We start from the raw sequence: 57,671 nt of genomic DNA, 5'->3' as shown, positions 1-57,671 counted from the left end.
AAAAAGACCTGGTCGATATTCCTGCGAATATCAAAAAAGACCTGGAAATTCACCCGGTAAAATGGATAGATCAGGTGCTCGATCTGGCGCTTGAAAGTGCACCACAGCCACTTTCCGTAAAAACGCCTGAGGTCGAAATCGTGGCTCCAGAAGACGGAAATTCGGAGCAGGCTGTCACGCATTAGTTAAATTGATGCGATTTATTGTCAAAACGCTGGATTAGCGCTTGACAGCTCGTTTTGCGGCTTGATATAAAGGCAATACAGGATGTACCTGTTTTTTTAACTAGATAGGGGAAACACGTGAATAAATCAGAATTGATAGATCATATTGCTAATGCAGCCGGTATTTCTAAAGCCGCAGCCGCTCGTGCACTGGATGCAACGACAGAGGCAATCTCTGGTGCACTGAAAAAGGGTGATTTGGTAACATTGATTGGTTTTGGTACATTCTATGTAGGTGAGCGTTCTGCCCGTTCCGGCCGCAATCCACGTACTGGTGCGACAATTAACATCAAAGCTGCTAAATCTCCTAAATTTAGGGCTGGCAAAGGTCTGAAAGATGCTGTAAACTAGCGTGCTTTGGTTGAGCGCTAACATGCTCGGCCAGCTGTAGCAACACTTGGGTTGTTACGGGTGCTTAGCTCAGTTGGTAGAGCGTCGCCCTTACAAGGCGAATGTCAGCGGTTCGACCCCGTTAGCACCCACCAGACAATTTAAAAATCAAGAGTGCGATGTCTGCGCTCTTAATTTTTTAGGTCTTGCCATACTTAATAAATTACATTAATAAGTAACTATAAGTAGCGGTAAATAGTTAGAAAATAGTTGTTGAAATTATAAAAATAATCGTGCTATAATTTCGCTTTAACGATTACTGGAGCGGTAGTTCAGTTGGTTAGAATACCGGCCTGTCACGCCGGGGGTCGCGGGTTCGAGTCCCGTCCGCTCCGCCAACATAAAAACGAGTTAGGTTCATACCTAACTCGTTTTTTTTCGTCTCTATTCCAAGTTTTAGAATATGAATTATTTAACAGGTGTCGCTTTCTTATTTCGCCTGCGATCTAAGACTAGTCTGAATTGTTTTCATGGCATCTTGAACATCAGTATGCCCCTGCATTAATTTATCGTTTGCACCATTAGGTCGGCAGTCTTACAGGCTGAAAGGCTTAAACTGTAAACCGTGAATTTCTGCATACTTTTGCAGTCCTGCATTAATTCACCCAGAATCGATTTCCAGCCGCCTTTCGTGTATCTCTGGCCCCCTCATCTAGATCGAGGCTGCAATGTGGTTTCTTGCGATTCCTTGGCCCTCTTTAAAGCTTCTCTTAGCTCATTTGTACATTCAACCAATCCTGGTGACTTATTGCCAACAATAACCTTTGTATTTATTGGAGCAGGAGCCGCATCGGTGGCAGTTGGCGAAGTATTCAGCGAGGATGTGTAAGATTATTCCTACATTGTCTTACAGTTTTATGTAGGATAAACTAACCTGATATTTATATCGAGGATATGTATGCGCATTAAATTAACAGCACTGGTACTATGTTTGTTATTAATGTCATTTGTATTTTATGGTGGAATAATTGTTAAAAAGAACCATGAGGAATGCTTAAAAATAAAAGAAAAGAATTCGGAACAAATTTGCAATACTAGCCATGAAATAACTGCCTAACGAAATTAGACATAAACAAACACCCGCTCCGGCGGGTTTTTTTATTTTTAGGGGTGTGATGAAAGAGCAGATAGAAAGTAATCATTTGGCAAGTAAGGGTTCTGAAATCACTGCGGTTGGGACTGGTTTGTTTATCATAGTCACCGGCGTGATTAGCAGTGTCACGATCGGTGAATGGGCAGCTGCAGTCGGAATTATGGTTGCTATGTCTGGGTTGGTATACCGCCATCCCGAAAGTAATTTAGTATCAAGTAGGTCAACTGTAGAAATCACGGCCGCTAAAACTCCTGCTGGGGAAGGTGATCAAGAAATCGGCCAGTAATCACATAGGGATATCGTCACAACCGTAGAGCAGGTTCTGATTAATGGTGCGGAAAATGTTCAGACGTGTAAAAGAGGGTGGAATCATGCACGATAAGTTGATTGGTACACTCACGAATGTGCATTCGTAATTGAAACAAAAAGTAATGTAATTGTTTTAGCTTAAACTATGTTGTTCTTTTATTTGGATTTGGTAATTGAATGCCGTCACTAATCTTCTGTAAAGATTTTACTATTGGTTCTATTTGTTCCCATTTGGAATGTACCTGTTCCACATAAGGTTTAACGGTAGTTGATGGGTCAGTATAATGCTCTAAAAGTTTGCTATCGCTTAAACTTTTGGCGGTTATATATCTTTTTTCAGCATTTAAAATTAGATCAAATAATTCTTGGAATTCGAATATTGAAGTTTCCGTTTCTTCATAGGTTACAGGGTTTATGGTATCTATTGAAGAAAGCTTAAACATGACCCACCATAGCCTAATATAAAAAGGTTTATGTGACTGGTTGTAGTTTGGAATCTGTTTTTCTATAAATTCTCTTAGATATATGAATACACCTAATAACAAAAACTTTTTGCTTTCAATTTGAGGAATTTCAGGATGGTTACCTTTGAGGATATTGTTTATATGCCTAAATGTCCCTGCGATAGCGAATAGATCCGCATCGTATTCAAGTGCATCTATGTAACCGATTTTAACGTGTCTCGCTTCATGATGTGATCTTGCGAAATGAAAGAATTCATGTGCAATAATCCACAAAAACATTGACACAGAGGTGTTCTCGCGCATTGCGTCTGAGCTAAAAAAAAGAGGAATATTTTGGTTTATTTTTTCAATTTCGTTAAACACTCCATGTGTAACAACAATTTTTCCATCTGTTTGTGAATGAGCATTAAATACATCATTAGCAGATAGATATATTTCAATCGGCGGGCCTTCGTAGTCATAATTCAAGCAAAACGCTTCAATCATCTTTTCAGCGGCTAGGCATACGTACTCGAAAGCGGGTAAGTTTTTTTCCTTTAAATACTCTCTCCATCGTTCTGAGTGCATAAGTTATCCTTTTCTAATTTGCTTCATCTGATTTTGATTCTTTGCGTCTGCCATTAGGCATCGAGCCTAGTTCCGCTAAGGGCCAGTAGACTTACAACAGCTAGAGGGAAAGAGGTCAGTGCCTTTGTAATAGCTAATTTAAAAGTAGAGTAACAGTTGGAAGATACCTCATTCCGGGTCTTGGCGATTGCGCTTTTTCAGCCCATTTAGTCCCTAATTTTTCATCTATTGTCGCCATAAGTTCATACGTGATTTGTCGTATAGTTGCAGAAGCGATGTTCGTTTGAATTGGTTTAATAGACTCCGGTTCGGATCCAGCCATTATGTTATGAAAATCCTGGCACAGGTCGCTGAAGTCTGCGTCGATATCAGGATCTACGTGGCTTCCTCCATCCTGATTGGCCATGATAGTAACTATATTTTTCCTTGAAAATATCTTTTCATTGCTATTCTCGATAAACGGTGTTTCCCACCAGTCATTGAAGTCTGTTGGCGATTGAATGCAGCTATGTAGTGCTGCTTCAGGGATATATCTATTTTTAACTAATGGTGCCATAAATTTCCATTCACCATTCATGCTACATGGAATAACTAAACCAGTTTCAGCAGGTGAGGGCCTTGCAGTAAATCCACCTTCAGCAGCCTCGGTTTTACTGTATGCAACAATTAATCGGTCCTTTCTTATACCGGAATCAATGAAAGATAATTCACTAAGTAATCCGATTTGCTGTAGTAATGCGTGGCTTCTTTTGGATGGATTGTGATGGAGCAATATTCTTAATCTACCAGCCATGCTTTCTGCATGGAATTCATGGCCGGCATCATAAGCTTTGCAGTCGGTTACAAGCATTTCCATTTGATTATGGAATTTTTTGTCCAATTCACCAGGTGGTCTGGGTCTTTTAGTTTTATTCATATTTTCCTCGGTTACTTTTATTGCTGTACTTAACATGAAAATTAACTGTATTGAGACTATTTATGAGTAAAGAAATTCCTACAATATACCAAATATACAATCAATAGTTCGTCCCAATCGGTTATTTAGCTGGGACTTTTAAATTCTTGCTTCATTGCCCAAGGCTGGCCAAAACCTTGGCTGCCAACAATTAACTTACCTTTCCCCATTTTTCTATTCACAGCATTCATAGCCTACATTAGTCGATTGCTCTTGCTATCAGGCTCCATATTACTGAACATGTCATTCTGAATGCACCACACGTATTCAATGCTTTTTAAAAGCATCTGCCGGGATATTTTCCTTTTCCGTTTTTCTTATCCTCCCTGATGAATGCTGTGGCATAAGCCTAGCGCATGCAAAAGCATATGGCGATGGCTGCACACAGGCGGTTTTGACCTGTTTATGGTATAGTTTGCTGTTGCAAAAAATCAGGTAATGGAAACTAGAAAATGTTAGAAGCATTAAGAAAACATACACAAGGATGGATGGCAAAAATCATTTTGGCACTGATAGTGGTGCCATTTGCATTGTTTGGGATCGATTCATATCTTAACCAGGCCGGTGGCCAGGTCGCAGTGGCAAAAGTCGATGGCCAGAAGATCTCGCTGCAGGAGTATTCCAATGCGGTTGAGAATGCGCGTAACTATATGCAATCCCAGGGCCAGAAAGTCGACACTGCCATGCTGGAAAGCCCGGCGTTCAAGCAGTCGGTGCTGGATAGCATCATTACGCGTCGCTTGATGGAAGGTGCGATCCAGGATTATCGTTTCCGCATCAGCGATGATCAGCTGAGCCAGCATGTGATTGGCATGCCGGAATTTCAGAGCAACGGCAAGTTCTCCGAGGAAACTTACAACCAGTTGCTGACACAGAACAAGCTGACGCCTGCCAAGTTTGAGCAAAACATCCGCAAAGACCTGGCCGTGCAACAAGTGCGCGATGGCATATCCAACCTGGTATTCATGCCGCAAAAGGTCGCTGAGCAGTCTCTGATGTCTGAATTCGAGCAGCGTGAAGTCTCTGTGGTGGATGTCAAAGTGTCTGATTTCGGCAATCAGGTCACTGTTAAACCAGAGCAGGTGCAAGCTTATTACAACCAGCACAAAACAAAATTCATTGCGCCAGCCAAGGTTAAATTGCAGTTTGCCTTGTTGTCTGCCGCCAGCCTGGTCGGGCAAGTTTCTGTGACCGATGAAGAAGTGAAGCAGGATTACGAAGAGAATGCTGCCAAGTACCAGGGTAACGAACAGCGTCAGGCCAGTCATATCCTGATCGGCTTCAGCAATACTGCCAGCGCAGCCGAAAAGGCCGCTGCAAAAGAAAAAGCAGAATCAGTCCTGCAACAGATCAAAGCCAACCCTAAAAGCTTTGAGAAGCTGGCGATCGAGTTTTCGCAAGACACAGGTTCTGCCGGCAAAGGCGGAGATCTGGGCAGTTTTGGCCGTGGTGCCATGGTTAAGCCATTTGAAAATGCCGCTTTCTCGATGAAAGTCGGTGAGATCAGCGACCTGGTGGAATCCGAGTTCGGCTACCACATCATCAAACTGACAGGGATCACTGGTGAGTCTTCAGATTTTGAAGCTATGAAACTCAAGATCAAAGCTGAGTTGCTGTTCCAGAAGGCACAAGCCAAATACGCTGAGCTGGCCGATGACTTTGGCAATACTGTGTATGAGCAGTCAGGCAGTTTAGAGCCGGTAGCCAAGAAGTTTGGTCTGCAGGTGCAAACATCCCCAGCCATGACCAAGGATGAGATCGCCAAGTTTTTCAAGAGTGAGCGTCTGGCCAGCCTGGTGTTTTCAGATGAAGTGCTGAAAGAAAAGCGCAATACCGAAGCAATTGAGATCTCTCCTAATAACCTGGTCGCAGCGAGGACAGTGGAATACATAGCAGAAGCTCCACGCAGCTTTGACGAGGTCAAAGGTGGGATAGAGGCCTTGCTGAGATCTGAAGCCGCTGGCAAGCTGGCGCAACAAAAAGGTGAGGCACTGCTGGCTGATCTGAAAGCCGGTAAAGCGGTGAATGCGGACTGGATCACGCCGGTGACCGTAGACCGCAGAAATGCGCAAGGCTTGACTGATTCTGTAATGAGAAATGTATTCAAGGTCAACACGCATAGCTTGCCAGCCTATTATGGCTTTAACGAAGCCAATCAGGGCTACACCGTGATTAAAGTGATCGCCGTGAACCAGAAGCTCAAAGATAGCCCGGAAGTGGCTGACAGGGCCTACAAAGCCTATCAGCAGGCATTAGGTGCCGAGATGTCACATGCATATGTGGCATCACTGAAAGCCAAGAAAGATATCCAGCTGAATGTGAAGGTGCTGATGTCTAACGCTAACAACTAGTTTGTTGCGTTAAAGTAAAAAAGGAGGGCTTGGCCCTCCTTTTTTTATTGGGTTTTTCAGAGCGGGTGACTGGCAGCTTGGCCGGGAATATAGTCCACTTCAACTTTTGCTATGAAATGGCCGTACTTCTACCCCAGCTCTGCAGGCGATCGCGGCCTTTTGCCCCCAGCTTAACGCATCATCCAGGTTGGGCGTTTCTACTACCCAGAAGCCGCCTACATATTCGTTGCTGTCTAAGTATAATCCTGACGTGACGCGCGCCTCACCATTCGCTTGTATCTGTATGGATCGGGCGCTGGCTGGCGCATTCAGGCCACCTACAAATACAATGATGCCCGCTGATCGCATGGCTTTATTCAAGTCAGTGATCGCTTGTGTCATGGCTGCATCTTCGGCTAGCCGCGGGTCATAGTCTGGCGGGCGGTGGATTGCGATTAAAAACTGCGGCATAGCCTACCTCTCATTTCTTTTGCCTCTCATTCCTTTTGCCTCTCATTCCATCAGTGATATAAGCGTTTAGCCGTTAGAGTGGGCAGCTTTGCAAAGGGGAGTGCAGGCTGCCAGCAGTCAGCCGGTAAAAATCATTTTTATATTTTTCCTGCATGCGTCACTTTTTATATGGTTCAGGCCATGGCCCACCAGCTTGACCTGGGCATAAGTGAGAGCGACGGCCACGCTGAATGCGATCAGATATTTAAGTAAAAAATGCGTGTCTATATTTTCAATAGTTTTAATCAAAGGAATATGCCAAAGGTATACCCAGATGGAGTTTCTCGCTATAAACAGCACCAGCGGTTTTAACTTTAAGCGCTCTATGCTGTGGTCTATGCCTGCGCTGTGTGTCCACAACAAGACTGAAATAAATACCGCATAGGAGAAATAGTAAACCGAAGGCGGATATTTCAGTGACTGGGTGGGGATGAATTCGCCATGCAGAAAAAACAGCCACATACCAGCGAGCAGGCATATGGACAGGCTCAGCAAGGCAAGCGTGTACAGTTGCCTGGTGCTGAGTCGGCCCATACGCAAACCGATGGCGAATATCAGGCCGTAAGCGATCAGGTAAAGCAGCACAGATGAGACTAGCTCGCCAGCGCCTGGCTGGATATATGGTAGTGAGCAATATCTCAATGTTTCATATGCCAGCAAGCTTAGAGCCAGCACCGTGAAATACCGGCTGTCACGCTCAGTGTTCTGGTGCCAGCGGAAAAGTAATGGTGAGATCAATGCGACTAGCAGGAACACGCGTATGATCCACACGTAGCCTATGCCCTCAAGCAAGCCATAAGAAGTGAGTACGGTAGTGGGATCAAGCTCGCCGCTGCCTGGATTGAAGGCGAAGATCGTCAGAAAATAAACTGTTAGAAAACTCCAGACCGGGAAAACCAGTCTTTTGATTCTTTTCCAGACGTAGGCGGGGTAGGGTTCATTGGCTTTGTAGCTCAGGCTGAAAGACATGGCAGAGACTAATACCATCAGGGGCACGTCGAAGTTTCTGAGCTGGAACAGTAATCCTGGTGGGTCCACATGCGCAAGAATGATCATGGATAGACCAATAAATCTTAGAATGTCTATTCTATCGTCCCTCAAGGCGACTCCTTTCCAGGCCAGTATCAAACTTTGATTCGGGAGAATAATTTTTATTTTAACTGCCTTATAAAAAATAATTTTTATATTTTATTAAATTAATTCAGTTATAAATAAATATTTAGTACACCTTAATATAAAAATGAAGTATTTTTTATAAGACCATATGGCCAGCAATTATTTTGCGATGGCTTGCAAAATAATCAACTAAACCTGGCCATTTTTTTGTCATTATTCTATCTTTTGCCAGCCTGACTTTTAAAGTTATAAAAGGCAAATAATAAAAAACGCCTGACTATGACAGTGCAGGCGTTTTTTGTAGCTTAGCGCAGTATCAATCGATCTGACCGGCAGCCGTGATATTCATACCACCATCGACATAGGTGATCTCGCCGGTCACACCAGAGGCGAGGTCACTGCTGAGGAAGGCGGCAACGTTACCGACTTCTTCTATGGTCACGTTACGGCGCAGGGCGGCGTGTTTTTCGTTAAAGCCTATCATTTTGTCAAAGTCGGCGATCCCTGAAGCAGCCAGGGTCTTGATCGGGCCGGCAGAGATGGCGTTGACACGGATACCGCGCGGGCCCAGGCTTTGTGCCAGGTAGCGTACGTTGGCTTCCAGGCTGGCTTTGGCCACGCCCATGACGTTGTAGTTAGGCATGGTGCGCTCAGCGCCCAGGTAACTCAGCGTCAGCAGGCTACCGTTACGGCCCTGCATCATAGGATAGGCTGCTTTCGCCATGGCCGAAAAGCTATATGAGCTGATGTCGTGCGCGATATGGAAGTACTCGCGACTGATGTTATCCAGGTAATCACCAGCCAGTGCGACTTTGGGCACAAAGGCGATGGAGTGCACTAAACCGTCCAGGCCATCCCAGACTTTTGCCAGTTCTACGAACAGGTTGTCGATCTGGGCATCTTCGGCCACATCACAGGGGAGTACTAAAGTGGATTCAAAGTCTGCTGCGAGATCACGGACCCGGGTTTCGTGTTTGTCGACTTGATAGGTAAAGGCCAGTTCAGCGCCTTGACGTTTCATAGCGGCTGCAATGCCGTATGCGATTGAGCGGTTGCTGAGCAAACCGGCGATCAGAATTTTTTTTCCAGCAAGAAATGCCATGCTTGATCCTGTTTGGTAGTTTATTAAACGGTCAGCGTCTGGTGTTGGACCTGGGGTCAAACACGTCACGCAAACCTTCACCGAGCAGATTATACCCTAACACCGTGATTAAGATGGCAAGTCCGGGGTAGAGCGAAAGCCACCAGGCAAATTGGATATACTCTTTGCCATCAGTCAGTATATTGCCCCAGGAAGCTTGTGGCGCCTGCACACCCAGGCCGAGAAAGCTGAGGCCGGACTCCAGAAGAACGGCGCTGGCGATGCCTAATACCACGCTCACCAGTACCGGCGTCAGGCTATTGGGCAGGCAATGCCTGAATATCACCCGCCAGTCTTGCGCACCGAGTGCGGTAGATGCGGTGACGAATTCGCGCTGGGTGAGGCTGAGAAACTCTGCCCGTACCAGTCGCGTCACACTCATCCATGAGGTGAGGCCTATCACTATCATGACGTTGGTGATGGAAGGGCTTAAAAAGGCGATCACGGCCAGGATCAGGAAGAAACTGGGGATAGACAGCATGATATCGACCAGGCGCATGATAATGGTGTCTGTCCAGCCGCGATAATAACCGGCAATGGCACCCAGGATGACGCCTATCACGGTGGAGATGCCCACCGCGACCAGGCCGACCAGCAAGGAGACTCTGCCGCCAAACAGCATGCGGCTCCAGACATCGCGACCCAGGCCGTCGGTGCCCATCCAGTGCTGCCAGGAGGGTGCCAGCAGGATCTGCTTGACGTTGATGTCATCTGGGTCATACGGTGCCAGCCACGGTGCGAGCAGAGCCAGCATCAATATCAGGCTGATCATGCATAAACCGGCTACGGCCAAGGGATTGTGTAAGATTCTTTTCATGGATGTATCGTCAGGTCAGCGCTTAAGCATCACCCCTTTGCGCAGTCGCGGATCTGCCCATGCATAGGCGAGGTCAGCCAGCAGGCTGCCTAGCAGGGTGAGCGCCGAGCCTATGGTCAATATCCCCATCACCACCGGAAAATCGCGCATCATCACCGCTTCATAAAATAACTTGCCCATGCCGGGGATGGCAAAAATAGTCTCGGCGATCACCGAGCCACCGATCAGGCCAGGCAGCGACAGGCCTATCAGCGTGATCAGCGGCAATAAGGCATTACGCAGGGCGTGTCTATAAGTGACAGTGTGGTCACTCAGGCCTTTGGCGCGCGCGGTAGTGACGTAATCCTGGCTCAACACATCCAGCATGCCGTTTTTCACGAACAGGGTGATGCTTGCCAGACCAGTGATGGATGGGATCACCACCGGCAGGAACAAGTGCATGAACAGATCCTGGCCTTTTTGCCAGAAGCCCAGCTGCTCGTAATTGAGGCTATGCATGCCGGAGATGGGAAACCAGGGGTGTATCACGCCCAGCCAGTACATCAGCAGCAATGACAGCCAGAATCCGGGGATAGAGAAACCGATAAAGTTGAACAGGGTGATGCTGCGGTCCGGCCATTGCCCGTAGCGTTTTGCCGCCAGCACCCCTAAGGGGATACCCAGCGACAGGGTGATGAGCAAGCCGGCGATATTCATGAGCAGGGTGATGGGCAGGGCTTGTTGTATCATGCCCGGCATCTCGTTGCCGTCTTTATCTTTTTCGGCCCAGAATACCGGCCGCTGGTGGCTGGCAAATGAATGCCCGAAATCCAGATGCGCAAGGCGCTGCATCCATAAGCCATATTGCACGATCACCGGCTTATCCAGATTGTATAACTCACGCAGTTTTTGCCTGGATTCTTCAGAAGACTTGGGGTCGAACGCAGACTCAGTGCTGGTGATATCGCCAGGTGCCAGATGCATGATGAAAAATGAGATCAGGCTGATGCCTACCAGCATAGGCAGCATCCATAACAGTCGTCTGAGCAGGTAACTTAGCATATCATTCGGCCTGCATCTGGGTACGTCTTAACGAAAATGGGATATACCATTTCTGGGAATCGTAGCTCACCCCGGCTGGCGGCACCGGGTTCATGATCCCTTGCACGCGCTTGTGGATGGCGGTCAGCCCATAACCGGCAGACAAATACACGATAGGACTGTCCTGATACAAGGCTTCGGCAAACTGGTGATAAATATGCATACGTTTTTCGGGGTCAAACTCACTACGCCCCTGTTCCAGCAATTTATCGACCTCAGCATTATGGTAACCAATAAAATTGAACTGCCCGGGTTTTTGCTGGCTGGAATGCCAGATGCCATACTGGTCTGGTTCCAGCCCTAGTTGCCAGCCCATCACCACGGCATCGAAATCCCCGGTTTTAATAAAGCGGGTGATAAAACTGGCCCATTCAATTGTGCGGATACGTACCTCGATGCCGACTGCTTTCAGTCGGCGTTGAATGATGACCACGGTCTTTTCACGTTCTTTATTGCCGTGGTTGGTCAGTACTTCAAAAGACAGTTTTTTGCCATCGCGTTCAACATAGCCATCGCCGTCAGTATCTTTGTAACCAGCTTCTGCCAGTAAACTGCGCGCGAGTACCGGGTCGAATGGGTAGGGCTTTAACTGGGGGTTACTCCAGCGTGTGCCAGGTTTGTACGGCGAAGCGATCTGTACACCCAGGCCCAGGTTGACACCATCAATGATCTCCTGCTTATCAATGGCATAGTTAATGGCTTTGCGTATGCGCACGTCTTTGAATAACGGGCGTTTCAGGTTAAAACCGAGGTAAGTGTAGCTATTGCCCAGCGCCTTGTACTGGTTCAGTTTGGCTTGCAGTTCCGGGCGTGACGGAATAATGCGGGCATAGGTGACAGGGTCCATATTCATGCTGTCTATATGGTCGGCCATCAGTTCAAGAAACTGCGCACCAGGGTCGGGAATAATGCGTTCTATCAGTGTATCGATCTGCGCTTGCCCCAGCACAGATTTTGGGTTGCGTTCCAGCTTGATATATTCGCCGTGCCGCCACTCCTTGAGCTGGTAGTAATGGCTGCCCATAGGTTTTTGCCCAAAGCTGGAGGTGTGTATGTCCTGGCCAGCCAGTTTGTGCTTGGGCAATATCTGCATGCCGGCCCAGCTGTCCAGCGCCGGAGAAAAAGCCTGGTCATAATGGACGATAAAAGTCAGTTTATCCGGCGTTTCGGCTTTGGTGACTAACTGATAATCGGATGCATAAGGGCTACGGGTCTTTTCATCAATGATCAATTGCCAGGTGAAAAATACGTCTGCACTGGTGAGCGGCTGGCCGTCAGCCCATACCAGGCCTGGTTTTAAACGGAAAGTGATGGTTTTCTGGTCGGCTGCGACTTGCCAGGAGGCGGCCAGCTCACCCTTCAGATCCAGATTCTGGTCATAAGTGAGCAAAGTATTGAACAGGTTGCCAGTGATTGCGCTGGAGGCGGACTCTCCCGCCACCATGAAGATCAGTCCGCTGGGGTCGGATGGCATCACATCGATCAGGGTGCCGCCTGGCTCGGGAGCGTAAGTCTGTTGGTGAGGCGCGTTATTCTGCGCTGAGTTATCTGAGCTGCAGGCTGCCAGCCAGCTGCACAAAAGAATGATCAGGAATTGACGATGAACCATGTGCAATTTTATAGGCGCAATTTTAAAGGTGCAGTTTTATTGGTTTGGCAAGTTTTGCTGTTTAGGCTAGCCTGCAAAGTGCCTGAGAACACTCATCATATACACATTTTATTATTTATGACTGGTTTTGCTTTTTTTTGTCGTCGATGTACTGGTCTTCCTGGCTGAAGAAGAGGTTTTTTTAGCGCGGTGGCTAGTGGCTGACGACGATCTGCTAGCGCTGCCTTTTGTGGCATGTGCGCTAGAGCTCTTTTTACCAGACCCGCTGGACGTGCTTTCCTGCTGCTCGAATTGCAGTGTCTGGCCCGCGGTCAGGCTTTTGCTCTTTAAATGGTTCTGCTGCATGATCTGTTTGGAACTGACGCCATAACGTTTTGCCAGTTTGGAAAGCGTGTCGCCTTGCTTTACTTTATGCGAAATAGCCGTGTACTTATTGGCCGAGGCTTTTTCCACCGCCACTTCGATAGGGATCTGCGCCATGGCGACCGCGTCTATAGGCTTGGTCAGGGTTGAATGGTTGCCAGCTGGCACTAACAAGGTCCTGCGCACGATCAGGTTTCTGTTCGGCTTGAGGTTATTGGTTGCGCTGAGTTCATACAGGCTGATATCAAAACGATTGGCGATATCGCCCAGGCGCTCGCCACGTTTGGGATGATAACTATGCCAGTTGGATAAGGGGCGCGTGTAACCATTTAAATTGTTGGTGAAATTGCTGGCCGCCCAGGTCGGCAATAGCAGCTTCTGGAAACTGTTCTCGGTGATCAGCACTGGCCGTGTGAAGCTGGGGTTCAGCGCGCTGAACTCTTCGAGCGAGATGCCGGCCAGTTCTGCCGCCAGTTTGGCATCTATCTTATTCGGTGCCTGCACGGTGGTGAAATACGGTTTGTTAGGGATCTCATTCAAGGTCAGCCCGTATTGCTCCGGCCGAAAAACAATGTTTTTGATCGCCTGCAGCTTGGGCACATAGTTACGTGTCTCGTCCGGCAGTGACAAATGCTGGTAATCGGTAGGCAGGCCTAGCTGGCGGTTGCGCTCTATGGCACGCGCTACTGTGCCTTCACCGGCATTGTAGGCCGCCAGCGCCAGGTCCCAGGCGCCGAACATGGTGTAGAGTTTTTGCAGGTAATTGAGTGCCGCTTGTGTCGCGGCGGTCACGTCTTTACGCGAGTCTTTCCAGTAGTTCTGCTTGAGTCCGAAATCTTTGCCGGTGGAAGGGATGAACTGCCAGATGCCTGAAGCCTTGCTGGTGGATAAGGCTTTAGGGTTAAAGCCGCTTTCTATCATGGGCAGCAGGGCGATCTCGGTCGGCATGCCGCGTTTTTCTACTTCTACCACGATGTGATACAGGTATTTTTTGCTGCGTTCCAGCATGCGCGAGACATAATCAGGGCGTGACGCGTACCACTGCTCATGTTTATTGGTGTAGGTCGAATCGATATCCGGCATGTTGAAACCGTCACGCACGCGGTCCCACAAGCTTTCTTGTAGTGTCAGTGCATCTTCAAACTGGTAGCTGGAACTGTAACTTTCAGAGTCGGTCTCGCCGAAGTTCTCATCATAACTGCCATTGTCAGTCGACAGCGTCGCTGGCTCTACGTACTCAGCCATCACCAGCATAGGAAAGGCTGAAAAAGTGATACATAGCAGTAATTCATTAAAACGCATGACGGTGTTTCTAAATCCTGAGACTGATGCAAAAGGCCATGTGCGGACATTGAGTGTCCGGGCATGAAAGCCTATGCATGCATTGATCAAACCTGAGTGGCCGTTGAGCACTGTCAGACAGCATGTGAGTGACGTAACGTATACGAGCGCTTAAAGGAGGACATCATTCTACGTTAATTTCCCGGTGAGACAAGCCCTTGCGCCCATGCTGAGTTTGTGCGTGCGCATGGCCTGGGATAAAACATATTTCCTAAAACACATTCCGTCTTGCACGCAGCTCGGCAAACACATCCACCGGCTGCCAGTGATAAAAGGCAGCTTGCTGGCTGAGTACCAGGCAACGTAAAAAGGGATTGGTTGCTTTTTCTAATGCCAGCGTCGTCGGTAGCGTGGGCAGTTGCCGTTGGCGCAGGGCGGCGGTCTCTTGCGCGCGTTGCTGCAAGGCAGCGTTCTCCGGTTCCACAGTCAGTGCGAATGCGATGTTATGCGCGGTATATTCGTGCGCCGGGTAGATCAGGGTCGTAGCGGGCAACGCCGCGATACGTTGTAGCGACGCATACATTTGTGGCGGGCTGCCCTCAAACAGACGGCCACATCCGGCGCCAAAAATAATATCACCGCTGAATAGATGCTGCTGATTGATATAGAAGGCGATATGGTCCAGTGTATGGCCGGGCAGCGACAACACCACACACGATAGGTCAGGGAAGGTCTCGAATACGATCTGCTCGCCGTCTTTTACCCTGACAGCATCCAGTGCGCGGTAGGCAGCATGGTCGTTGTCAGGTGCATACACCGGGCAGCGCCAGTGCTGCTGCAAAGCCAGTGCGCCGTCAGTATGATCGGCGTGGTGATGGGTCAGTAAAATGCCGTCCAGCTGGTAACCGCCAGCCTCCAGCGCCTGTTGCACCACGCTGGCATCACCGGGGTCAACCACCAATGCGTGCCTGCCGGCATGTATCAACCATAAATAGTTATCGTTAAATGCGGGCAGGGCAGTGATTTGTATACTTGCAGAAGTTTCTTGCATCACGCATCATTGAGAAAACACTCACTGTTGTCAAGAACGGCTGTGATCCATGCCAGCAGCATTGATGATGATTAATTCTTTTGCCGGAGCCTAATATTGCAGTCTGATCAGCCAGCTACCTTTGATGCGACCGCGCTAGGACACTATATTTCGCAGCGAGAGACCGCGATCTATGGGCAGGCCGTGGCAGACGTCTTTGGCTTTCATGCATTGCAGTTAGGCTGGCCAGGCTATGATCTGCTGGCGCAGAGCCGCATCCCGTATAAACATTATTTACATGAGCACGCCCTGAAAGAAAGCGCTTTGCTTTGTGAACCAGAATTTCTGCCACTGGCTGAAAACTCTGTCGATCTGATATGCATGCCGCATGTGCTAGAGCACTGCCATGACCCCCGCCAGGCCTTGCGCGAAGCTTTTCGCGTGCTGGTGCCTGAAGGCACCCTGATTCTGACCGGCGTGACGCCGTTCAGCTGCCTCGGGTTACGCGCCAAACTAGGCTGGTTCAAACAGGCCGGGGCCTTCAAGCGATTGTTTACCGCGCGCCGCATCAGGGACTGGTTGAATGTGCTGGGCTTTGAGATCATACAGAGCAATTACCTGATGCATGCGCTGCCCATCAATGACTTTAACTGGCTGCAACGCCAGGCCAGTCTGGAAAAATGGGGGGCATGCACCTTTGGCATGACAGGTGGCGTTTATTTTCTGGTGGCTAAGAAAAGGGTGCTGAATGTGCGCCTGCTTAAGCCCGACTGGAAAAAATCTCCGCTGAACCAGGCCTTGCAGGCGCAAAAAAGCCGCACGCGCATTCAAAACAAAGTGCAAAAACAGTTAAAATGCGCGGATGTCGACACAAAGCTGGATTGAAATGTACGCGGACGGGGCCTGTAAAGGCAACCCGGGAGTAGGTGGTTGGGGCGTTTGGCTGAAAGCCGGGCTGCATGAGAAGGAGCTGTTTGGTGGTGAAGCATTGACCACCAATAACCGCATGGAGTTGATGGCGGTGATCCAGGGCTTGCAAGTGTTAAAAAAGCCGTCGCATATCAAGATCTATACTGATTCAAGTTATGTGCAAAAAGGCATGACTGAATGGATCAAAGGCTGGAAGCAGAAGCAATGGCGGACGGCAGATAAAAAGCCGGTCAAAAATGCCGATTTATGGCAGATGCTGGATGATCTGGCCAGCCCGCATACCATAGACTGGATCTGGGTCAGGGGGCATGCCGGTAACCTGGGTAACGAGCGCGCCGATGTGCTGGCCAACCAGGGCGTACTCACCGTGGCAAAATCACCGATCTGAATCAACTTTAACCCGGTTTGAATCAACTTTTTTAAAAGCGCAGCCATGAGACAAATTTTTCTGGATACCGAAACCACTGGCTTATACCCTGACCAGGGGCACAGGATCATCGAGATCGCCGCGGTGGAGATTTTTAACCGCAGGCCTACCCAGCGCCATTTTCATGTCTATATCAATCCCGAACGCGAGATCGATGCCGGTGCGCAGGAAGTGCACGGTATTTCGCTTGAGTTTTTGCAGGATAAACCGCTGTTTGCGCAGGTAGCTGACGAATTCGTCGACTTTGTGCGTGGTGCCGAATTGATCATCCACAATGCCCCGTTCGATATGGGCTTCCTCAATATGGAGTTAGCCAGACTGGGGCTGGATAAACTGGAAACGGCAGTCAGCGGCATCATAGATACGCTGAAAATGGCAAAAGAATCGCGCCCCGGGCAGCGTAACAACCTGGATGCATTGTGCCGCCATTTTGGCATTGATAACTCCAAGCGTACCCTGCACGGCGCCTTGCTTGATGCGGAGTTGCTGGGTGAAGTCTATATCGCGATGACGCGTGGGCAGGAAAGCCTGTTGATGGAGTTATCCGGCACTGTAGAGCAAGTCTCCCACGACAGTGTCGCCGTCGATCTGAATAACGTGAAACTGGTGACGGCCGATGTTGAAGAGCTGGCCGCGCATGCCAAGTATATTGAGGGCCTGGCCAAGTCTGGCGCAACGCCCTGGTAAACAGGTTTGAATTAGATCAGAGGCAACAAGCGGCTAGGCAAAGGCATCTGTCCAGCTGTTAGGTGTTTCATACAGCCTGACTTTGATCAGTTTGAGATGGTTGTCAAAGGTGCCGTAATATTGCGCTTTAAGCAATTTAAAGGCTTCGGCAGCCATGTTTTCTGCAGTAGGGATAGTCGGGAAGATCACAGTCTTGTGACCAGGCAGGCTGTTTAAAAAGTCCAGCACAGCGGTATCGCCTTGATAGACCAGAAAGGCATGGTCCCAACGATCAACGATGGTTTCTCTGGCAATGCGCTTAACGTCGGCAAAGTCCATCACCATTCCGTTTTCTGAAGCGTGCTCCGCCTGAATGATGTCACCCGATAAGGTGATCTCTATCGCGTAGCGGTGACCGTGTAAATTGCGGCATTGACTTTTGTGATCAGGAATACGATGTCCAGCATCGAACTCCAAGCGTGTAGTAATTTCCATGACGATATTATATCAGTAACCATGCAGCACACTCTGCACGAAAAGCTATCACTGCATTAATATAGCTCGTCGATATCCATCAATGCATCTTCGTCAGCCGAATAGTGTTTGTGGCTTTTTTCGTAGCTGCCATAGCCTGTGTCAAAATCGTCCACTTCATCGCCGGCAAAGTCTTCCAGCATCTGGTCTATACGCTTAAATTTGTCGGTAGGTCCTGCTTTTTGCAACATAATTCACTCCTTAATGGTAGTTGATATTGCTCAAACATGTCAGTCATGACATTCTTACCGTAATCATTAGCATAGACTGTGCCAAAGCCGGGTTTAGTTCCTGCGTTTTGGTCAACGATAGTCAGTCAAAAATAGAAAAATGCCCTATGATCCACAGAACAATTGCGCTAACTGATTGTCTGTAAAGAATTAATATAAATATTATTGCTAAATTATCAGGAGAAAAGTAATGCGTGGTTTGATCATCGCGTTGTGCACTATAGGAGTTTCTACGATGGCCAATGCTGACTGTTTACCTTTCTATCAACACCAGTTTAAGACCCTGCAAGGTCAAACTGTCGATTTTTGTCAATTTCAGGATAAACCGATACTGGTGGTCAATACCGCCAGCAAATGTGGCTTCACGCCACAGTTTGAGGCGCTGGAGGCTATCTATGAACAATACAAGGACAAAGGCCTGATCGTGATCGGCTTCCCCTCTAACGACTTCAAGCAGGAGCCGGGCAATAACAAGCAGGTAGGAGACTTCTGCAAACTGACATATTCTGTCAAGTTTCCCATGGTGGAAAAAACCAGTGTCACCGGCGCCACTGCCAATCCGCTCTATCAGCAACTGATCAAACAAACCGGCAAAGCACCACAATGGAATTTCTATAAATACGTGATACTGCCCGGTGGCCAGAAAGTCTATTCCTTCAACAGCATGACGCGCCCGGATAGCGAAGATATCGTGGAGAAAATAAAGCCGTATCTGAAATAGCCGTTTTCATGAACTGCCAGGCGATTGCAATATCAGGTAATTAGAGCAGGTGAGGTGGCCAAAGCTACTCCTGACGCAATATTGTCATGATATAAAGGCAAAGTTAGCTTGTCGTTCGCTTGAACAGCCCCTATAGTCTCAAGTCCTCCAAACCACTTATACAAGAGAGCATCATGAAAAAACTAATAGTCACCATTCAAGTGGAGCTAGATATCCCCGACACCTGGGATTTGGTAGAGCACCCGGACCAGGTACAAGCGATCAAAATGGATGACGGGCAGTATATGCACATGAGCTTTCTGCCCATGATGACGCGTGATTTCAATGAGGATGCAGAATGGTCCAGCGAATGTTCGGATGAATTCACAGAGTCTGTCCTGGATATGGTTGCAGACGAAGAGGTTTACATGAAGCTAGAGACGCATTAAATAAAGTCTCTTAACCGGCACAGCAATTGCCAGTAACACTTTTACCTGGCCAAATGTAAATCTGTCTGCGCAAAAACAAAAAACCTCAAGTGCGTAACACTTGAGGTTTTTCTGTATGTATCCATGCATTGTGTTAACGCAGCATGCCAGCATGAGCTAATGGCTATATTTTCACGCGTAAACATGCCGCTATCAATAACAGCCCGCCTAAAAGCAGTGCATAACCTTTAGGCTCAGGCACTTGAGCTACATAAGAGGTTGACCATTGCCCTTGCACAAGCTGGAATGTATCCGCGAAGTTGACTATGCCATCAGCGTACAACGTAATATTGGTTAATGGGAAGCCGTGTGTGGCAAGCGCACCAGATCCCCCTTGCACTTGAGGCAGGGGGATCCCCGCAACCTGACGAAACACTGTATAAGCTTTCCTGTCTATATCTTCCGTTCCCCACACATCGCCACGAAATGAAAAACTCAGCTCTGAAATATATTCATTCAAGAGCCAGTTAGATTTACCAAGCTTTTGATTAAAGGTTGTTTCATCGACAGTAAAGAAACCAGCATAACCATCCGTGTCACTCGTGTATGTGAATTTCAGCGTGGCAGCATTCGCTAATGAGCAAGATATCAATAAAAACAGAGACATCAGCAACATTGATAATTCGGGATATTTTCTTTTCATTTTTTTTAAACTCTAAAGGTTAGGTCTGTGAATTAAACGCACGCCTTATTAAGAGATTATGAAACATGACTAGTGTTGATATTCAAGCCAGGCTTTTTATATCAGCGTATCACTGCAACTTCTAAGTTTGCGAGCTGGGGGGGGCAGGCGGGGCCTAGTCTGAAAGAATTTGCATAGTCTGCAAAATGGATTTGAAAAAGAAGATGAACATAATCAAGACCCACATCACTAAAACCGCATCTTTATAAGCTGCATTGTTGAATATGGCTAAACCTGCTACTAAACCTACAAGCTGAAATTCAATATATTTGCGCTTCAAGTTTATTAATTTCGGATATTTAGCAGTGAAAATATTGACGAGTAATAAACTCAAAAGTAAAGCAATCACTCCTCCAGCAATGGAGCCACTCATCAAGACCATGGTGGGTGCAGCGACTGCAGCAAATAATAAATAGTGCAGAGACATCCCTTTTCTGGTGATCACCTCGTCTCCTTATAATGGTCTTTAGTACACTCAACCACCGCATTGTTGAGCGTATCAGTCTCTAGGTCTTTCATGCATGTTCTAACGTCTTTAGCCCGCACTAACACTTTCACAGGCGCATCCAGTCGCTTCTGTTCTTGAGCGGTTTTTTGCTCCTCTAGGCGTTGCTGTGCTTGCTGTCGAATATTCTCCTGCATGTGCTCGACTCTTTTGAGTTGTTTGTCTGTGTAGTCTTGAACCAGGAACATTCGGATTGCGTAGATCGCAAGCGCGACACCAGCAAAAAACACTATGTTGATCAGGTATTTACGCATGGTTTAAAAATTAAAATACCAGTTTCCAGCATTCATTTTTTGAGGTCACGCAGAGGAATTTTTGCTTATTCAATCTTTTCTCTAACCGCAGGCTGGTTCCTTTTTCGATTTGAGCTTTGCCATGCACCAGATAAGTTTCCTTGTCTGTTTCAACATTCGTGTCGTCAGCGCTGAAAGTGTGAGTGACCAAGGTCGTATTAAGCAAATGCCCGGCATCGACAGACTCTACCACTTGCGCTTGCCTGGCTTTATTGGACTGCCTGAGAAAGTACCCTGCAATCACTATCAAGACCACGAAGAGAAATAAAGTGGCGTATGATCTGAAGTTATCCCTGTTTTCTAATCCCCTGATTTGCATACACCGACTCTTTTCTAGTTTTCTATCAGTTAAATTGTACTGCATCAATCTGGCCTTGATTGCCTGGTTGAATACTTCTTATGTCTTTAATAAAGCTAAGCTCAGGCCTGTATCTTAATCTGACGACTATTGTAGCAGGGGGGCTGAGCCACACATCCTCATCCTTCAAATTCCACCGCTTACAAATCAGCAATGCAAGTCATGAAACCAGATTGGCCTTAAGTGATAGTTCGTTTTATGGTGCGTTGGTAAAAGTGATCGCAGCCCTCAAGCTGCCATCTTTTGCCTGACTGGGGGAGAGTTGAATGCTATTCCGATCTATTCTTAATATAGTCTCAATCAACACCCCGCGAGATCGAACGTAATTCTTTTCTTGAGGTTCAGGCAGTGAGGCAGTGTCACTTTGTTTTGGTACTGGTTTTTCAGACACTTGGGGTACTGGCACTGGCGATACATAACCTTCAGGCACTATTCCACCATAACTATAAAGTTGAGCCGGGGAGTTTGGGTCGTTGGGGATGTAAATACCGCCCCAATCAAATTTAGCAAACGGTAGCTTTTCCATGCAGGAGACTTTGAGCGCTTCAAATTGAACCGAGCCTTTATTCCCGCGGTAATAAACGCCGCTACTATCTTCGAATTCTGGATAATAAAAGCCTTTTAATGCCCGGTGTACAAAGGTTTCATCACAAAAAGGGGTGTTGCGCTGGCGCTTGCTTTCGTAGGTTTCTTTCAATTCTATCCGAGTGGTTGTCTGCGGCTTTCTAAGACTGTCGATGTGACCACTGCAACCAGAAATGAATATCGCTGAAACTAGCAACAGAGAGGCTAAGGTTTTTTTAGAAATAGTATTCATGAGATTTTTGTTATTGACTATCGATACAGCCTGAATGAGTTTCTATCGCTGGATATTCTACAATGAGATGGTGGAATTATTCATCTCGGCCAGTTAGCTTGAGAGTTCTCAGTGGGAGGAGCGAGACTGTTTGTTAAGAGGATATGCGTTGGTTTGCGCAAAAGAAAAAACCTCGAGTGCGTAAACACTGGAGGTTTGATCTGTATGAATCAGTTGATGTTTTAACGATTCAACCACTGTGTGGATTTTGGCGTCCCCACGGGGATTCGAACCCCGGTCGCCTCCGTGAAAGGGAGGTGTCCTAGGCCTCTAGACGATGGGGACCTAAGAAATTTTACAACGTGTGCAGTATACCATTGTTTCAAATAATCGAAAAATATTTTTTTACAAAAAACTCAATACTTTCAATCACTTGGTGGAGATAAGCGGGATCGAACCGCTGACCTCTTGCATGCCATGCAAGCGCTCTCCCAGCTGAGCTATACCCCCGAATCCTGGTACTGCATTTCTTTGTTTTGCGCTGCAATTCAAAGAAGGCGCCATATTAATGACGGGCACTTGTCTTGTCAACGACTTTTCGCAGGATTCTTTAAAAAACTGCGATTGACTGACATTCAGCGCTTATGCCTGCTTGCTGGCACTATTGTTTAGCCGCGAATATTGCTCTGTGCCGGAAACTGTGACAGCTCAACATAGGGTTGCGGCTGCCAGCCGGCGGCACGGTGTTCGGCGACCACATTGGTGAAGATGCCGCCGCGTACATAAAACTTGGCAGTGACGCGCATAAACTTGGGTGCGATCGCGCTGACCAGGTCATCCAGGATCTGGTTAGTCACCGCCTCATGGAAGCAGCCTTCGTCACGGAACGACCACATATAAAGTTTCAGGCTTTTTAATTCCACACACAGCTGGTCAGGAATGTAGTCCAGGTAAATGATTGCGAAATCCGGCTGGCCGGTTTTAGGGCACAGGCAGGTGAACTCCGGGATCTCCATATGAATATGAAAATCACGGTTTGGATTCGGGTTGTCAAAGGTTTCCAGTGTCTTGGCGGGGACAGCGGTTGGCTTGCCACCGAGTAAATGTTCGTTCATTGCAGGCTATGTTTCTTGATAAAAGTGGGTATTATAACGCTTAAGCAATCATTCAAATTCTTATAAGCGTTTTTCTTACTTTGCGTCTCACTCATTTAAAACTTGCGGGGTTCAAGTCTTTTGTCGATCCGACTACCATTCATCTGCACGGGCAACGTGTGGGGGTGGTCGGGCCGAACGGCTGTGGTAAATCCAATGTTATGGAGTCTGTACGCTGGGTGCTGGGCGAATCGTCCGCGCGGGAGATGCGGGCTGATGCGATGGATGCGGTGATTTTTAACGGGTCGGGTAACCGCAAACCTATCTCGCGCGCCAGTGTGGAGCTGGTGTTTGATAACAGCCTGGGCGGTGCCAGTGGCGAGTGGAATCAATACGCCGAGATCTCGGTCAAGCGCGTGATCGAACGCGACAAAGGCTCTACCTACTATATCAACAATACTGCGGTTCGCCGCCGCGATGTGGCCGATCTGTTCCTGGGTACCGGGCTGGGCGGTCGTGCCTATGCCATCATCGGACAAAACACCATTTCACGCATCGTAGAAGCTCGGCCGGAAGAGCTGCGCGTGTTTCTTGAAGAAGCGGCCGGTATCAGCAAATATAAAGAGCGCCGCCGCGAGACCGAGTTGCGTTTGCGTGACACGCGCGAGAACCTGGAGCGGGTGGAAGATATCTCGCGCGAGATGAACAAGCAGATCATCAAGCTAGAGGCGCAAGCACTCGTCACCCAAAAGTTTCATGCCTTGCAGGAGGCGCACAAGCTGGCCGAAGCGCAATGGTGGTGGCTGCGCAAACGCGATGCGGTGCAGGAACACGAGGCTGCTTCGCAAGCGGTGGAGCAGGCGGTGAATGCGCTGGAAGCGCAAATGGCCAATTTACGCAGCAATGAGCTGCAACTTGAGCAATCGCGCCAGCAGCATCAGCAGGCCTCCGGTCAGTTAAATACAGCGCAGGCGGCTTTTTATGAGGCGAATTCACAGGTGTCTAACCTGGGTCTGCAGGTGAAACAGTCTGAAGAGGCGCGTGACCGCCTGTTGCAGGAACAGCAGCAACTGCAAAGGCAGATGGAGCACAGGGCGCAACAGCAGCAACAGTTACACACGCAATTAACCGATAAAACCGCTGTTCTGGCTGCGGCTGAGGGAGCGGTAGCGCAGCACGCGCAAAGCTTGCAAACCATGCAGCATGATCTGCCGGCGCAGGCTACGCAGTTGCAGGCGATACAACAAACCGCCAGCCAGGCGCAGCAAACGGTACAGCAAAGCCGCCAGCAAATGCAGCTGGAACAGAACAATGTCAATTTTATACAGCGCAACCTGACTGAAGTAGGGCAGCGTTTGCAGCAATTGCAGCACGAGCTGGGGCAGTGGGCATTGCCAGACACGCAGGCGCTGGGCGAGCTGCAGCAGCAACTGGCAGCACAACAGGCTGATTTGCAGCATGAAGAGCAACAGCTGGCACAGTTTAGGGCAGATGAAAACACGCAGCAGCAGGCCTTGCAGCAGGCGCGGCATGACTGGCAGCAGGCACAGCGTGCCTTGCATCAGTTAGAGGCCGAGATCCAGTCATTGCAGAAATTGCAGCAAAGCATGAAGCAAGACCAGCAGCTGGGGCCGTGGCTGCAAAAAAACGGGCTGCAATCGGCGCCGCGTTTATGGCAAGCCATTCAGGTCGATGCCGAATGGCAATCGGCACTGGAGAGCCTACTGGGCAACAAGCTGAATGCCTTGCTGCCTGAAAACCTGCCGGACTGGTCGCAATTGCCACATCCACAGGCCGCATTGGCGATCGCCAAAGCCGGGTCAGGCGCTGAGCCGCAAGCAGCTCAATGGCAGGGCCTGCCTGCTTTGTTCAGTTTGTTGACCATCAAGCAGCCTGAAATAGCCGCCGCCTTGCAGCACTGGCTGGCTGGCGTCTATGTGCTGGATGACAGACAACAACTGGCGCATTACCAGCCCCAGTTAAGCGCCGGTATGAGTTTGCTGACCAGGAATGGTGATGTTTACCAGCGCTACAGTGCGGTGTTTTATGGCCGCCAGAACCAGATGCAAGGGGTGCTTGAGCGCCAGCAGCAGCTAGACCAGCTGCAATCCGGTCTGAGCCTGGCGCAGCAGGCCGTGACGGCTACGCAGCAGCAGGCGCAGACCCTGGAGTCCGCACTGCAGAATACCCGTCAGCTACAACAACAAACGCATGTGCACATCAAGCAATTGACCTCGGGCACGCATGATACGCAGATGCAGATCTCGCGCTTGCAGCAGGCACACGATAATGCTGTACGTCGGCAGGCGGGGCTGCAACAGGAGATCACCCAGGCCGAAAGTCGGCGGTCCGCTTTAAATGCAGAGAGCGTGGCCGCGCTCGCCAGTATTGCCGGCCAGCAAGCGCAGTTTGCCGCGCTGGAACAAGCGGCACGCGACTCGCAGGCGCAAAAACAGCAGGCGGAACAAGCCTATTTTAACTTGCGTGATAGCGTGCAGCAGGCTGAAAAAGCCCATCAGTCACAGGTGTTTGAACACACGCTGCTTAAAAACGCCGTCAACGATCTGCAACAGCGCTTAACGCATAATGAGCAGGAAAGCCAAAACTTGCAGCATAGGCTGCTTGAGACCGAGCAAACCCTGGCCATCAGCAATATGGAGACGCTCAAGGCCAATCTGGCGCACGCGCTGACCCAGCAGCATGCGTGCGAACAGGCACTGGCACAGGCGCGTAACCTGCTTGCCGAGCAGGAAACTGCCCTGCAGACACAAGAGCGTAACCGTATGCAGGTCGAACAGCAGTTGCACCCGCTAAGAGACGCAGTGGAGCAGCGACGCCTCAAGCAGCAGGAATGCCGCCTGCAGGTGGAGCAGTGCCAGGCGGCGCTGGCAGACACCGGGCTGGATGACAGCATGATCCAGCAAGGCTTGAGCTTGGACAGCAAAGTGCAGGTGCTGGCGCAGACCACACAAAAGCTGCAATCGCAGATGCAGCAATTAGGGCCGGTGAATATGGCGGCCATTGAAGAATTATCGGTGGAAAAAGAGCGCAAGGGTTATCTGGATAGCCAGTTAAAAGACTTGCTGACCGCCAGTGAGACCCTGGAAGAAGCCATACAGAAGATAGACCGCGAGACGCGAGGCAAACTGCGGGCCACCTTTGAAGAGGCCAACCGTAATTTCGGCGAGTTGTTCCAGACCCTGTTCAATGGCGGCCAGGCCAAGCTGGAACTGCTGGGTGACGAGATTCTGGACACCGGCGTGCAGGTATTCGCCCAGCCGCCAGGCAAGAAAAACACCACCATACAATTACTTTCTGGCGGCGAAAAAGCGCTGACAGCGATGGCACTGGTGTTTGCGCTGTTCCGTCTGAATCCGGCGCCATTCTGTCTGATGGATGAAGTCGATGCGCCGCTGGATGACAGTAATACCGAACGTTTTTGTCAGTTGGTGCGGGTGATGTCAGAAAAAACGCAATTTTTGTTCGTTTCGCACAACAAAATCACGATGGAAATGTCTCAACAACTAATTGGCGTCACCATGCAGGAATCCGGCGTGTCGCGGATTGTTGATGTGGATATAGATGAGGCGATACGCATGCATGCGGCGTAAGGCATGTTTTGTTGTATCATATCGCGGAGTTTTAAGGGATAGTAACCATACATGTCTGATTTGTGGATGATTTTGGTATTGCTGGGGGTCAGCATTGTACTGGCAGTGGTAGTTTTTAACTGGTGGCAAGAAAAAAAGTACCGCAAAGATGTTGAATATCGCTTCAGCCATACGCGTACCGATGTATTAGCAGGCGAGTCGCCAGGCGGCCAGAAGGCCGAGGCTGGCCAAAAATCGGCTGCGGCTGACAAAAATGCCGTGACTGAAGATGTAGAAGGCTGGATGTCTGAGCCGCGTGTGCGCCAGTCGGCAAAGTTTGAGCCGGAATTCACGGTCGGCGATAGCCAGAAAGCCAAACCGGCCACTGCGCAAAAACCGGCCAACCCGCCACTGAACAAGCAAGCGAACGAAACCCGCCCGCTACCACCCAAGTCTACACCTGCGGCCTTAAACGCCGACTCCAAGCAGGAACCTTCGATTGCTGCACTGCAGCAACAAGCTGCGCAAGAAATCACTGAAGCGCCCGCAGCCGTTCACGGCCAGCAAGTGGCAGACTATGCCCAAGCGTATGACGCTGCCGAGGCACAATCAGATGTACCAGCGCCAGGTAACCCAGAGCAAGAAGCCGTTTTTGCGGCGGCCTTGCCTGTACTTTTGCACACGGCCATGGATTGGGTAGGTGTGATCGATGCGCCGCTAGGCGTGATGCTGGCAGAACTGGAAGACCTGCAGGCAGAAGCGAGAACATTTCCGCACCACGCCACCTTATGGGGGCAAAGCAGTGCAGATGCCAAATGGCTGGATGTGCTGGCCATGGATGCTGCTGCGATGCAGAACAAGATACCGCTTAGCCAGGTCGTGTGTAGCCTGCAACTGGCTGACCGTGGTGGCCCGGTAGACCAGGAGACGCTGAAGCGTTTTCAGAAGTCTATGGAGACACTGGCGCGTGCCCTGGGGCTGAGCATACATTGGCAAGGTGGCTATGAGCCTTCCCAGCAAGCGCAGGAGATAGATACTTTCTGTATCGAGGTGGATAAAGCGGTTGAATTCCACGTGCTGGCGAATCAGGGCATGTTCCATGCGACCAAACTGCGCGGTTTAGCCGAAGCCTGTGGCTTGCAGCTGAGTGCCGAAGGCCGTTTTGAGTTGTTCAACAATGTAGGTGAGCTGGAATTCTCTGTACGCAATTACGAAGGCAAACCCTTTTCAGGCGAGATGCTGAAAACCACGGTGATGACGGGCGTGACATTCCAGCTCGATATCCCCACTACCGCTGATAGCATGCAGGTATTTGACCGTATGGTAGAGCTGGCGCGCAATATGGCGGCCAGCCTGAGTGCCAGCCTGATCGATGTGAACCGCAAACCTATCGGTGACCCGCAACTCGACAAGATCCGTCAGCAGTTAAAAAATATTTCTAATGCCATGGCCGCGCAGGGGATAGTACCCGGCAGCAGCCATGCCAAACGCCTGTTCTCCTGATCATGGCTGTCAATGAGGCTGAGCTGGTCCTGCAACAGCTCAAGCAACGTATCGCCGAATATGACTATCATTATTACGTGCTTGATGCGCCACTGGTCAGCGACAATGAATACGATGGTGTCTACCGCGAGCTGGTAGAGATAGAGCAGCAATATCCTGATCTGGTCACGCCTGATTCTCCCAGCCAGCGCGTTGGCGGTCTGGCTTCAGCCGCTTTTGACAGTGTGCAGCACAGGCAGGCCATGCTTTCGCTGAATAATGCTTTTAGCGACCAGGAACTGGAAGCCTTTGATCGCCGTGTGCGCGAAGCCACCGATGAAGCCGTCATTGAATATGCGGTAGAACCAAAGTTTGATGGCCTGGCGATCACCCTGACTTATGAAAATGGCGTGTTTGTACAAGGGGCCACCCGCGGTGATGGCTACACCGGCGAGAACGTCACCCATAACCTGAAAACCATACGCGCCATTCCTACCCGGCTCACATCAAAGCAGCCACCGGCCTTACTCGAAGTGCGTGGCGAAGTGCTGATGCTGAAAAAAGACTTTGAAAAGTTAAACCAGCAACAGGCAGCCACAGGCGGCAAATTGTTCGCCAACCCGCGCAATGCCGCTGCCGGCAGCCTGCGTCAGCTGGATTCCAATATCACCGCAAAACGTCCGCTGCACTTTTTTGCCTATGGTCTGGGCGCCAGTGCCGGTATCCCTGAATTGAAGTCGCATGCACAAGCCATGCAATACCTGGCTGATCTGCGCTTCCCGGTCACCGCTCTGCGCACAGTAAAAGCCGGTGCCCAGGGCTTGCGAGATTATTACGCCGAGATAGGGGAGCTGCGCAGCAGCCTGCCGTTTGATATTGATGGTGTGGTGTACAAGGTCAATGATTTTGATCTGCAAAGCACACTGGGCTTTGTCTCGCGCGCACCGCGCTGGGCAGTGGCGCACAAGTTTGCGGCTGAAGAGGCCACCACCCTGGTTGAGGATATCACGGTGCAGGTTGGCCGCACTGGCGCTATCACACCAGTGGCAAGGCTCAAGCCGGTATTTGTTGGTGGTGTCACCGTGACGAATGCCACCTTGCATAACGAGGATGAGTTACGCCGTAAAGATATCCATATCGGCGATACCGTGATCGTCAGGCGGGCAGGGGATGTGATCCCTGAAGTGGTTGCTGCCTTGCCTGAACTGCGACCGGCAGATGCGCGTGTGTTTGTGATGCCAACTGCTTGCCCTGAATGCGGTTCGCATGTGGTACGCCTGCAGGATGAGGCCATCGCACGCTGTAGCGGCGGCCTGATCTGCCCGGCGCAACGTAAACAGGCGGTGACCCATTTTGCCTCGCGGCGCGCCATGGATATTGAAGGCCTGGGTGAAAAACTGGTCGATCAACTGGTGGCGCGCAACCTTGTCAACCATCTGGACGATGTTTATCGTCTGGACCTGGCCATGCTGTCCGACCTGGACCGCATGGCGGAAAAGTCAGCGCAGAATGTGCTGGCTGCCATAGACAAAAGCAAGCAGGCGAGTCTGCCGCGTTTTATTTATGCGCTGGGCATACGCAATGTAGGTGAAGCCACTGCCAAAGACCTGGCACAGCATTACGGTGACCTGGACACGCTGATGCAGGCCGATATTGAAAGCCTGCTGCAGGTGAATGATGTCGGGCCAGTGGTGGCCGATGCGGTCTACCAGTTTTTCCAGGAGCCGCATAACCGCGAAGTGATCGCCGCCATGCGTGCTTTAGGCGTGCACTGGGCCGATATCCCAAGAAAGATCCAGTCGGCTGCGTTTGCAGGCAAGACCTTTGTGCTGACCGGCACTTTACCCAGCCTGAAGCGCGACCAGGCGCAAGCCATGATAGAAGCAGTGGGCGGTAAAGTCAGTGGCAGTGTTTCTGCCAAAACCAGTTATGTAGTCGCTGGCGCAGAGGCAGGCAGCAAGCTGGAAAAAGCGCAGCAACTTAACGTCACCATCCTCGACGAAGCAGCATTGCTGGCCATGTTGCAGTTGCCAGCTTCAGCCGCAGAAACCGTCACGGAAATTGTTATAGAAAACATGCAAACACAAGCAGGGTTGTTCTGATATGTATTCAAAAATAACTTTAACATTACTGTTTAATTTATTGATTATAAATAATGTATTTGCCAGAGACGCAGGACTTGACGCCTGCGATGCTGCGATAGTCAGCCGCCAGTATGCGCAAGCGGTGAACATTGCCGGACAGCATGCCAGCCAGCCTGAATTCTGGCTTTGCAAAGGGCGCGCGCAAGCGGCTCTGCAGCAGCATGCAGAGGCCGAGGCCAGCTTTAAACAAGCCATTGCGCTCAAGCCACAAGGCCTGGATCTGGTTTCTGCCTATATGCTGCTCGGCCATGCACAGCAAACCACTCACAATACGACGGCTGCGTTAGCCAGTTACCAGCAGGCACTCGTATTCAGTGAGCAGCAGAACATGCGCCGCTATGTGCGCATCGCGCACAATCTGATAGGCGAGGCGTATTACGGTAATGGCCAGTATGCAGAATCACTGCAAGCTTTTCAGGCCGGTGAAAAGCTGGCTTTAAACGATGATGAGCGCGCAGACAGCTATGTGCATGAAGCGCTGAGCTACCAGCAATTGCAGCAACTTGACCATGCCATTGAGTACCAGTTAAAAGGCGTGATGATGCTACGCAAATCTGCGGCACCAGAGCAATACGCTGAGGGCAGCCTGGTATTAGCCCAGCTATTCATCGCCAAAAAAGACTTTGTCGGCGCTGAAAGAACCTATCAGCGCCTGATGGAATATGCGCAAGAGAACGGCGGCAGTTTTTATGAAGCCAAAACCGCCATACACTGGGCTGAGGCCAAACGCGCGCAGGGCGATACTGCCGGCGCTGAAACATTACTGGCGCAGGCTGAAACCATCAGCCGCAAGATCCAGGATGACGAGTTAACTGAACTGCTAGCCCGCGTCCGCGCGGCAAAACCTTAATCTTCCTTTACACCAGCCGCCAGAACTCGCGCGGGTTTTTGGGTGTCCATCAGCAGGAGTGGATCTGCTAAAGGTTTCCACTTGTCTTTGTAATATGTCTATCAAGTTTATACGTCTGAGTTAATACGTCTTATCAGGCGCCTTCCCGGTTAGCTTTTTCATTATTAATGTATTAAGAATAAATAATTATCGCAATAATAGTGCTTATTATTTATTATTAACTTAATAATTATTTATCGTGATATAGTTTATCGGGGCTATCAGAATTTATATAAAATAATTATTGATGAGAGGTTAGACCATGGATATTCGCTTTGTTTACAAGGCAATGCTTGCGACAGTTGTGATGACTGGAGCTTTCCAAGCAAACGCTGACACGTTATACACCTTTAATAGTAATCAACTGGCAGTCATAGATACGCTGAATCTGGGTGCTGTTTCCTATATCAACATCTCCGGTCTGTCACAGGGCGAACGCTTGCTAGGCGTAGACCTGCGGCCGACAGATGGCCTGGTGTACGGTATCACCAGCGCCAACAATCTGTACACATTCAACACCAGCACTGGCGCCGCCACCTTGAAAACCAGTTTGACCGGCGCTTCACTGACCGGCGAGGCTGTAGGCATAGACTTTAATCCTTCTGCGGATTTTGGCGGCAATGCTTCATTGCGCGTCGTCACCGGGACAGGTAGCAACTATGCGGTGAATGCTGATACCGGCGTCATAGGTAACACCACCAGCAACATAGGCAGCGGCTACACGGCAGCTGCTTACAGCAACTCCAGTCCAGGGGTGAATCCTGGTGCGGGTGATACCACTGATCTGTATTACATCAATGCCAGCAGTGATAGCCTGCATTTCCTGAATACCGGTTTTAATAGCCCGTCCACCAATGGCGGCATTCAAACGGTAGGTTCGCTTAATGTGGATGTTTTATCCGCAAATGGCTTTGATATCCTGGGTAACGGTAAAGCCTATGCGCTATTCAATCTGGATAACGGCACCCTGGACTCACAGTTGTTTTCTATTAATCTGATCACAGGGTCAGCCACCTATCTGACCACGCTGAACGGCACCTTTAATGGCCTGACTGGCGTGGCGGCGGCTGCAATTGTGCCTGAACCAGGTACCAATGCCATGTTGCTGGCAGGTTTGGGAATGATCGCAGGCATCGCATTGAGAAGATCCAGACAGCGCAGCTAAACTGTCTGCTGGTGCTTAAAGGGCTAAAGGTCACTCTCTGACTTTAGCCCTTTTGCTTGTCTGGCGCCGGGGAGTCTGGGATCGCTTTGTTTTGCTTTCGCAGCCGTCATTTGGAATTGTTTGGCCTCTGATCAGGTCTTAACTGATAGATGTATCATGCTATGCAAGCGCTTAAGGAGCCAGTATGTTGTTGGATAACAATCGCCGTAACCCCAGTGGCATCCAGCCTTCCGAGATCACAGCACCCGAAGTGTTCAGTCAGCGACGCAGTCTGCTGAAAGCGGCCGGTGCAATCAGCGCCGGTTTGTGGCTGCCATTCAATGCCCAGGCCGCGACAGCCGCCCTCGACGCCAAAAAAACCGCCTATGGCCAGGAAGAAAAACTGACCAGCTATGAGGACATCACCAGTTACAACAACTACTATGAGTTTGGTACCGGCAAAGAAGACCCGGCACGCGAGGCAGTGTTGTTCAAACCAACGCCGTGGACCATTAAGGTTGAAGGCGCGATCAAGCAGCCCAAAACCCTGAGCATAGAGCAGTTAATCAAACTGGCGCCGCTGGAAGAGCGTATCTACCGTATGCGCTGTGTAGAGGGCTGGTCCATGGTGATCCCGTGGATAGGCTTGCCGTTAAAAGCGCTGATAGACTGGGCCCAGCCTACCGGCAATGCAAAATATATCGAATTCGTTTCTTATAATGACCCGCGCCATATGCCTGGTGCGCGCCTGCCAGTGCTGGACTGGCCGTATGTGGAAGGGCTGCGCATGGATGAGGCCATGCAGCCGCTGGCGATTCTGGCGGTAGGGCTGTATGGCAAAGTGTTGCCTAACCAGAATGGCGCCCCGGTACGCCTGGTGGTGCCATGGAAATACGGCTTTAAGGGCGCCAAAGCCATCAGCACTATCCGTTTTGTCGAGAAGATGCCGACTACCACCTGGGTCAAAACCGGTCCACGCGAATATGGTTTTTATGCCAATGTGAATCCTCAAGTCGATCACCCGCGCTGGACACAGTCCTCAGAAAAACGCATAGGCGCAGGATTATTTGCCGGGCGCATTAAAACTAAAATGTTTAACGGCTATGACGAAGTAGGGCAGTTATACGCCGGTATGGATCTAAAAAAGAATTTTTAAGGGTTGATGCCGCGACCGGCTATTTTGTCTCACGCATTGCATGATACGCACACCTTCACAACTGTTTAGCAGCCCGGTTGCCAACATACGCGTGGTTAAGGCGCTGATCTGGCTGGGTGCCTGCCTGCCACTGTTGCGCCTGCTGGTGCTGGCTGTCACGGATGATCTGGGGGCAAACCCGGTAGAGTTCATCGAACGTTCCACCGGCACCTGGGCACTGGTATTTTTGCTGCTGTCTTTAAGCATCTCGCCGTTACGGTTGTGGAAACCGCTTTCCTGGCTGATTGCCGTGCGTCGCTTGCTGGGCTTATGGATGTTTGCCTATGCCTGTGTGCACGTGCTGAGTTATCTGTGGCTGGACTACAGCTTTGACTGGCCGGATATAGGCCACGACATCGTCAAGCACCCGTATGTGCTGGTAGGCGCCTGTGCCTTCCTGCTCACCTTGCCACTCGCCGCGACCTCGAACCAGCGTGCCATACGTGCGCTTAAACAACGCTGGAAACGCTTGCACCAGCTGGTCTATGTGATTGCCGTGCTGGCTTTATTGCATTACTGGTGGCTGGTGAAAAAAGATGTGACCGAACCTGTGATTTACAGCCTGCTGTTTGCCGGGCTGATGCTGGCACGCTGGTGGACGACGGTTCATCGTCGGCGCTGATCTGTCTGCCAAATGCCCCTAAATGCCATTCCCGGGCTTTAAATGCTTGTGTGACTGCTGTCACAGTCATATTCTTCACTGTTCGCTCTTGACATCATTCCCGCTTTTAGACACATTATTATAAATATAAAGAGAGCCATGCTTGATGGGGGACTCTCACTAATAATTTTTAGGGGTGTTTGATTTTAACCGGCGACCGGCTTTAGCTGGCTTGTGCTTGTCGCTAGTTGGATTTCACACTGCGGTTGTGAAGGTATGTGATGTCAAAAGTAATACTCGAGCCCGACGCATTCGTTCTGGCGGATCAGGCGCTCGCCAGCACGTTTGAAAGATGGCAATCCACGATAGACTCCTCTGGTTTTGGGTTGGCAGCAGTCACCGACCAGCAGGGGACATGCGACGCCCTATTATTTTTTAATCGGGCCGATATGCCTGTGCCTGAACCTTTGCCTGCCATTGCAGTTCAGGCGATCACCCCGCTGTGGCATTATCTGCCCGCCATCACGCATGCGCCGCTGCAAGGCATGCTCAGCCAGCCTTTGCCTGGCATCAGCCAGCGCACCATACAACTCGCATTGCCTGAACAGCACAACCGCTGGCTGGAATGCAGCACCCACGATTTTAGCGATAGTACAGGCCGGCAACGCTCGCTGGTGCTGGTACGTGAGATCACACGTGAGCGTCAGGCCGTGCAGGCTTCACAACAGGAGCAATCGCGTGCGCTGGCCTATGAACGCTTTCAGTACTCCATGCTGGAACTGGTGCTCAAGGAACAGGATGCCACGCGCGTGCTGGAAACCATCGCCCGCGATATTGAGGCCATGCACACGGATATGTATTGTGCCATCGTGCTGACGCAAAACCTGGGCAAGCTGGTGCAGACGGTGATCGCACCTACCTTGCCCAAAGCCATGCAGGAAACCTTGCGCCAGTTACAGCTCGAAACCGATAAAGGCTCGCTGGCGACTTCTATCGCCATGAAACAGCGAGTGATCGTGGATGATGTGATGACTAACCCTTACTGGGTGCATCACCGCGAAGCCGCGCTAGCCTCGGGCATACATGCCGGCTGGGCTGAACCCTTGCTGACGGCCGCTGGGGACATTCTCGGTGCGTTCGCCATTTACTACCGCCAGCCACAGACGCCGACTGCCAGTGAGCAATCCATGATAGAGCAGGCGGCCAAGTTGGTCAGTATCGTGGTCGACCGCCATCTGTCGCAGGACAGCATGGAAGCATTGGCCTATCTGGAGCCGGTGACCGGCTTGCCTAACCGCAGAAAAGCCTATGAAGTACTGCAACGGGTGCAATTGCAACCGGCGACTGGCCAGCACTGGGGTTTGATCTATCTGGATATCGACCATTTCAAATGGATCAACGAGGCGCACGGGCATGCGCTGGGCAACCGCTTGTTGCAGCAGGTCGCCGAGCGTCTGCAAAAGGTGGCGACACCGCATTTTCTGGCGTGTATGGGTGGCGATGAGTTCCTCATCCTGTTATCGGGCCTGGCCTCTGAAAGCGAAAAAGCCCTGCAACAGGTGTGGGTGTTGCAGCGCAAACTGCAAAAGATATTCGAGCGTGCCTTTAAAGTGGATGGCCAGAAGCTGCAGATCACCTCCAGTATGGGCTTATCCAGTTTTACCAGCGTGGAAGCGAGTGACACCGACTTTGTCAAAGCGGTAGATATCGCCATGCATAGGGCCAAGCAGGCCGGGCGCAACAGCGTATGTGTCTACGAACCAGGCATGCAGACAGAAATCGCTACCCAGGTGATGCTGGAAGCCGAATTACGGCTGGCGATAGAGCAGCAGCAACTGGCCTTGCATTACCAGGTGCAGGTAGACCATACCGGCCGGCCGTTCGGTGCCGAAGCTTTGTTACGCTGGCAACACCCTCAGCGTGGCTTTATCTCACCGCTGCAGTTTATCCCGGTGGCAGAATCCAGCGGACTTATCATCGATATCGGCATGTGGGTGCTAGACCAGGCCTGCGCCCAGATCGCACGCTGGCAGCATGCGCGCAACACCAGCGACCTCAGTCTGTCGGTGAATATCAGTGCCAGGCAGTTCAGGCAGGCTAATTTTATTTCCATGATCAAAGCCTGCATCCAGAAACACCAGATCAATCCGAATGCGTTGCGGCTGGAGCTGACAGAGAGCCTGCTGCTGGAGAACGTCGATGACGCTGTCAGTATCATGACCGAGCTCAGCCATATCGGCATCCAGTTTTCACTGGATGACTTTGGTACCGGCTATTCTTCACTGCAATACCTGAAAAAACTGCCTTTATACCAGCTCAAGATAGATAGGTCATTCGTCAATGATATCGTCACCGATAGCCATGACCGCACCATTGTGCGTACCATCATCGCCATGGCACAAAGCATGTATCTCAGCGTGATCGCCGAAGGGGTAGAAACGCAGGAGCAAATGGAATTGTTGCTGAATAATGGCTGCCGCCGCTACCAGGGCTATCTGTTCGGCAAGCCTATGCCGATAGCGCAGTTTGAAGCCTGCCTGACGCAGACGCTGCAGTAATCAGCAAGCGCCGGTGTTTACGGACCGGCGGCGCCAGCTGCCGGTGTGATTGTGACAGGCGCGGCTATATCAGGCGTGACCGTATCAGGTGCGACCATATCTGGCGTATCTGGCGTCGCCTGCAATGCCTGCTCGGTTTTTGGCAATATCTCAAGTTGCGTGCTAGTGGTGTTATTCGCCGCCTGTTGCGCATTGCTTTCAGCCGTGAGGATGCGGATGATGATGCGATTATTCACCGATTGCGCCAGATTGTTTTCGCTGCTGGAAGCCGGTTTGGTATCGGCCAGGCCGATCGCCGACATGCGCTTGCTGCTCACGCCACGCATACCCAGGATAGCGGCCACGCGTGCAGCCTGGGTGGCGGTGGTTTCCCAGCGCCTGGCTTCAGGGTTGGTGTCTTCGCTATACATATGGCGGTCTATATGGCCTTCAACCTGCACGGTGCGATATTCATTCTTTAGCTGTTCGCCTATCAGCTTGATCACATAAGGGCCTTGCTCGCTAAGCGCGGATTGATCAGCCTTGAACAACAAGTCACTGCGCAGGGTGATATCTATGCCAAATTCGCCCTGCAGGATAGAAAGTTGTTTTTGTTCTATCCATAGTGCAAGCACGTTAGCCAGTTGTTGACCCATGGCGCGCATTTTGTCCAGGTCACGCTGCTTTTTTTCCTGATATAAATAGTTGAGTGGCAATGGTTTCAGGATAGCGCTCTTGTTTTGCAGCGAGGAGGGCGTGTCTGTGTTCATGCTCGGCGTCTGGCCAGGTTTGCCCTGAAAAGCGGTGACCACTGAACTCGACAGCGCCTGGTATTTATTCAGGTTGATGCTGGAGGTGGCATACATGACCACAAAGAATGCGAATAACAGCGTGATGAAATCGGCATAGGAAATCAGCCACCGGTCGTGGCTGTCATCGTCATCATCGTGGATCTTGCGCCGGTACATTACGACTCCCTGAGGCGTAAGTAGGCTTCCAGGCGTTCACTGACCAGTTTTGGGTTATCGCCTCTGGCAATAGACACCCAGGCATTCAGCAGCATCTCGCGGCGCGAGAGCTCGTGCTGTATATGCCCCTTGAGTTTGTTGGCGATAGGCAGGAATACCAGGTTGGCCAGGGCGACACCATAAATGGTCGCCACGAAAGCGACGGCGATGCCGCTACCGATCTTGGCCGGGTCAGACAGGTTTTCCATGACATGGATCAGGCCGAGCACGGCGCCTATGATGCCGACGGTAGGCGCATAGCCGCCGGCAGCAGACCAGATCTTGACTGCATCACGTTCCTGTACTTCAAAATAATACATATCGATGGCGCATACTTCGCGTATGCGGTCAGCCGGTGTGCCATCCACCAATAACTGCAAGCCTTTACGCACAAACGGATCTTGCTCGCGCTTGATCTGGCTTTCCAGCGATAACACGCTTTCTTTACGTGCTTGCTGGCTCCACTGGTTGATACGCTGGGCCAGTTTGTGCCTGTCATCTTCCGGGTGCACAAACACCCAGCGCAGCATGCGCAGGCCTTTGATAAATGATTTGAGTTCGCTTTGCAGCAACACGGCACCGATAGTGCCAAACATCACCACCATAAAGGCGGCCGGTTGCAGCAGTGACTTAAGGTGTCCACCTTCCAGGGTTTGGCCCAGCACCAGGCCGGCCAGCGCGATCAGTAGCCCTGCCAGGCTGCCCCAATCCATTACGACACTCCGGTCCAGGATTTATCACGCATGGACGCACGCAAGCGGGCCACGGCCTGGCTATGCAACTGGCATACGCGTGATTCAGAGACATTCATGATGGCGCCTATCTCTTTCAGGTTCAGTTCCTGTTCGTAGTAAAGGCCCATCAGCATTTTTTCGCGTTCCGGCAAATGGTCTATGGAGTCTATCAATGCCTCGCGGAAATCGCTTTCCAGCAGTGATTTGACCGGGTCATTGCTGTCATCATCGACAAAGCGGTCGAGGAAGTGTTCGCCACCGCCGTCATCATCATGGAAATCTTCGTAATAGATCAGCTGGTGACCCTGACAGTCACTCAACACATCATAGTAGTCTTCAAGACTGAAATTCATGTGTTTGGCGATCTCGGATTCGGTAGGCGGACGGCCTAATTTCTGTTCCAGTTGCTGTACCGCCACCTCGATGTCGCGCATATTCTTGCGGATACCGCGTGGCAGCCAGTCGGCACCGCGCAATTCATCCAGCATGGCACCACGCACACGTTGTGAGGCGTAGGTCTCGAACTGTGCGCCATGCGTGTCTTCATAACGCTGGATCGCATCCATCAGGCCTATCATGCCAGCCTGCACCAGGTCATCGACTTCCACGCAGGAGGGCAGTTTGGATTTCAGCTGGTAGGCCATTCTTTTGACCAGGCCGCTATGCTGCTTCAGCATCTGGTCGGTATTGTTGGTTTTGCCTTTAGCGGTATACATGTTTTCCCTCTTTACTCTAGGCAGCAGCCAGTGACGACGTCGTTAAACGTTGTTGATCCAGGCTTCTGGCGACGGCTCTAAATGCCATGGCAGATTGCGTTGCCGGAGCTGACTCCGCTGCAAGACGGTTTTTCAGGCCAGCGGCGGCCTGAGCCTTTTGCATGGCTTTGCTATCCGGGATCGCGCCGAGAAAACCCAGGGAGATCCCCAGGAACTGCTGGCAGACCTGGTTCAGGCGCATGAAATACTGCTGGCCTTGTTCATGCGTGGCATCTGTGACCACCACGCTCAAAGGTAACTGGCCATGCTGCTGGCAAATGCGCTTGATGGTGGTATAGGCCGATTTAATGGCTTCATCATGGCGTTCCACCTGCAACACCAGGCTATGCTGGGCCATCACAGGCAGGGCCAAGGTCTGGTCACTAGTGTCAAATAATGCTTCTATCATCACGGTATCGTAGTCATACGCAAGTTGCTTCACTATACCGTCGAGCTCGATTTTTAAATCGCCGGATAAAGGCGAGCTTAATGTGTCAGTTTCTGTCAGGCAGGCCAGGTCATAGCCTTGCGGGTGTTTGACCACGGCACGGCCCAGGCTGCTTTTGCGCAGGGCGACCGCCTGCAAAGTGTATTTGGTCATGGGCCGCTGGTGCGCCTGTATCAGCAACAGGCGCTTGCCGGGAGCGGCCATGCTGGCTGCCAGTTGACTCAGCCAGCTGTCAGCAGGCTGGCCATTGGCTGCCATCACACTGATCATGCGTGCGGATGATCTGGCCATGATACGGCGCAGGCCATCGGCCTGGTCATGGTAATTAAACATGGTGCTGCTCTCCCTGCGCCTGCATCATGCTAGAGATCACCAGTGGCAACTCCTCATCCAGGTACTGGTAAGGCAGGCTGGCCTGGTGCGGTGTCAGCACTCTTTCAACCAGGGCGTGTTTATTCGCGACTTCGATATCTTCCGGCACGCGCTGGCCGCCGGTGGTGTAGTACAGGCGCATGCGTTCACGGATCAATACATCCAGCACATTGCCTATGGCAGCGGCTTCGTCAAGTTTGGTGACTATGCAACCGGCGATATCATGTTTTTTGTAGCTGCGCATCACATCGGTCAAGGTTTCACCGGTTGAAGTCGCATTCAGGCACAACAGTTTCTGTATAGGCGTTTCTGCCCGGCTCAGCATAGAAAGCTGCTCAGTCACTGCCTGGTCACGCTGACTGACACCGACGGTGTCTATCAGTATCATGTGTTTGCCTTTTAACTCGTTGAGTGCGATCTTCAGATCTTCTTCATCTTTCACCGCGTGTACCATCACACCCAGGATCTTGCCGTAGATGCGTAATTGCTCGTAACCGCCGATACGGTAGCTGTCTGTGGTGATCAGGCCCAGGTTCTGCGTGCCGTGTTTCATCACATAACGGGCCGCCAGTTTGGCCGTGGTCGTCGTTTTGCCGACGCCGGTAGGGCCAACCAGGGCATACACACCGCCTTTGTCCAGCAATGCATCCTCATCATCCAGTGTATGCAGGTTGCGGCTGATGACTTCTTTAGCCCACATAGGTGCCTTGTGCACATCAATATGCTGAGGCATCTTTTCTGCGATCTGGCGTGACAGGGCGGCGCTGAAGCTGGCAGAGAGCAGGGTGCTCAATACTTTTGATTTGGCCGGGCTGTGCTGCAAATGATGCTGCCAGGTCATGGCACTCATCTGCGTTTCAAAGTTGCTGCGCATATGACGCATTTCCTGCATCATGGTGAGCATTTTTTCTTCCAGCGTCTGCGTAGCGACCTGGTAGGCCTGCTCCTGCTGTTCGCTATGCTGTTTGAACAGATCCATCATCGCGTGGTCATTGTTCGTCGTTTCTTCTGCCGCTGGCGCAGCGATCACCGGTTTTGCCACTGGCGCAGCCATGCGCGGCTGGGGTTTGGCGGCTGGCATTGCTTGCGCAGCACCAGACTGGCCGTTCACACCGGCCTGACCGTTCACATAGTCCAGCAGGCTGCGCGCGTCACTCTGTGGTTCCAGCGACTGCTGGTTATCGGAGCTGTCGATATCAGTTTCCAGCATGGCCATGATCTCGGTGCCGCCATTGACGCTGCGGTTCGCAACGATGATGGCATCTTCACCCAGGGCCTGTTTCACCTGAGCCAATGCTTCACGTGCATTCTTGCCAAAAAATCTTCTGATATTCATGTTATTGCGCTCCGATTAAGCTGGTCACTCGTATAGATTTGTTGTCTGGCAACTCGTCGTGCGACAGCACTCGAAGATGCGGGACGGTCCTTCTTAAAAACCTTGATAAAGCCTGGCGTAGCGGGGCGGCAACCAGTAATACCGGCGTCAGTCCCATCTGCTCCTGTTGTCTGGCAGCGACTTCTGTCTGTTGAGACAGTTTTTCAGCGATGCCAGGTTCAATCACGCTTTGTGCGGATTGATTATTTTGTAATGCCTGCAACAACAAACGCTCCAGCTGGCCATCCAGCGTCATGGCGGTCACTTCGTCACTGTATGGGAACAAGTCCTGTACGATGGCTCTACCCAGTTTGACACGTACCATGGCGGTTAGATCATTTGCATCCTGGCTATATTGCGCATGGTCGGCCAGGGTTTCGAGTATGGTGCGCATATCGCGGATATGCACACCTTCGTTCAACAAGTTCTGTAATACTTTTTGCAGCGAAGACAGGGTGATCAGCTTAGGCACGATCTCTTCTATCAATTTGCTGGATTCTTTACCCAGATGATCCAGCAGTTGCTGTACTTCCTGGCGGCCCAGCAATTCACCGGCATTCAGCGAGATCACATGGTTGAGGTGGGTGGCGATCACCGTGCCCGCATCTACCACGGTATAACCCAGGCTTTGTGCATATTCCTTACGCTCTGATTCTATCCATACTGCGGGCAATCCAAATGCCGGATCAGTGGTTTTAGTACCATCCAGTTCGCCAGTTACCGCACCCGGGTCTATCGCCAGCATCTGGTTAAAGTTGGATTCACCACTCGCCATCTCTACACCTTTCATGGTGATGCGATAGGCATTCGGTTTTAATGTCAGGTTGTCACGGATATGCACAGTCGGTGCCAGAAAGCCTATCTCCTGGGCGAATTTCTTGCGTATGCCTTTGATACGTTTCAACAATTCGCCGCCTTGCGCCTTGTCCACTAAGGGGATCAGTCTATAGCCGACTTCCAGGCCCACGGTGTCCACAGGCAATACATCGTTCCAGGTCGCTTCTTCTGCTTCGCTGGCTGGTGCCAGTTTGTCTTCAGGCTGCAGAGTCAGCATGGCTTGCACTGCGGCTTTCTCCTGCTTTTTCTTCACTGAGTAAGCCATACCACCGAGCATGGCGCCCAATGCCAGGAAAGCCAGGTGTGGCATGCCAGGGATGAGGCCGATACTGCCTATGATGCCGGCAGTCACGCTCAAGACGCGTGGGTTTTCAAACAGCTGGCTGATCAACTGGCCACCGATGTCTTCGTTGTTGGCTACGCGCGAAACCACCACACCGGCTGCGACAGAGATCACCAGTGAAGGGATCTGGGCTACCAGGCCATCACCGATCGCCAGCAGCGTGTAGTTTTTAACCGCATCGCCAAAGCTCAGGTCATGTTGCAGCATGCCCACGATCAGGCCGCCGACGATGTTGATGATGATCACCAGGATACCGGCGATCGCATCACCACGTACATACTTACTGGCACCGTCCATGGCGCCGTAGAATTCGGATTCCTGGCTGACTTCCTTACGGCGGCGGCGGGCTTCATCTTCGGCGATCAGGCCGGCGTTGAGGTCGGCATCGATCGCCATTTGTTTACCAGGCATCGCATCCAGGGTGAAACGTGCGCCCACTTCAGCGATACGGCCAGCACCTTTGGTGATCACCGTGAAGTTGATAATGGTCAGAATGACAAACACCACGATACCCACGGCATAGTTACCGCCGATCAGAAAGTGGCCAAAAGCCTCGATCACTTTACCGGCCGCATCCGGGCCGTTATGGCCTTCAGTCAGTACCACGCGGGTAGACGCCACGTTAAGTGCCAGGCGCAGCATGGTGGTCATCAGCAACACGGTAGGAAAGGCGATAAAGTCCAGCGCCTTGGTGGTTTGCAGGCCTATGATCAGCACCAGGATAGACAAGGCGATATTAAAGGTGAAAAACACATCGAGCACGATGGCCGGCAGCGGCAAGATCATCATTGCCAGCAGCATTACAACAATGAGTGGTGCCGCGATTGCGCGACCGTCCATTTTTCCCATCATTTGTTGCCAGTTGTTCATCTATAAGCTCCTTAAACCTGCTCTAATCACTCTATATCTGTTGCTGAAGGCGGTGTCGCCACCAGTGCATGCGGGTCCAGTGCATCTGGCACCGGCACATTGGCAGGCACAGGCGGACGCACACCACCATGCTGTTTGAATACGCGCAGCTGGAATACATAAGCCAGTATCTCGGCGACAGCTGCATATAAGGCCTGCGGTATTTCACGTTCCAGTTCGGTATGTGCATATAAGGCACGCGCCAGTTTGGGTGACTCCATGGTCATGACATTGTGCTCTGCTGCGATCTCCCTGATCTTGAGGGCGATTGCATCCATACCCTTGGCGACCACGATAGGGGCGCCGCTTTCACCTTCTTTATAGCGTATGGCCACTGCATAGTGCGTAGGGTTGGTGATCACCACATCGGCAGTCGGCACATTGCTCATCATTCTGCGGCGTGCCATTTCGCGTTGTTGCTGGCGGATACGGCCTTTGACTTCCGGGCTACCTTCCGCTTCCTTGGCTTCGTCCTTCAGTTCCTGCTTGGTCATCTTATGCTTTTGCGCATATTGATAAAGCTGGTAGGGCACATCGATCACCGCGATCAGCACCAGTGCAGAAGCAATGGTCAGAAAGCCTGTCACCATATAATCGTTAATGGCATTGATGCCGGATTCAAGCGGCATTTCAGACAAGCCCAGCATAGGCTGCAGATCTTTTTTGACGATGGTGTAGCCGACAGAGGCCACCAGTATGGTTTTAGCCAGGGATTTCACCAGCTCAACCACAGAGTTCTTGGAAAACATGTTGCTGATTCCTTTAATAGGATTCAGCTTGCCAAAATTAGGCACCAGCGACTTCTGTGACATCACCCAGCCGCCGACCAGGATAGGGGAAGCCACCGCCACCGCCACAATGATCACCGCCAGTGGCAGGAAAGCCCACATCACTTGTTCTATCACTTTAAGCAGGTGAACCAGCAGCAGTTCTGGTTCAAACGCCATGGCCTGGTCAAACCGCAGGCCCTGTCTTAATACATCTTTCAGTGCTTCACCCATGGGGCGGCCCAGCATCATGATGGCCATGCCACTGGTGAACAATACCGCACAGGCTGCCAGTTCACGTGAGCGGGGGATATCGCCGTCTTCGCGTGCCTTCTCCAATCGCTTGGGGGACGCGTCCTCGGTTTTCTCCATATCGCTGTCATCAGCTGCCATATCACTCACTAGTCGGGGTTCAGGAACACAACAGGCGTTCCGTCGTACATGAGTGATTATTCAGCAGGCAAGTCGGTTTTTATAGTTCGAATAAAGGCACTAATAGACCGCAATCTAATAGTTATGAATAGAGATTTGTTAATAAGTGCAAATGTATAAAATATTTGTCATTAAAAAACAATGACTTATAAAATAAATGAATTATTTTTAAACTAAACCCTAAAGTTTTAGTTAAGCCCGCCGTAAACGAGTTATGACTAAAAGTGCCCGTGAACCTGATCTGATGACGCCCATGTAGGAAAAAAATGGCTGTTAACGGAATACAGCGGGAAAACTTTAATTAATTTTTGAATTGAAAGGAGCAGGCAGCTGCGAGAATAACCATATATTTATTACAGTTAAACATTAAATAAATATCATAACCATTTGTTTTATATGGTTGTGTGTTGTGCCATGCCGGGTTTTGTAAGACAAACACCTACATGGCTGTTTTCGTCCGTCTTACAAAATTAACCGACAAACCCTGATTGTTGGCATCCATGAATGCGCGCAAAGTACGCCTAACGCAAATGCGTACTTAAATTGAACCGCAAATAAATGGAGAAAAGATCATGAATGTCATGCAAAACGATTTACTCGCTGAAATCAAAGATGCCAATCTGAACTACCTGATGCTGGCACAACAACTGATCCGCTCTGACAAAGCCACTGCAATTTTCCGTTTGGGTATCAACAAGGAAATTGCTGACCTGCTGGAAAACCTGACCAACCTGCAACTGCTCAAATTGTGTAACACCAACATGCTGCTGACACGCTTCCGTTTTGACGACAGCGAGATCCTGGGCATGCTGACCAGCTACACTAAAGATCCTGCCCAAGCGCACCTGCACACTGCGGTACTGATGTCCGCCCAAGCTGCAGAATCTACCGTATAAGTTTTATTTCCATCTGGCGATAAAGAATAGAAAAGAGGGTTTATCATGCAAAAGAAGAGTGTCGTTAACGAAGCAGAACAAATTAAACTGGCCATGCAAATGATTGAGTTGGGTGCACGTTTGCAATTGCTGGAATCACAAACTACTTTGTCACGTGAGCGCTTGATCAAGCTCTACAAAGAGATGAAAGGTGTTTCACCACCTAAAGGCATGTTGCCGTTCTCGACCGACTGGTTCCTGACCTGGCAGCCGAATATTCACTCTTCGATTTTCTATAATATCTATCGTTTCATGGTGGATTATGCAGGGGTAGAAGGCATACACGCCATCATCAAAGCCTACACTCTGTATATGCAACAAGTACAAAACCCCGATGGCGGCCAGACTGAAGAGCCTGTGTTGTCCCTGACCCGTGCCTGGACCCTGGTGCGTTTCATTGAAAGCAAAATGCTGACAACCAAAGTCTGTCATTGCTGCGGCGGCCAATATATCGTGAACAGCTACGATCTGAACCAGAACTATGTCTGCAACCTGTGCCACGTGCCTTCACGTGCCGGTAAAACCAAAAAAGCCAAAGAACTCAGCTACAAACTGGTTTCAATGTCAGCTTAATCGGGCAGCTATCGTGACTGACAGGTTGGAACTAGTGCAACCTGGTATTTAAAGAAAGACTCAGCATGCGTTCTATCAAACTTTCGGCAGGGGCGTTGCAGCAGAATGCAGTAGCACAACGCTTCCTGTCCCCTAAGTTATGGATGCAGAAATTAATGCCGCGCAAATTATGGTGCCAGGCATTGCTGATACAGTGTTTGAGTCTGCTGTTGATTGCGGGCGTCGCGCCTGGCGTAATCAACAGTGTATTCGCTTTTGAACTCCGTAGCCTGGGGCTGAGGCTGGATTCCATCTGGTTCTGGCTGCTGCCGCATGCAATACTGGTCAGTGTCATGGCCAGGGCCAGCCGCATGCCGGTCTGGTGGCGCTGGATACATGTCATTTTTCCGCTGGCGGTGATCTCCATGCAGCAAGTGGCATTTCCCCCTATGGTTTACCTGGCCGGTTTTGTCATCACCCTGGCGCTGTATTGGTCAGTGCACAATACGCGCGTGCCTTTTTACCCGTCTTTTCCCGCTACCTGGCGTGCCATGCACCATATCCTAGAGCAACATGCAGCTGAGCAACCTTTGCGTGTGCTCGATATAGGCAGTGGCCTGGGCGATGTTTCGCTGTTTTTATCCAGGCAACGTGCGCAAGACCAGATAGACGGCATAGAGATCGCGCCATTGCCATGGCTGGTCAGCGTGCTACACGCGACATTCACACGTAGCCGGGCCAGATTCACGCTGGGCGATTATCGCCACAGCGATTTCGCTCAACTGGATGTGGTATTCGCCTACCTTTCACCCGCCGTGATGGCAGACGTCTGGCACAAGGTGCAGCAGGAGATGCGTCCCGGCAGCCTGTTCGTCAGTTCGGAGTTTCCGGTGGCTGATGTGACTGCCAGCCGTATCATCTATCCTTCAACTAGCGCTCCCGCACTCTACGTTTATACCCTGTAACACTGGTAGTCAGCCATGCCGCGGTGCCGGCCATTGTGCAAACTTATGCCTGCCTGTATCAGATATCACAAGCTAATTAGCCTGCTAAATCCCTTTTATTTGCAACATTGAAACCGCATGACGATTGTTATGCTGTAGGTATTCAATGCTAAAAGTGGAGTAGGGCATGTTCGTTATTATTGGGTATGTAGTCGTTTGCGGCATGATTTTCGGCGGGTACGCGCTCGCGGGTGGTCATCTGGGCGCGCTGTGGCAGCCGCTTGAAGTCATGATGATCTTTGGTGGTGCGTTTGGTGCGTTTATTGTCGGTAACGACAGTAAAGCCATCAAGGCTACCGTGAAAGCCTTGCCGACCTTGTTCAAGGGCTCCAAATACTCCAAGCAGCTGTATATGGATCTGCTGGCATTGCTGTTCGAGATCCTGACCAAGATCCGCAAGGATGGCTTGATGGCTATTGAAAAAGACATTGAAGACCCTGAAGCCAGCGCCTTGTTCGGCAAATATCCCAATATCCTGCATGACCACCACCTGGTTGAATTCATCACTGATTACCTGCGTTTGATGGTGTCCGGCAATATGGATGCCTTTCAGGTAGAGAACCTGATGGATAACGAGATCGAGACCCACCATATGGAAGGCCATGTGCCAGCACATTGTATCGCCAAGCTGGGTGACGGCTTGCCGGCGTTCGGTATCGTGGCAGCGGTGATGGGCGTGGTGCACACCATGGAAAACGTGGCCTTGCCACCGGCCGAGCTGGGTATCCTGATCGCGCACGCACTGGTGGGTACTTTCCTCGGTATTTTGCTGGCTTATGGTTTTGTCGGCCCTTTATCCGGTCTGCTGGAACAAAAACTGGAAGAATCCAGCAAAAGTTTTCAAACCGTCAAAGTGGTGTTGCTGGCCAGCCTTAACGGCTATGCCCCGCCGATCGCGGTGGAATTCGGCCGTAAAGTGCTGTATTCCACTGAGCGTCCTGGTTTCACCGAGCTTGAAGAGCACGTGAAACAGGCCAAGTCGAAATAATCAACCTAGTTACTGAATCAGCGTAGCGCTGGAGAACATCATGGCAGAAGATCGTGTTGCCCCGATTATTGTAAAAAAGATAAAAAAAAGCGGCGGTGGTCATCATGGCGGCGCCTGGAAGATCGCCTATGCCGACTTTGTGACGGCGATGATGGCCTTCTTCCTGCTCATGTGGTTGCTGGGCTCTACCTCTAAAGCGCAAAAAGAAGGCATTTCAGAATATTTCCAGACACCATTACATGTGGTGTTGATGGGCCCTTCGGTCGGCCAAAGTGATTCTGCGCTGAAAAACACCGGCGGCAAGGACGTCACCAAGAAACAGGGCCAGGTGAAGCCGGTCGATGGTGACCCCGGCAAGCTGAAAACAGTCAAGATCGAAGATGTGAAAGAAGCCTTGAAGAAAGCAGAGAAGATCAAGCTGGAATCGCTGAAAGCCAAGATAGAACAGGCGATAGAAGAAAACCCGACCTTGAAGCAGTTCAAGTCGCAGCTCAAGCTGGACATCACCAGTGAAGGCTTGCGTATACAGATCATAGACGAGCAGAACCGGCCTATGTTCGAGAATGCCAAGGCCGAGTTGCAGCCATATGCCAAGTTGATCCTGCGCGAAATCGGTAAAACACTGAATGGGGTGGATAACAAGATCAGTTTATCCGGCCACACCGATGCCGCCGGTTACGCCAATGGCGAGCATGGTTACAGTAACTGGGAATTGTCCTCAGACCGCGCCAATGCCTCACGCCGTGAGCTGATCTCCGGCGGCATGGACGAGACCAAGCTGATGCGCGTGGTAGGCCTGGGCTCGGCGATCATGATGGATAAAGAGAACCCGTTCAACCCGATCAACCGCCGTATCAGCCTGATCGTGATGAATAAAGAAACCGAAGAAGAATTGTTAAAAGACAATGACCAGATCTCTGCCAGTGAGCATGATCTGTCGCAGGTGAAATCGTTGCAGGACAAGCAGGAAAAAGCGGTAGAAGCGAAGTAAACGTGACATCAAGGAGCCCAAGAAATAAGCGCTATTTATGATGCTTATTTCTTGATTGAAAATCAGGGGAATCAGGCAAGATAGGACCACTATGAAAACATTGCCCATCGAAGAATTAAGGGAGTTACTGGCTGCAGTCTCTCGCCACGGTGACTGGCATTTACTGGAGATCGAAACCGATCTGCAACAAACCACTTTTTTGCTGAACGAAGCGATAGAAAAGCTCAGCACCAGTTTCATGAACGTATACGGCCAGTTAACCGAGCAACAGGCCGTGGTCAAGTTACTGGCAGAATCCGCCAATTTGCAGCCTGATATGGTACAGCAGTTGCAGGGGTTCGAGGAAAGCATTGGTCAGGAGATCAATAAAGTGGTGACCGGCATGCAGTTCCAGGATATGACCAACCAGCTGTTGCAGCGCACGATCAATCGTGTCAATGGCTTGAAAACATTATTGCAGGAGTTATCCAGCCACCAGTTTCCTATGGCGGCGGAGAGCGAGCATGAAGAGATCAGAAATTTCATCATGCAACTGAACCAGAATTTTGACCAGGGTAGCCACCATCTGACCGGCAATTTGCGCAAGTCGGTGAATCAGCAAGACCTGGCGAGCGGTGATATCGATTTATTCTAATCACAGCATGTTTAACATATTGAGTAAAAAAGGCGAGTGAAAATGGCGAAGACAATTTTAACAGTAGACGATTCAGGTTCTTTGCGTCAAATGGTAGCGTTCAGTTTAAAAGCTGCCGGCTATGAGGTGGTGCAGGCTGTGGATGGACAAGATGGCTTGAACAGGGCCAAGGAAAAAACCGTAGACCTGGTATTGACTGACCAGAACATGCCGGTGATGGATGGCCTGACCCTGATCTCCAATCTTCGTAATCTGGCCTCTTACCAAAAAGTACCTATCCTGATGCTCACCACCGAGTCGTCAGATGAAATGAAAGCAAAAGGCAAAGCCGCCGGTGCCAATGGCTGGCTGGTCAAACCTTTTGATCCTAAACGTTTGATTGAAGTCGTACAAAAAGTGATCGGTGCTTAAGAGTCCTGATGATAAGTGCCCTGGTTAAGGGACTGGAGAAAAAAATGACAGTGGATATGAGTCAGTTTTATGAGGTGTTCTTTGATGAGGCTGAGGAATTACTCGCCGAAGCAGAACGCCTTTTGCTTGAAATTAATGTGGATGCTCCTGATATCGAGGAGCTGAATGCTATTTTTAGAGCGGCCCATTCAATAAAGGGCGGGGCAGCGACATTCGGTTTTATGGACATGACAGAGATCACGCATGTGCTGGAAAACCTGCTCGACAAGATACGCAAGCAAGAAATGGCGCTCACTGTTGAGCATGTTGATGCATTTCTGGCCGCTAAAGATGTGATCAAATCGCAAGTGGATGGTCACCGTAACGGCTCAGATGTAGACCCTGAGCAGGTGAGCGATGTCTCTGCCAGATTGAAATCCTTGTCTGAAGGCAAGGCAGCTGCTGCACCGGCCGAGGCTGCATCAGCACCGGCACCGCAAGCGGCCGCAGCCGCAACCCCGCAAACACCGGCCTTGACTGTCTCTGCAGAAGAGCAGGCGCAGGGCATACAGCTATATGACGTAGGTTTACCCGACGTCACTGAAAAAGACCTGGGCAACCTGAAAGATGAACTGGAGTTGCTGGGTGAAGTAGCGGTGTATCAGCGTGCTGACAACCGTCATGCCTTGCTGATCAAAACCGACTCTACCGCCGACGATATTGTTTCTATCTGTTCATTCATTGTCGACCCTGACGCGCTGGTGATCCAGATCGCCGGAGCCCAGACAGCCAGTGCTGAGACAGCCGCAGCCGCGCCAGCGCCTGCCGTCGCAGAGGTCGCCGCGGTAGCAGCCGTCCCTGAAGATCCAGGCTATGGTTTTTTTACCAACGAAGCAGATGGTTCCGCAACACAGGCACCGCCAGCCAAGGATGGCAGGGTCGCCGTCGCTGAAGAAGTAGGCTACGGATTATTCTCGAATAATGGCGAAGAGCAGCAGGAAGAAGGCTACGGTTTCTTTGCACCGTTCAAGCCACACCCTGATGCGCCAAAAGCACAAATGATAGGTGATGATAATGCCGCTGCCGCACTGGCAAAAGCCTCTGCCGAGGCTGAAAGCACAGTAGCGGCCAACGCTCCAGCACCTGAAGTCAAGGATGAGCGCCGTGCGCAAGCGCGCCGTGAATCTGACAAGCCGGCCGCACAGAGCGCCGAAAGCAGCTCTATCCGGGTCGGTATCGAAAAAGTCGACCAATTGATCAACCTGGTAGGCGAGCTTGTGATCACACAGGCCATGATAGAACAACGTGTCAATGCGCTGGACCCGGCAGATAATGAAGGCCTGATCAACAGTGTCAGCCAGCTGACGCGCAATACGCGTGACCTGCAGGAATCGGTCATGTCTATCCGCATGATGCCTATGGATTTCGTATTCTCGCGCTTTCCGCGCATGGTGCGTGACCTGGCCGGCAAACTGGGCAAGAAAGTGGAATTTGTCACCAATGGTGCCACCACCGAACTGGACAAGAGCCTGATAGAGCGTATCGTAGATCCGTTGACCCACCTGGTACGCAACAGTGTGGACCACGGTATTGAAAAACCGGAAGTACGCCGTGAAATGGGCAAGTCTGAAATCGGGGTACTGACCTTGTCTGCAGCGCATAAAGGCGGCAGCATCGTGATCGAAGTCACCGATGATGGCGGTGGCCTGAACCGTGACCGTATCCTGGCCAAAGCCGCTTCTAATGGCTTGCCAGTGAACGAAAGCATGAGCGACAGCGAGGTGTATAGCCTTATTTTCGCACCGGGCTTCTCAACCGCTGAAGTGGTCACCGATGTTTCTGGCCGTGGCGTAGGTATGGACGTGGTCAAACGTAACATCAGCGCCATGGGCGGCAATATCGAGATCCGTTCCGCTTTGGGTTATGGCACGACGATCTCCATCTCGCTGCCACTGACACTGGCTATCCTCGATGGTATGTCAGTCTCGCTGGACAAGAGCCTGTATGTGGTACCACTGAACCTGATCGTCGAAACCTTGCAGCCACGTGCCGAAGACCTGAAAACCGTCACCGGCGAAGGCCTGATGGTACATGTGCGCGGGGAATACCTGCCTATCATCGCCTTGCACGCTTTGTTCAACCATCCTACCGAGATCACCAACCCGACTGAAGGGGTATTGCTGATCCTGGAAGCGGATGGCAAGAAATCGGCATTGTTCGTAGACCGTCTGGTTGGCCAGCAACAGGTAGTGATCAAGAGCCTGGAGACCAATTTCAAACGTATTCCGGGCGTCTCGGGCGCCACCATCATGGGCGATGGCTCGGTGGCATTGATTCTTGATGTGCCTGCGATCACCCAGATGGGCCAAACAACCAATTATGTGACGGGTGGTCGGTCATTTGCCGATCAGGATTATTCCAACTTAAAAAATCACATCAATGCATAAGGAGCATATGCAATGACTTCAACTGAAATGACTAACAATCACGGTGCTAATAACGCAGGCAGCATGAGAACCGCCGCCGGCGAATACCTGACCTTTGTGCTGGGCAATGAGCAATATGGCATAGAGATCCTCAAGGTGCAGGAGATCCGCGGCTATGATGCGGTGACCCAGATCGCCAATATGCCACCTTTTATCAAAGGCGTGATCAACCTGCGCGGCAAGATCGTGCCTATCGTTGACCTGCGTATCAAATTCAAGCTGGGCAAGGTGGAATACAACGAGTTCACCGTGGTCATCATCCTCAACCTGAACGGCCGCATTGTCGGTATCGTGGTCGATGGTGTGTCTGACGTACGCGAATTGCGTGAAGAACACCTGCGCGAAGTGCCATCACTGGTCACCCGCATCGATACTAAATACATCGTCGGCTTAGCCACCATAGAACAGGAGATGCTGATCCTGGTGGATATCGAGAAATTGATGACCAGTAACGAAATGGAACTGATGGACGCTGCAGTGCATTAAATACAGCACTTTTCAAATAACAAAACAGCGGCATTGCAACAGGTACTTCTTGCAAAGGGGCGATCATGTTTTCAACAATTTTAAATAAATTGGCAGCAGGCACTAAACAGTATCAGCATATTCTGGATGAATCGGCTGAATTTTCGGCACTCAAAACTGAGATCAACAAGGCCAGAGCCATCATTGAATTGGCCGCCGATGGAAAGATCAGCCATGTCAATGAGAATCTGTGCGCAGCATTAGGCTATAGCGCCAGTGAATTGATAGGACAACATCATCGCACGCTGCTGGCCAGTGAAGACGCTGCCAACGCAGATTACCAGGGTTTCTGGAGTGATCTGGGCGCAGGCAAATCACGCGTAGGCGCTTTCAAACTGATGAATAAATCAGGCCAGGCAAGCTGGTTCCAGGGTTATTACGCACCAGTGCTCGATAACGCTGGCAAACTGCGCAAAACCGTGGCCTACCTGACTGATATCACACAGGACAAACAGCAAAGCATCGCCTTGCAGGAAGATGGCCAGGCGGTGAATCAATCGTTTGGCGTGATGGAATGCGACACGCATGGCATCATACTCGACTGTAACGAGCTGCTGGTAGCACCTTTAGGCTATACCCGCGAAGAAGTGATAGGCAAAAATGTCAGCTTCCTGCTCAAAGCGCATTCAGCCCAAAGCCCGGCATACAAGCAGCTATGGGAAAAACTGGCCAGGGGCGAGAACGGTAAACAGGAAGTCTGCCGCGTGGCTAAAAGCGGTAATGAATACTGGTTCAGCGCCAACTACATCCCTATCCTCAATGATGATAAACAGCTGGTGAAGATCAAGATATTCTCTTTCTGTATCACCGCAGAAAAACAGCTTGAACTGGACTATGAAGGCAAAGTTCAAGCCATTGCCAAAGTACAGGCAGTCATAGAGTTCGATCTGGGCGGCAATGTACTTGCCGCCAACCAGAATTACCTGACAGTGACAGGCTACGCGCTGGACGAAGTCGTCGGCAAACATCACAGTATGTTTGTCAGCGAGCGGCATAAAGCCAGCCCGGAATACCAGACGTTCTGGGAAAAACTCAATCGCGGGGAACCTGACGAGAGCGTCTATCACCTGTATGGCAAAAACCATAAAGACCTGTGGCTGCAGGCTTCTTACAACCCTATCATAGGCCTGGATGGCAAGCCGGTGAAGGTGGTGCAATATGCCACAGACATCACCAAAGCCGTGCTGGCAGACAAGGAACAAGCGATCAGATCCGCTGAAGCCTTTATGATACAAACGACACTGGATTCTGCCTCAACCAATATGATGATGGCCGATAACGACGGTATCATCCGCTACATGAACGCCTCTACCGAGCGTTTGATGCGTAGCTCTGAATCCAATTTCCGCCAGGTGCTGCCTAACTTTGATGCGGGCAAGATCGTCGGCCAGAATTTTGATATCTTTCACAAGAATCCGGCGCATCAGCGCGGTCTGCTTGCCTCTTTAACCAAAGAGCATGTAGTAGAAATGCCGCTGGGTGACATGTTTGTGCGTCTGAAAGCCATGCCTATCTTTGATAAAGAGGGCGTACGCTCGGGGACTTCACTGGAGTGGGTGGATATCACGCAGGAACGTCGCGTCAGCGACCAGATCTCATCCATTATCGCCAATGCGGCAGAAGGTGATCTGACCGATCGCATAGACCTGTCCGACAAATCCGGCCCGACTGCCGAAATTTGCAAAGGCGTGAACAACCTGCTGGAAAACATGACCGAATTACTGGTGCAGATCCGCGAGGCAGGTGAAACCATCAATACTGCCGCCCAGGAGATCGCCAGCGGTAATAATGACCTTTCCAGCCGTACTGAACAACAGGCCTCCAGCCTGGAAGAAACTGCTTCCAGTATGGAACAACTGGCTTCTACGGTGAAACAGAATGCGGATAACGCCCGCCAGGCTAACCAGATGGCAGAAGCTGCTTCGCAGGTCGCGGTACGCGGCGGTGAAGTGGTGGGTAACGTGGTGACGACCATGAGCGCGATCAATGAAAGTGCGCGCAAGATCGAAGACATCATCACCGTGATCGATGGTATCGCTTTCCAGACCAATATCCTGGCCTTGAACGCAGCGGTGGAAGCCGCACGTGCCGGTGAACAGGGCAGGGGCTTTGCAGTGGTGGCGGGTGAAGTACGCAACCTGGCACAACGCTCGGCCAGTGCCGCCAAAGAGATCAAGGAACTGATCACGGATTCTGTCAGCAAAACCACCGAAGGGACTAAACTGGTGCAAAACGCCGGTGAGACCATGCACGAGATCGTGACCTCAGTGCAACGCGTGACAGACATCATGGGCGAGATCACCGCCGCCTCTGCCGAGCAGAGTTCAGGTATCGATCAAGTCAATAAATCTGTGACCGAAATGGATGAAACCACCCAGCAGAATGCTGCCCTGGTTGAAGAAGCCGCTGCTGCAGCTGAATCACTGGTTGAGCAGGCTGCCACCCTGATGGATTCCGTCAATAAATACCGTTTGCATCAGGCCAAGCCAGTGGCGCGCACCAGCGTTGCACCGGCGAAAAAATCGGCAGCTGTACCATTTGTTAACAAAGCCAAGCCAGTTGTGAATAGTCATGCCGTGGCACAGGAACAACCGGCCAGACTGGCAAAAACCGGTACCGATAATAGCGATTGGGAAGAGTTTTAACATGTGATCTAAGGAGACTGCAGCATGACAAGCAAACTACGTCAGGTTATGGATACATTGCATGAAGGTTTTTTGTTATGGGCATCTGCCGTGATCGGTTACCCTCTTTGAGGGGCTGCGGCAGCTCAGTTGTAGTCTCTGATTTACAGGTGTTTGCCTAAAACAATATTCAGTTTTTTCTCCTAAAGAGAGCCATTTAAAAGTGGCTCTCTTTATTTATTTCCCGCTGCACTAAAGTCATTGAATCCATTCAACAAATTCACTTGATCTTACATTCAAGTTTCGCGCTGAAAATGCCGATATACAAGATGTGTCACCGTGAAACCTGCCTATGCCGGAAATCAGCGGTAACAGCAGTGAGTATGACTTGGACTTTGCATGAGATTTGGCAGGGAAACACCCTTCTGATAGTCGCATGTGAAGCACAGGTTTTTTGCCATAATTCAGCGATATAAAACTGGTGCGGCCAGTTAATTTGGATCTTAGGGATTTGTGATGACAATAGCGAAACGTATGTATCTGTTGATCGCCTCCTGCGCGATTGCAATGGTGATCCTGATCGGATTTACCTTAACCCAGGTGGTCAAAGTATATGAATATACCAATCAGGCCAATGCGAATAGCATTCCCAGCATTCTGGAGCTTTCCAAGGCTGAGAACTTCTACCAGCGCCTGCGCTTGAACCTCTTGCGGCATGTGTCTGCGACGACGCCTGCCGAGAAGGCAAAGCTTGCCGCGCAGATCCATGACAGACGCAAAGTGGTCGAAGAGGCGATGAGTAATTACCAGAGCCTGACCACCGATAGCACAGACAAGGCCATGTTCACAGAAGAGCAGGCCATGCTGACTGCTTATTTTGACCAGATGACACGTGTGCTGGCTTTGTCAGATGCCGGTTCGCCCGAAGCTGCAACCCTTTTGCAGACAGCCGATAAAGTCGCGATAGAGCTGGCGAACAAACTGGATGACCATATGGTGTATAACCAGAAGATCAGCCTGGAACACGCCGAAAATGCCGCTGCTATCAAGCAGACCGCCTTATGGCAATCTGCAGCTATCGCCTTGCTATGCCTGACTGTGATCGTGGTGGCCGGTGTGCTGATCACCAGACGCTTGCGTGCCCAATTGGGTATGGAACCAGCTGAACTGACTGTGATCGCCCGTAACTTCGGAGAAGGTAACCTCAACCAGAAGATCACTTTGCCGGAAGGCGACAAGACCAGCGTGGCCTATTCTATCCGTGTGTTGCAAAAGACCCTGGATGGCCTGGTGCAGTCATTAAACTATGTCAGCCAGCAGCATGACGAAGGCGATATCGACTGCACAGTTGATGAGACCCGCTTTAAAGGGGGCTATGGCCAAATGGCCGCCGGCATCAATAAAATGGTGGCTGGCCACATCGCCATGAACCAGGAAGCGATAGAAGTGGTAAAAGCCTTTGGTGCAGGTAACCTGGACGCGCCATTGAAACAATTCCCCGGTAAAAAAGCATTCGTTAACGAAGCGATCGAGCAGGTGCGTAGCAATATCAAGCGCCTGGTCAGCGACGCTGAAGAGTTGTCGCACGCAGCGGTTGAAGGCCGCCTGACCGCCAGGGTAGATGCAAGCAAGCATCAGGGTGATTTCCGCATGATAGTCGAAGGTCTGAACAACACCCTGGACGCCATCGTCAAGCCATTGAATGTGACCTCCAGCTACCTGGATAACATCGCCAAAGGTAATATCCCGGCCAAGATCACCGAACAATACCAGGGTGATTACAGCCTGATCATCAACAACCTGAACACCTGCATAGACGCAGTGAATGCATTGGTGGCAGATGCGAACGAACTGGCATTGGCAGCGCAAAACGGTGCCTTGTCTACGCGTGCCGACACCAGCAAGCACAATGGCGATTTCCGCAAAGTGATAGAAGGTGTCAACGGTACGCTGGATGCGGTGGTCAAACCATTGACCATCACTTCCGAGTACCTGGACA

At 50.7% G+C, this 57,671-nt stretch carries 53 protein-coding genes, 4 tRNA genes and 1 pseudogene (1 of these 58 running past the window's edge); 30 read left to right on the top strand and 28 right to left on the bottom strand.

The genetic code is table 11. The features are described from left to right. From lon to ACT6RZ_RS11080, 5 genes and pseudogenes are all read left to right on the top strand, one after another. Window positions 1-185 (top strand): annotated as a pseudogene (gene lon, locus ACT6RZ_RS11100) (endopeptidase La) (it extends 2,246 nt beyond the left edge of the window). Between the two features lie 117 nt (window positions 186-302). Next, window positions 303-575, top strand: a complete 273-nt coding sequence (locus ACT6RZ_RS11095; RefSeq protein WP_055825077.1) for an HU family DNA-binding protein — start codon at window positions 303-305, stop codon at window positions 573-575. Window positions 576-633: 58 nt separating this feature from the next. Then, window positions 634-709: transfer RNA gene (locus ACT6RZ_RS11090), tRNA-Val, on the top strand. A gap of 166 nt (window positions 710-875) precedes the next feature. Continuing rightward, a tRNA-Asp gene (locus tag ACT6RZ_RS11085) sits at window positions 876-952 on the top strand. A gap of 777 nt (window positions 953-1,729) precedes the next feature. Then, window positions 1,730-1,993 carry a hypothetical protein gene (locus ACT6RZ_RS11080; RefSeq protein ID WP_444702170.1) on the top strand — a complete coding sequence of 88 codons (264 nt, stop codon included), beginning with the start codon at window positions 1,730-1,732 and terminating at the stop codon, window positions 1,991-1,993. 166 nt (window positions 1,994-2,159) lie between these two features. Here ACT6RZ_RS11080 and ACT6RZ_RS11075 read toward each other — a convergent pair whose 3' ends face one another. The 3 genes from ACT6RZ_RS11075 to ACT6RZ_RS11065 form a co-directional block, all read right to left on the bottom strand. Next, window positions 2,160-3,047: a hypothetical protein gene (locus ACT6RZ_RS11075; RefSeq protein WP_444702169.1), complete on the bottom strand. Its 888-nt coding sequence runs from the start codon at window positions 3,045-3,047 to the stop codon at window positions 2,160-2,162. A gap of 133 nt (window positions 3,048-3,180) precedes the next feature. Then, window positions 3,181-3,999: a hypothetical protein gene (locus ACT6RZ_RS11070; RefSeq protein ID WP_444702168.1), complete on the bottom strand. Its 819-nt coding sequence runs from the start codon at window positions 3,997-3,999 to the stop codon at window positions 3,181-3,183. Between the two features lie 89 nt (window positions 4,000-4,088). After that, window positions 4,089-4,193, bottom strand: a complete 105-nt coding sequence (locus ACT6RZ_RS11065; RefSeq protein ID WP_444702167.1) for a DUF4113 domain-containing protein — start codon at window positions 4,191-4,193, stop codon at window positions 4,089-4,091. A 261-nt stretch (window positions 4,194-4,454) separates the two neighbouring features. Here ACT6RZ_RS11065 and ACT6RZ_RS11060 point away from each other — a divergent pair, with 261 nt between their 5' ends. Then, the gene (locus ACT6RZ_RS11060; protein WP_444702166.1) at window positions 4,455-6,353 is read left to right on the top strand and encodes a SurA N-terminal domain-containing protein; all 1,899 of its coding nucleotides are present in this window, start codon (window positions 4,455-4,457) and stop codon (window positions 6,351-6,353) included. Window positions 6,354-6,452: 99 nt separating this feature from the next. Here the strand turns inward: ACT6RZ_RS11060 and ACT6RZ_RS11055 are convergent, their stop codons facing one another. The 8 genes from ACT6RZ_RS11055 to gloB all read right to left on the bottom strand — a co-directional run bounded on the left by ACT6RZ_RS11055 (window position 6,453) and on the right by gloB (window position 15,300). After that, window positions 6,453-6,803 (bottom strand): YciI family protein, encoded by a 351-nt coding sequence (locus ACT6RZ_RS11055; protein WP_444702165.1) that lies wholly within the window; start codon window positions 6,801-6,803, stop codon window positions 6,453-6,455. Between the two features lie 117 nt (window positions 6,804-6,920). Continuing rightward, window positions 6,921-7,943, bottom strand: coding sequence for an acyltransferase family protein (locus ACT6RZ_RS11050; RefSeq protein ID WP_444702164.1), 1,023 nt, complete (start codon window positions 7,941-7,943; stop codon window positions 6,921-6,923). 331 nt (window positions 7,944-8,274) lie between these two features. Further along, the gene (locus tag ACT6RZ_RS11045; protein WP_055825068.1) at window positions 8,275-9,060 is read right to left on the bottom strand and encodes an enoyl-ACP reductase FabI; all 786 of its coding nucleotides are present in this window, start codon (window positions 9,058-9,060) and stop codon (window positions 8,275-8,277) included. Between the two features lie 31 nt (window positions 9,061-9,091). Continuing rightward, window positions 9,092-9,916: an ABC transporter permease gene (locus tag ACT6RZ_RS11040; RefSeq protein ID WP_444702163.1), complete on the bottom strand. Its 825-nt coding sequence runs from the start codon at window positions 9,914-9,916 to the stop codon at window positions 9,092-9,094. 15 nt (window positions 9,917-9,931) lie between these two features. Further along, window positions 9,932-10,957, bottom strand: a complete 1,026-nt coding sequence (locus tag ACT6RZ_RS11035; RefSeq protein WP_444702162.1) for an ABC transporter permease — start codon at window positions 10,955-10,957, stop codon at window positions 9,932-9,934. A 1-nt stretch (window position 10,958) separates the two neighbouring features. After that, window positions 10,959-12,605 (bottom strand): peptide-binding protein, encoded by a 1,647-nt coding sequence (locus tag ACT6RZ_RS11030; RefSeq protein ID WP_444702161.1) that lies wholly within the window; start codon window positions 12,603-12,605, stop codon window positions 10,959-10,961. 111 nt (window positions 12,606-12,716) lie between these two features. Then, on the bottom strand, window positions 12,717-14,270 hold the full coding sequence (locus ACT6RZ_RS11025) for a transglycosylase SLT domain-containing protein (RefSeq protein WP_444702160.1): 1,554 nt from the start codon (window positions 14,268-14,270) through the stop codon (window positions 12,717-12,719). Between the two features lie 250 nt (window positions 14,271-14,520). Continuing rightward, the gene (gene gloB, locus ACT6RZ_RS11020) at window positions 14,521-15,300 is read right to left on the bottom strand and encodes a hydroxyacylglutathione hydrolase (protein ID WP_444702159.1); all 780 of its coding nucleotides are present in this window, start codon (window positions 15,298-15,300) and stop codon (window positions 14,521-14,523) included. A 96-nt stretch (window positions 15,301-15,396) separates the two neighbouring features. Between gloB and ACT6RZ_RS11015 the strand changes: the two genes are divergently transcribed. Genes ACT6RZ_RS11015 through dnaQ form a run of 3 tightly spaced genes read left to right on the top strand, consistent with a single transcriptional unit; the run spans window position 15,397 to window position 17,323 of the window. After that, entirely contained in the window at window positions 15,397-16,164 is a 768-nt protein-coding gene (locus tag ACT6RZ_RS11015) for a class I SAM-dependent methyltransferase (protein ID WP_444702158.1), read from the top strand. A gap of 1 nt (window position 16,165) precedes the next feature. Further along, window positions 16,166-16,597: a ribonuclease HI gene (gene rnhA, locus ACT6RZ_RS11010; RefSeq protein WP_444702157.1), complete on the top strand. Its 432-nt coding sequence runs from the start codon at window positions 16,166-16,168 to the stop codon at window positions 16,595-16,597. A 45-nt stretch (window positions 16,598-16,642) separates the two neighbouring features. Beyond that, window positions 16,643-17,323 carry a DNA polymerase III subunit epsilon gene (gene dnaQ, locus ACT6RZ_RS11005; protein ID WP_444702156.1) on the top strand — a complete coding sequence of 227 codons (681 nt, stop codon included), beginning with the start codon at window positions 16,643-16,645 and terminating at the stop codon, window positions 17,321-17,323. Between the two features lie 33 nt (window positions 17,324-17,356). Here dnaQ and queD read toward each other — a convergent pair whose 3' ends face one another. Next, window positions 17,357-17,797 (bottom strand): 6-carboxytetrahydropterin synthase QueD, encoded by a 441-nt coding sequence (gene queD / locus ACT6RZ_RS11000; protein WP_444702155.1) that lies wholly within the window; start codon window positions 17,795-17,797, stop codon window positions 17,357-17,359. Between the two features lie 56 nt (window positions 17,798-17,853). Next, entirely contained in the window at window positions 17,854-18,027 is a 174-nt protein-coding gene (locus tag ACT6RZ_RS10995; protein WP_444702154.1) for a hypothetical protein, read from the bottom strand. Window positions 18,028-18,256: 229 nt separating this feature from the next. Between ACT6RZ_RS10995 and ACT6RZ_RS10990 the strand changes: the two genes are divergently transcribed. Together ACT6RZ_RS10990 and ACT6RZ_RS10985 are read left to right on the top strand one after the other, a co-directional pair. Further along, window positions 18,257-18,787 (top strand): glutathione peroxidase, encoded by a 531-nt coding sequence (locus ACT6RZ_RS10990; protein ID WP_444702153.1) that lies wholly within the window; start codon window positions 18,257-18,259, stop codon window positions 18,785-18,787. A 173-nt stretch (window positions 18,788-18,960) separates the two neighbouring features. Further along, on the top strand, window positions 18,961-19,215 hold the full coding sequence (locus tag ACT6RZ_RS10985; protein WP_444702152.1) for a hypothetical protein: 255 nt from the start codon (window positions 18,961-18,963) through the stop codon (window positions 19,213-19,215). Window positions 19,216-19,378: 163 nt separating this feature from the next. Here the strand turns inward: ACT6RZ_RS10985 and ACT6RZ_RS10980 are convergent, their stop codons facing one another. The 8 genes from ACT6RZ_RS10980 to queF all read right to left on the bottom strand — a co-directional run bounded on the left by ACT6RZ_RS10980 (window position 19,379) and on the right by queF (window position 23,003). After that, entirely contained in the window at window positions 19,379-19,897 is a 519-nt protein-coding gene (locus tag ACT6RZ_RS10980) for a hypothetical protein (RefSeq protein WP_444702151.1), read from the bottom strand. A 154-nt stretch (window positions 19,898-20,051) separates the two neighbouring features. Then, on the bottom strand, window positions 20,052-20,381 hold the full coding sequence (locus ACT6RZ_RS10975) for a hypothetical protein (protein ID WP_444702150.1): 330 nt from the start codon (window positions 20,379-20,381) through the stop codon (window positions 20,052-20,054). Beyond that, entirely contained in the window at window positions 20,378-20,695 is a 318-nt protein-coding gene (locus ACT6RZ_RS10970) for a hypothetical protein (protein ID WP_444702149.1), read from the bottom strand. Before ACT6RZ_RS10970 ends, ACT6RZ_RS10975 begins: the two co-directional genes overlap by 4 nt. A gap of 10 nt (window positions 20,696-20,705) precedes the next feature. After that, window positions 20,706-21,053 (bottom strand): hypothetical protein, encoded by a 348-nt coding sequence (locus ACT6RZ_RS10965; protein ID WP_444702148.1) that lies wholly within the window; start codon window positions 21,051-21,053, stop codon window positions 20,706-20,708. Window positions 21,054-21,288: 235 nt separating this feature from the next. Next, window positions 21,289-21,909, bottom strand: a complete 621-nt coding sequence (locus ACT6RZ_RS10960) for a hypothetical protein (RefSeq protein ID WP_444702147.1) — start codon at window positions 21,907-21,909, stop codon at window positions 21,289-21,291. 248 nt (window positions 21,910-22,157) lie between these two features. Continuing rightward, window positions 22,158-22,233 (bottom strand) — tRNA-Glu (locus ACT6RZ_RS10955). An 89-nt stretch (window positions 22,234-22,322) separates the two neighbouring features. After that, a tRNA-Ala gene (locus ACT6RZ_RS10950) sits at window positions 22,323-22,398 on the bottom strand. Window positions 22,399-22,556: 158 nt separating this feature from the next. Continuing rightward, on the bottom strand, window positions 22,557-23,003 hold the full coding sequence (gene queF / locus ACT6RZ_RS10945) for a preQ(1) synthase (protein ID WP_444702146.1): 447 nt from the start codon (window positions 23,001-23,003) through the stop codon (window positions 22,557-22,559). A gap of 80 nt (window positions 23,004-23,083) precedes the next feature. Here queF and smc point away from each other — a divergent pair, with 80 nt between their 5' ends. From smc to ACT6RZ_RS10905, 8 genes are all read left to right on the top strand, one after another. After that, window positions 23,084-26,593: a chromosome segregation protein SMC gene (gene smc / locus ACT6RZ_RS10940; RefSeq protein WP_444702145.1), complete on the top strand. Its 3,510-nt coding sequence runs from the start codon at window positions 23,084-23,086 to the stop codon at window positions 26,591-26,593. Between the two features lie 51 nt (window positions 26,594-26,644). Further along, the gene (locus tag ACT6RZ_RS10935; RefSeq protein ID WP_444702144.1) at window positions 26,645-28,075 is read left to right on the top strand and encodes a cell division protein ZipA C-terminal FtsZ-binding domain-containing protein; all 1,431 of its coding nucleotides are present in this window, start codon (window positions 26,645-26,647) and stop codon (window positions 28,073-28,075) included. A gap of 2 nt (window positions 28,076-28,077) precedes the next feature. Then, complete coding sequence (ligA, locus tag ACT6RZ_RS10930; RefSeq protein WP_444702143.1) at window positions 28,078-30,156, top strand: NAD-dependent DNA ligase LigA; 2,079 nt, start codon at window positions 28,078-28,080, stop codon at window positions 30,154-30,156. Between the two features lie 40 nt (window positions 30,157-30,196). Further along, the gene (locus ACT6RZ_RS10925) at window positions 30,197-31,048 is read left to right on the top strand and encodes a hypothetical protein (RefSeq protein WP_444702142.1); all 852 of its coding nucleotides are present in this window, start codon (window positions 30,197-30,199) and stop codon (window positions 31,046-31,048) included. A 346-nt stretch (window positions 31,049-31,394) separates the two neighbouring features. Further along, on the top strand, window positions 31,395-32,252 hold the full coding sequence (locus ACT6RZ_RS10920) for a DUF4394 domain-containing protein (protein WP_444702141.1): 858 nt from the start codon (window positions 31,395-31,397) through the stop codon (window positions 32,250-32,252). A gap of 184 nt (window positions 32,253-32,436) precedes the next feature. After that, a complete protein-coding gene (gene msrP / locus ACT6RZ_RS10915; protein ID WP_444702140.1) occupies window positions 32,437-33,387 on the top strand; it encodes a protein-methionine-sulfoxide reductase catalytic subunit MsrP in 951 nt (316 codons plus the stop codon). A 40-nt stretch (window positions 33,388-33,427) separates the two neighbouring features. Further along, entirely contained in the window at window positions 33,428-34,048 is a 621-nt protein-coding gene (locus tag ACT6RZ_RS10910) for a sulfite oxidase heme-binding subunit YedZ (protein ID WP_444702139.1), read from the top strand. A 260-nt stretch (window positions 34,049-34,308) separates the two neighbouring features. Then, window positions 34,309-36,585 carry an EAL domain-containing protein gene (locus tag ACT6RZ_RS10905; RefSeq protein WP_444702138.1) on the top strand — a complete coding sequence of 759 codons (2,277 nt, stop codon included), beginning with the start codon at window positions 34,309-34,311 and terminating at the stop codon, window positions 36,583-36,585. A gap of 17 nt (window positions 36,586-36,602) precedes the next feature. Here ACT6RZ_RS10905 and ACT6RZ_RS10900 read toward each other — a convergent pair whose 3' ends face one another. The 7 genes from ACT6RZ_RS10900 to flhB are packed head-to-tail and all read right to left on the bottom strand — an operon-like array spanning window position 36,603 to window position 44,504. Beyond that, on the bottom strand, window positions 36,603-37,532 hold the full coding sequence (locus tag ACT6RZ_RS10900; protein WP_444702137.1) for a flagellar motor protein MotB: 930 nt from the start codon (window positions 37,530-37,532) through the stop codon (window positions 36,603-36,605). After that, complete coding sequence (locus ACT6RZ_RS10895) at window positions 37,532-38,284, bottom strand: flagellar motor protein (RefSeq protein ID WP_444702136.1); 753 nt, start codon at window positions 38,282-38,284, stop codon at window positions 37,532-37,534. Before ACT6RZ_RS10895 ends, ACT6RZ_RS10900 begins: the two co-directional genes overlap by 1 nt. Then, window positions 38,284-39,021: an RNA polymerase sigma factor FliA gene (locus tag ACT6RZ_RS10890; RefSeq protein ID WP_442586476.1), complete on the bottom strand. Its 738-nt coding sequence runs from the start codon at window positions 39,019-39,021 to the stop codon at window positions 38,284-38,286. Before ACT6RZ_RS10890 ends, ACT6RZ_RS10895 begins: the two co-directional genes overlap by 1 nt. Before the next feature lie 16 nt (window positions 39,022-39,037). Continuing rightward, window positions 39,038-39,841 (bottom strand): MinD/ParA family ATP-binding protein, encoded by an 804-nt coding sequence (locus tag ACT6RZ_RS10885; protein WP_444702135.1) that lies wholly within the window; start codon window positions 39,839-39,841, stop codon window positions 39,038-39,040. Then, on the bottom strand, window positions 39,834-41,216 hold the full coding sequence (gene flhF, locus ACT6RZ_RS10880; RefSeq protein WP_444702134.1) for a flagellar biosynthesis protein FlhF: 1,383 nt from the start codon (window positions 41,214-41,216) through the stop codon (window positions 39,834-39,836). The genes ACT6RZ_RS10885 and flhF overlap by 8 nt, the downstream gene beginning before the upstream one ends. Before the next feature lies 1 nt (window position 41,217). After that, entirely contained in the window at window positions 41,218-43,305 is a 2,088-nt protein-coding gene (flhA, locus tag ACT6RZ_RS10875; protein WP_444702133.1) for a flagellar biosynthesis protein FlhA, read from the bottom strand. Window positions 43,306-43,331: 26 nt separating this feature from the next. Beyond that, window positions 43,332-44,504 carry a flagellar biosynthesis protein FlhB gene (gene flhB / locus ACT6RZ_RS10870; RefSeq protein WP_444702132.1) on the bottom strand — a complete coding sequence of 391 codons (1,173 nt, stop codon included), beginning with the start codon at window positions 44,502-44,504 and terminating at the stop codon, window positions 43,332-43,334. Between the two features lie 611 nt (window positions 44,505-45,115). On the opposite strand from flhB, the gene flhD reads away from it, so the two are divergent. From flhD to ACT6RZ_RS10815, 11 genes are all read left to right on the top strand, one after another. Continuing rightward, the gene (flhD, locus tag ACT6RZ_RS10865; RefSeq protein WP_325238977.1) at window positions 45,116-45,439 is read left to right on the top strand and encodes a flagellar transcriptional regulator FlhD; all 324 of its coding nucleotides are present in this window, start codon (window positions 45,116-45,118) and stop codon (window positions 45,437-45,439) included. A gap of 45 nt (window positions 45,440-45,484) precedes the next feature. Beyond that, complete coding sequence (flhC, locus tag ACT6RZ_RS10860; protein WP_379055772.1) at window positions 45,485-46,051, top strand: flagellar transcriptional regulator FlhC; 567 nt, start codon at window positions 45,485-45,487, stop codon at window positions 46,049-46,051. A gap of 65 nt (window positions 46,052-46,116) precedes the next feature. Beyond that, window positions 46,117-46,995: a class I SAM-dependent methyltransferase gene (locus tag ACT6RZ_RS10855; RefSeq protein ID WP_444702131.1), complete on the top strand. Its 879-nt coding sequence runs from the start codon at window positions 46,117-46,119 to the stop codon at window positions 46,993-46,995. A 166-nt stretch (window positions 46,996-47,161) separates the two neighbouring features. After that, entirely contained in the window at window positions 47,162-48,022 is an 861-nt protein-coding gene (gene motA, locus ACT6RZ_RS10850) for a flagellar motor stator protein MotA (RefSeq protein ID WP_379055768.1), read from the top strand. 40 nt (window positions 48,023-48,062) lie between these two features. Beyond that, window positions 48,063-49,013 (top strand): flagellar motor protein MotB, encoded by a 951-nt coding sequence (motB, locus tag ACT6RZ_RS10845; protein ID WP_444702130.1) that lies wholly within the window; start codon window positions 48,063-48,065, stop codon window positions 49,011-49,013. Window positions 49,014-49,104: 91 nt separating this feature from the next. Further along, window positions 49,105-49,647, top strand: coding sequence for a chemotaxis protein (locus tag ACT6RZ_RS10840; RefSeq protein WP_444702129.1), 543 nt, complete (start codon window positions 49,105-49,107; stop codon window positions 49,645-49,647). 42 nt (window positions 49,648-49,689) lie between these two features. Next, window positions 49,690-50,058 (top strand): response regulator, encoded by a 369-nt coding sequence (locus tag ACT6RZ_RS10835; RefSeq protein WP_444702128.1) that lies wholly within the window; start codon window positions 49,690-49,692, stop codon window positions 50,056-50,058. Window positions 50,059-50,102: 44 nt separating this feature from the next. Next, window positions 50,103-52,484 carry a chemotaxis protein CheA gene (gene cheA, locus ACT6RZ_RS10830; RefSeq protein ID WP_444702127.1) on the top strand — a complete coding sequence of 794 codons (2,382 nt, stop codon included), beginning with the start codon at window positions 50,103-50,105 and terminating at the stop codon, window positions 52,482-52,484. 12 nt (window positions 52,485-52,496) lie between these two features. Next, on the top strand, window positions 52,497-53,009 hold the full coding sequence (locus tag ACT6RZ_RS10825) for a chemotaxis protein CheW (protein WP_379055758.1): 513 nt from the start codon (window positions 52,497-52,499) through the stop codon (window positions 53,007-53,009). Window positions 53,010-53,074: 65 nt separating this feature from the next. Next, a complete protein-coding gene (locus tag ACT6RZ_RS10820) occupies window positions 53,075-55,693 on the top strand; it encodes a methyl-accepting chemotaxis protein (protein WP_444702126.1) in 2,619 nt (872 codons plus the stop codon). Between the two features lie 495 nt (window positions 55,694-56,188). Beyond that, a partial coding sequence (locus tag ACT6RZ_RS10815; RefSeq protein ID WP_444702125.1) for an MCP four helix bundle domain-containing protein occupies window positions 56,189-57,671 on the top strand: 1,483 nt, incomplete at its 3' end.

The sequence above is a fragment of the Methylophilus sp. genome (assembly GCF_052437885.1).
Lineage (GTDB): Bacteria > Pseudomonadota > Gammaproteobacteria > Burkholderiales > Methylophilaceae > Methylophilus.
Note: the sequence above shows the minus strand (reverse complement) of the source record. Positions and strands in the feature narration are given on the sequence as shown.

Bases quoted from the DNA above. Each gene is read 5' to 3' on its own strand.
- rnhA (WP_444702157.1), top strand. From the start codon at position 16,166: ATGTACGCGGACGGGGCCTGTAAAGGCAACCCGGGAGTAGGTGGTTGG.
- ACT6RZ_RS10820 (WP_444702126.1), top strand. From the start codon at position 53,075: ATGTTTTCAACAATTTTAAATAAATTGGCAGCAGGCACTAAACAGTAT.
- ACT6RZ_RS10985 (WP_444702152.1), top strand. From the start codon at position 18,961: ATGAAAAAACTAATAGTCACCATTCAAGTGGAGCTAGATATCCCCGAC.
- ACT6RZ_RS11040 (WP_444702163.1), bottom strand. From the start codon at position 9,916: ATGAAAAGAATCTTACACAATCCCTTGGCCGTAGCCGGTTTATGCATG.
- ACT6RZ_RS11025 (WP_444702160.1), bottom strand. From the start codon at position 14,270: ATGCGTTTTAATGAATTACTGCTATGTATCACTTTTTCAGCCTTTCCT.
- ACT6RZ_RS10970 (WP_444702149.1), bottom strand. From the start codon at position 20,695: ATGCGTAAATACCTGATCAACATAGTGTTTTTTGCTGGTGTCGCGCTT.
- flhC (WP_379055772.1), top strand. From the start codon at position 45,485: ATGCAAAAGAAGAGTGTCGTTAACGAAGCAGAACAAATTAAACTGGCC.
- ACT6RZ_RS11070 (WP_444702168.1), bottom strand. From the start codon at position 3,999: ATGTTAAGTACAGCAATAAAAGTAACCGAGGAAAATATGAATAAAACT.
- ligA (WP_444702143.1), top strand. From the start codon at position 28,078: ATGGCTGTCAATGAGGCTGAGCTGGTCCTGCAACAGCTCAAGCAACGT.
- flhF (WP_444702134.1), bottom strand. From the start codon at position 41,216: ATGAATATCAGAAGATTTTTTGGCAAGAATGCACGTGAAGCATTGGCT.
- flhB (WP_444702132.1), bottom strand. From the start codon at position 44,504: ATGGCAGCTGATGACAGCGATATGGAGAAAACCGAGGACGCGTCCCCC.
- queD (WP_444702155.1), bottom strand. From the start codon at position 17,797: ATGGAAATTACTACACGCTTGGAGTTCGATGCTGGACATCGTATTCCT.
- ACT6RZ_RS11060 (WP_444702166.1), top strand. From the start codon at position 4,455: ATGTTAGAAGCATTAAGAAAACATACACAAGGATGGATGGCAAAAATC.
- ACT6RZ_RS11075 (WP_444702169.1), bottom strand. From the start codon at position 3,047: ATGCACTCAGAACGATGGAGAGAGTATTTAAAGGAAAAAAACTTACCC.
- ACT6RZ_RS11045 (WP_055825068.1), bottom strand. From the start codon at position 9,060: ATGGCATTTCTTGCTGGAAAAAAAATTCTGATCGCCGGTTTGCTCAGC.
- flhA (WP_444702133.1), bottom strand. From the start codon at position 43,305: ATGAACAACTGGCAACAAATGATGGGAAAAATGGACGGTCGCGCAATC.
- flhD (WP_325238977.1), top strand. From the start codon at position 45,116: ATGAATGTCATGCAAAACGATTTACTCGCTGAAATCAAAGATGCCAAT.
- queF (WP_444702146.1), bottom strand. From the start codon at position 23,003: ATGAACGAACATTTACTCGGTGGCAAGCCAACCGCTGTCCCCGCCAAG.
- ACT6RZ_RS10935 (WP_444702144.1), top strand. From the start codon at position 26,645: ATGTCTGATTTGTGGATGATTTTGGTATTGCTGGGGGTCAGCATTGTA.
- gloB (WP_444702159.1), bottom strand. From the start codon at position 15,300: ATGCAAGAAACTTCTGCAAGTATACAAATCACTGCCCTGCCCGCATTT.
- msrP (WP_444702140.1), top strand. From the start codon at position 32,437: ATGTTGTTGGATAACAATCGCCGTAACCCCAGTGGCATCCAGCCTTCC.
- ACT6RZ_RS10840 (WP_444702129.1), top strand. From the start codon at position 49,105: ATGAAAACATTGCCCATCGAAGAATTAAGGGAGTTACTGGCTGCAGTC.
- ACT6RZ_RS10965 (WP_444702148.1), bottom strand. From the start codon at position 21,053: ATGCAAATCAGGGGATTAGAAAACAGGGATAACTTCAGATCATACGCC.
- ACT6RZ_RS10855 (WP_444702131.1), top strand. From the start codon at position 46,117: ATGCGTTCTATCAAACTTTCGGCAGGGGCGTTGCAGCAGAATGCAGTA.
- ACT6RZ_RS11055 (WP_444702165.1), bottom strand. From the start codon at position 6,803: ATGCCGCAGTTTTTAATCGCAATCCACCGCCCGCCAGACTATGACCCG.
- ACT6RZ_RS10895 (WP_444702136.1), bottom strand. From the start codon at position 38,284: ATGGATTGGGGCAGCCTGGCAGGGCTACTGATCGCGCTGGCCGGCCTG.
- ACT6RZ_RS10910 (WP_444702139.1), top strand. From the start codon at position 33,428: ATGATACGCACACCTTCACAACTGTTTAGCAGCCCGGTTGCCAACATA.
- cheA (WP_444702127.1), top strand. From the start codon at position 50,103: ATGACAGTGGATATGAGTCAGTTTTATGAGGTGTTCTTTGATGAGGCT.
- motA (WP_379055768.1), top strand. From the start codon at position 47,162: ATGTTCGTTATTATTGGGTATGTAGTCGTTTGCGGCATGATTTTCGGC.
- ACT6RZ_RS10995 (WP_444702154.1), bottom strand. From the start codon at position 18,027: ATGTTGCAAAAAGCAGGACCTACCGACAAATTTAAGCGTATAGACCAG.
- ACT6RZ_RS10960 (WP_444702147.1), bottom strand. From the start codon at position 21,909: ATGAATACTATTTCTAAAAAAACCTTAGCCTCTCTGTTGCTAGTTTCA.
- ACT6RZ_RS11065 (WP_444702167.1), bottom strand. From the start codon at position 4,193: ATGAATGCTGTGAATAGAAAAATGGGGAAAGGTAAGTTAATTGTTGGC.
- ACT6RZ_RS10835 (WP_444702128.1), top strand. From the start codon at position 49,690: ATGGCGAAGACAATTTTAACAGTAGACGATTCAGGTTCTTTGCGTCAA.
- ACT6RZ_RS10890 (WP_442586476.1), bottom strand. From the start codon at position 39,021: ATGTATACCGCTAAAGGCAAAACCAACAATACCGACCAGATGCTGAAG.
- dnaQ (WP_444702156.1), top strand. From the start codon at position 16,643: ATGAGACAAATTTTTCTGGATACCGAAACCACTGGCTTATACCCTGAC.
- ACT6RZ_RS11035 (WP_444702162.1), bottom strand. From the start codon at position 10,957: ATGCTAAGTTACCTGCTCAGACGACTGTTATGGATGCTGCCTATGCTG.
- ACT6RZ_RS10900 (WP_444702137.1), bottom strand. From the start codon at position 37,532: ATGTACCGGCGCAAGATCCACGATGATGACGATGACAGCCACGACCGG.
- ACT6RZ_RS10905 (WP_444702138.1), top strand. From the start codon at position 34,309: ATGTCAAAAGTAATACTCGAGCCCGACGCATTCGTTCTGGCGGATCAG.
- ACT6RZ_RS10920 (WP_444702141.1), top strand. From the start codon at position 31,395: ATGACTGGAGCTTTCCAAGCAAACGCTGACACGTTATACACCTTTAAT.
- ACT6RZ_RS10885 (WP_444702135.1), bottom strand. From the start codon at position 39,841: ATGTTTAATTACCATGACCAGGCCGATGGCCTGCGCCGTATCATGGCC.
- ACT6RZ_RS10990 (WP_444702153.1), top strand. From the start codon at position 18,257: ATGCGTGGTTTGATCATCGCGTTGTGCACTATAGGAGTTTCTACGATG.
- ACT6RZ_RS11080 (WP_444702170.1), top strand. From the start codon at position 1,730: ATGAAAGAGCAGATAGAAAGTAATCATTTGGCAAGTAAGGGTTCTGAA.
- motB (WP_444702130.1), top strand. From the start codon at position 48,063: ATGGCAGAAGATCGTGTTGCCCCGATTATTGTAAAAAAGATAAAAAAA.
- ACT6RZ_RS10825 (WP_379055758.1), top strand. From the start codon at position 52,497: ATGACTTCAACTGAAATGACTAACAATCACGGTGCTAATAACGCAGGC.
- ACT6RZ_RS11030 (WP_444702161.1), bottom strand. From the start codon at position 12,605: ATGGTTCATCGTCAATTCCTGATCATTCTTTTGTGCAGCTGGCTGGCA.
- ACT6RZ_RS10980 (WP_444702151.1), bottom strand. From the start codon at position 19,897: ATGAAAAGAAAATATCCCGAATTATCAATGTTGCTGATGTCTCTGTTT.